Below are 53,053 nucleotides of genomic sequence, written 5' to 3' on the forward strand. Positions count from 1 at the left end.
CCGGTGGCCCGGTGGCCCGGTGGCCCGGTGGCCCGGTGGCCCGGTGGCCCGGTGGCCCGGTGGCCCGGTGGCCCGGTGGCCCGGTGGCCCGGTGGGGTCGGAAGGTCGGAGGGGTGACCTCGATGCGGGGAAACCGATGGTGGGGAGCGGGGGCGGGCTTGATTCCGGGAGGGCCGGTTCCGCCGTCTACATCGCCCCCCTGTCGGTCTCCGCTTCCGTGTCCGCCCCGACCTCAGCCCCGATCCCCGCGTCGATCTCCGCCCCGATCCCCGTCTCGGGATCCCCAGGGTCCGTCTCCGCGTCCCGTCCGGCGCCGGGCTCGACGTCCGTGCCCGGCGCCGGCTCCCCGTCCGCCTCCGTGGGCGCCGACGTTGCCGTCCGCGTACCGGGCCCCGGGGCCGCGTCCGCCCCCGCGACCGTACGGGCTCGCCCGGCCGCGTCCGTGGCCGCGTCCCCGGCAGTCACCCCGGGAGCCCCAGGGGCCCCGTTCGTCGGCATGTCCGGCGGCGCCGCGGTCGTCCGGGCCGCCCCGTTGACGGGCCCGGCGGCTCCGCGCAGCAGGACCGTGAGGAGGCGGACGGCTCCCCGTTTGTGCAGGGGTTCGTTGCCGTTGCCGCACTTGGGGGACTGGACGCAGGACGGGCAGCCGGCGTCGCACTCGCAGGAGGCGATGGCCTCGCGGGTGGCGGTGAGCCAGTCGCGGGCGGTGTGGAAGGCGCGCTCGGCGAAGCCCGCCCCGCCCGGGTGGCCGTCGTACACGAAGACCGTCGGCAGCAGGGTGTCCGGGTGCAGGGGCACGGAGACGCCGCCGATGTCCCAGCGGTCGCAGGTCGCGAACAGGGGGAGCAGGCCGATCGACGCGTGCTCGGCGGCGTGCAGGGCGCCGCCGAGGATCTCCGGGTTGATCCGGGCCGCGTCGAGTTGGTCCTCCGTGACCGTCCACCAGACGGCGCGGGTGCGCAGTGTCCGGGGAGGGAGGTCGAGCTTCGTCTCGCCCAGGACTTCGCCGGTGATCAGGCGCCGGCGCAGGAAGGAGACCACTTGGTTGGTCACCTCGACGGAGCCGTAGCAGAGGCGGCCGTCGCCCCAGGGCACCTCGGTGTCGGTCTCCAGGACGGAGATGGCGGTGGTGTCGCGGGCCACGGTGGAGTACGGGGGCGCGGCGGCCTCGACCAGGGCGACGGAGTCCTCCAGGTCCAGGGAGCGGACGAGGTAGGTGCGTCCCTGGTGCAGATGCACGGCGCCCTCGTGGACGGTGGTGTGCGCGGCCCCGGCGTCCACGGTGCCCAGCAGTCGGCCCGTCGCGGCTTCGACGACCTGGACCGGGCGTCCGCCCTCCCCGCGGATGTCCGTCAGGTCGGCGGCGCGCTCCCGGCGCGTCCAGTGCCAGGCGCGGGTGCGGCGGCGCAGCAGCTTCGCCTCCTCCAACTGGGGCAGCAGCTTGCCGGCGGCGGGCCCGAACAGCGTCAGGTCCTCGTCGGTCAGGGGCAGTTCGGCCGCCGCCGCGCACAGGTGCGGGGCGAGCACGTAAGGGTTGTCGGGGTCGAGGACGGTCGACTCCACGGGCTGGTCGAACAGTGCCTCGGGGTGGTGGACGAGGAACGTGTCCAGGGGGTCGTCCCGGGCGACCAGCACCGCCAGGGCGCCCTGCCCGGACCTCCCCGCGCGCCCCGCCTGCTGCCACAGGGAGGCCCGTGTCCCCGGATAGCCCGCGATCACCACGGCGTCCAGGCCGGAGATGTCGACGCCGAGTTCCAGGGCGTTGGTGGCCGCGAGGCCGAGGAGTTCGCCGGAGTGCAGGGCGCGTTCGAGGGCGCGGCGCTCCTCGGGGAGGTAGCCGCCGCGGTAGGCGGCGACGCGCCGGGTCAGCGAGCGGTCGACCTCGGCGAGCCGCTCCTGGGCGATGACGGAGATCAGCTCGGCGCCGCGCCGGGAGCGGACGAAGGCGATCGACCGCATGCCCTGCACGGTCAGGTCGGTGAGCAGGTCGGCGGCCTCGGCGGTGGCGGTGCGGCGGACCGGCGCGCCCCGCTCGCCCGCCAGGTCGGTCAGCGGCGGCTCCCAGAGGGCGAACACCAGGTCGCCCCGGGGGGAGGCGTCGTCGGCGACCTCCACCACGGGCAGCCCGGTGAGCCGTCCGGCGGCCGTGGAGGGCTCGGCGGCGGTGGCGGAGGCGAGCAGGAACACCGGTGCCGCGCCGTAGCGGGCGCACAGCCGGCGCAGGCGGCGTATCACCTGGGCCACATGGGAGCCGAAGACGCCGCGATAGGTGTGGCACTCGTCGATGACGACGTACTTCAGCGACTTCAGGAAGGAGGACCAGCGGGGGTGGGAGGGGAGGATGCCCCGGTGGAGCATGTCCGGGTTGGTCAGGACATAGGAGGCGTACTGGCGGATCCACTCGCGTTCCTCGAACGGAGTATCGCCGTCGTACACGGCCGGTCGAACGGATGTGCCCAGCGGTCGGGCGAGTTCCCGTACGGCGCGGCACTGGTCGGCGGCGAGCGCCTTCGTCGGGGCCAGGTAGAGCGCGGTCGCGCCCCGTCCGTTCGGCGCCTCGGAGCCCTGGAGGAGGGCCGAGAGGACCGGTACCAGATAGGCCAGGGACTTGCCCGAGGCGGTGCCGGTGGCGACGACCACGGACTCGCCGTCCAGGGCGTGTTCCGCGGCCCGTGCCTGGTGGGCCCAGGGGTGTTCGATACCCGCGGTGTGCAGGGCGGCGATCACTTCGGGGCGAATCCGTTCCGGCCAGACGGCATGACGACCCGCGCGCGGGGGCAGGTGCTCCGTATGAGTGATGCGCGCAGCCCGGCTCGGTCCCGCGGCCAGCCGGGCCAGGACGGTGTCCGGATCCGGCCGGGACACGGGCCCCGCCGGGGGGTGATCGGATCGGTGATTCTCGGCCATCGGCATCGAGTGTGTCACTGGCGTGACGGACAATGGGACCAAGGCGTCGTGCACGCCTGCCGGTAAGTGATTGAATGCCATCGCGGCTGGCGAACCGTCCTGGGGGCTTCAAGCCGAGGTGTCCCGAGGGACGACCGCTCGATAGCAAGGTGCTGGAGGATCCGTGGACCTGTCCCTGTCGACCCGTACCGTCGGCGATCGTACGGTCGTCGAGGTCGGTGGCGAAATTGACGTATACACCGCGCCCAAGCTGCGTGAGCAGCTGGTCGAGCTGGTGAACGACGGGAGTTTTCACCTCGTCGTCGACATGGAGGGCGTGGACTTCCTCGACTCCACCGGGCTCGGCGTGCTGGTCGGCGGACTGAAGCGGGTGCGTGCCCACGAGGGCTCGCTGCGCCTGGTCTGCAACCAGGAGCGCATTCTCAAGATCTTCCGTATCACCGGCCTCACCAAGGTGTTCCCGATCCACACCTCGGTCGAGGAAGCGGTGGCGGCCACCGACTGACGACCGGCCCCCGGGCCGTGTGCCCGGGGCCGAGCGAGCAAGGAGGGGCCGGGCTGTCGGCGGCCCGGCCCTTCGACATCGCACGCCCTAGTTCCGAGGGGGATGCATGGCCACCGTCGAACTCCGCTTCAGCGCGCTGCCCGAGCACGTCCGTACCGCCCGCCTGGTGGCGGCAGCGGTGGCACGCAGGGCCGGGGTGGACGAGGCCGTCCTCGACGAGGTCAGGCTCGCCGTCGGCGAGGCGTGCAGCCGGGCGGTGGGTCTTCACCGGAACGGCGGAATCACCGCGCCCGTCAAGGTGGTGCTGATCGAGGACGAGAAGCAGTTCTCCATCGAGGTCGGCGACGAGGCCCCCCACGCGAGCACCGCGGCCGGGGCGCCGGGCGCCGCCGAAGGGGACGCGGAGACCGAGGAGGACGAGATGGGCCTCGCGGTCATCAGCGGCCTCGTCGACGACGTCAAGGTCACCGCCGACGAGGACGGCGGGCTGATCCGCATGACCTGGCCGACCGCGCCCCCGCCGCTGCCGACGGTCTGACGGCACGCGCGAAGGCCCGGCGGGGCCTGACGAGGCCCTGACGGGGTCCGGGGCCGCCTGCGGGTGCCTGGCCTCCCCGGGCGCTCCCGGACGCGGAGCCCGCCGCGCGCGGAGGGTCCTCCCGGCCGGGCACACTGTCTCCCGCAGCGGGACACTCCCGGATGCGTCCGGCTTCCTCAAGCGTTGCGGGCCGAGCCCGCGAGCAACGTTCCCGGACCTCCGGACGTACCTGTCTCCCCCCCCGCAGGGGCCACGGGATACGGGGTCCACTCGTTCCCGCACCCACCGGGCCCGCGGTCGGCGGCAGTGCGCGCAGTTCCCGCCGCGCCTCCTGCGGCCCTCCGGCCCACGCGCCCGAGCCCTACGTGCCCGAGTCCCACGCGCCCGAGGCCGGGGCGGCGCACCCCGTGCGTCACCCCGTCGGCGTGCCGTGGCGCACCGGGATTCGCCACGGGCCACCTGTCGCTCTCGTGCGTCCGAGCGCCCCCGCCTTGTGTGGCCCTGAGCCCGGTGGCAGGGAGGCGGTGGCAGGGAGCCTGGGAGGGGACGGCCCAGGACATAGCGGCTCCCTCGGGCGGGGACCCCGGGCAGGCGGACCTCCGGGTCGGGCACGCTCGGCCTTGGCCGGCCCCGGGCCGAGGAGGCTCCTCGGGCAGGGCGGCCCCCGAATCAGGCCCCCGGATCAAGGCGACCCCGGATCAAGGCGACCCCGGATCAAGGCGGCCCCGGGCCCAGACGACCAGCACCGCCCCCACCCGGCACCCGCCGTTCGCGTGAACGGCCCGCCCGGTCGCCCGGAACCGGTGGTGGCGGGACCTTAGCCTGCCCGTGGAATCCCGGGCCAGTGGGCCGGTCCCCGGTCCGCCGCCCGCCGTGGCGGTCCGCCGGGGCCGCCCGTCGCGGCCGTCCCGTCGTGGCCGCGTGCCACGCTCGCCCGTCGTGGCCGCCCGCCGCGTCCCGGTTCCGGTGCCCGGGGCCCGTCCGCGGTCCCGGGCCAGGCCCGGCGCCCGGAGGACGAATGGCGGAGCTTTCCCCACCGCGCCCGCTGGGCGACCCCGCGGCCCTCGCGGCGGCGGTGCTGACCGGCGGCAACCGCGTCCTCGTCGTCGCGGTGGCGGTCGTCGCGCTGGCCGCACTGGTCGTCGCGGGGATCCTGCTGCGCGAGGTGCTCGCCGCGGACGAGGGGACCGCGCGCATGAGAGAGATCGCGGCGGCGGTCCAGGAGGGCGCCGAGGCCTTTCTGACCCGGCAGTCGCGCACCATCGGCGTCTTCGCCGTCGCCGTGTTCCTCCTGCTCCTGGCGCTGCCCGCGGACGGCTGGGGGCAGCGGGCCGGACGGTCGGTCTTCTTCCTGGTCGGAGCGGCGTTCTCGGCGGCCACCGGATACACCGGCATGTGGCTCGCCGTCCGCAGCAACGTCCGGGTCGCGGCGGCGGCGCGGGAGGCGGCCCGGACGACGGGCGCCCCGGAAGCCGCAGACGGGCCGGCCGCAGACGGGCCGACCGCACCCGGGCCGGGCACAGGCGGGCCGGGCGCCCCCGGAGCGGGCACACCGGCACCGGGGGCGCCCGGGACGGAGGCGGCCGGCCCCGCCCCCGTCGCGCACCGGGCGATGAGGATCGCCTTCCGCACCGGTGGCGTCGTCGGCATGTTCACCGTGGGGCTCGGCCTGCTCGGCGCCTCATGCGTGGTGCTGGTGTACGCGGCCGACGCGCCGAAGGTGCTGGAGGGCTTCGGCCTGGGCGCCGCGCTGATCGCGATGTTCATGCGGGTCGGCGGCGGCATCTTCACCAAGGCCGCCGACGTCGGGGCTGATCTGGTCGGGAAGATCGAGCAGGGCATCCCGGAGGACGACCCGCGCAACGCCGCGACCATCGCGGACAACGTGGGCGACAACGTCGGGGACTGCGCGGGCATGGCGGCCGACCTCTTCGAGTCGTACGCCGTGACCCTGGTCGCCGCCCTGATCCTCGGCAAGGCGGCCTTCGGGGACGCCGGCCTGGCGTTCCCGCTGCTGGTCCCGGCGATCGGCGTGCTCACGGCCATGGCGGGGATCCTCACGGTGGCGCCCCGGCGCTCCGACCGCGGCGGCATGAGCGCGATCGACCGGGGGTTCCTCGTCTCCGCCGGGGCCTCGCTGGTGCTGGTGGGCATCGCCGTGTCCGTCTACCTCCCGGACTCGTACGCCGCCCTCACCGGCGTCACCGAGGCGGACGTGCTGACCAGGAGCGGCGATCCACGGGTGCTCGCCTTCGTGGCGGTGGCCATCGGCATCGTGCTCGCCGCCCTGATCCAGCGGCTCACCGGCTACTTCACCGAGACCGCCCGGCGGCCCGTGCGGGACGTCGGCAGGGCCTCCCTCACCGGCCCCGCCACGGTCGTCCTGGCCGGGGTCTCGCTCGGGCTGGAGTCCGCGGTGTACACCGCCCTGCTGATCGGGCTCGGTGTCTACGGGGCGTTCCTGCTCGGCGGGGCGTCGATCACGCTGGCGCTGTTCGCGGTGGCGCTGGCCGGCACCGGGCTGCTCACCACGGTGGGGGTGATCGTCGCGATGGACACCTTCGGCCCGGTCTGCGACAACGCCCAGGGCATCGCCGAGATGTCCGGCGACGTGCGGGGCGCGGGCGCCCGGGTGCTCACCGGGCTGGACGCGGTCGGCAACACCACCAAGGCGATCACCAAGGGCATCGCGATCGCCACCGCCGTGCTCGCCGCCTCCGCGCTGTTCGGCTCGTACCGCGACGCCCTCACCACCGGCGCGCGCGAGGTGGGCGAACGGCTCGGCGGCGAGGGGGCGCCACTGACGCTGACGATGGACGTCTCGCAGCCCAACAACCTCGTCGGGCTGATCGCGGGCGCGGCGGTGGTGTTCCTCTTCGCGGGGCTGGCGATCAACGCGGTGTCCCGGTCGGCCGGGGCCGTGGTCATGGAAGTACGGCGGCAGTTCCGGGAGCGGCCCGGGATCATGGACCGCTCGGAACGGCCGGAGTACGGGCGGGTCGTCGACATCTGCACCCGCGACGCCCTGCGCGAGCTGGCCACCCCCGGGCTGCTCGCCGTGCTGGCGCCGGTCTTCGTCGGGTTCACGCTCGGGGTGGGTCCCCTCGGGGCGTTCCTGGCGGGCGCCATCGGCGCGGGCACGCTGATGGCGGTCTTCCTCGCCAACTCCGGCGGCGCCTGGGACAACGCCAAGAAGCTCGTGGAGGACGGCCGCCACGGCGGCAGGGGGAGCGCGGCGCACGCGGCCACCGTCATCGGCGACACCGTGGGCGATCCCTTCAAGGACACCGCGGGCCCGTCCCTCAACCCCCTGCTGAAGGTGATGAACCTCGTGGCGCTGCTCATCGCGCCGACGGTCGTCAAGTTCTCCTACGGCGCCGACCGGAGCACGGGGGTGCGGGTGTCGGTCGCGGTCGTCGCCCTGCTCGTGATCGCGGGCGCGGTGTACGTGTCGAAGCGGCGCGGTGCCGTGCTGGACGGCGGGGACGGCCCGGGGGTCAAGTCGGCCGGAGGGGGGCCTGGTTCGTAGCGTGGCGGACCGGGGTAGCGGCGGACGCGGGGTCAAGGGGCTTGTGGTGCACACCCGTTGACGGGGTGTCCGGCCGTCGGAACGGCAGGGGCCGGGCCGGGGAGCGGGTCACCGTGAGCCTTCTCTCGCTTGGTGCAAATGGCTTCAATAACGGTCGTAGCGGATGCACGTCCCTCGGGTGTCCCCCGTCCGGCGTGTATGTTCCGGGGCCGAGGGCCATGGAAGGGACCAATCCGGTGAACAAGAAGCTCGCGGCCGCGCTGTCCGGCGGTGCGGTACTGGTACTGGCGCTGACGGGGTGCGGCGGCGACGACGGCAACGAGAAGCTGGACTCCTGGGCCGAGCAGGTCTGCGACGCGGTGCAGCCGCAGGCGAAGAAGATCGAGGGCGCCAACGCCGCGATCCAGAAGGAGACCTCGGACAACAGCACGCCGGCGGAGGTCCAGAAGACCGACGCGAAGGCCTTCCAGGACATGTCCGACGCCTACGGGGCGATGGCCGACGCGGTCCGGAAGGCCGGCCCGCCGAACGTCGACGACGGCGAGAAGAAGCAGCAGGACGCCGTCAAGGAACTCAACGGGCTCTCGGCGTCGTACGCGTCCCTGCGCAAGCAGGTGGAGGCCCTCGACACCAAGGACCAGGGCAAGTTCGCCGACGGGCTCAAGGACGTGGCCACCGAGCTGAACAAGCTCAGCAGGTCCAGCAGCGACGCGCTGAAGAACCTGGAGGAGGGCGACGTCGGCAGGGCCATGGCCAAGCAGCCGAGTTGCCAGTCCGCCTCGCCGTCGGCCGCCGGGACGGCCGCGGGCTGATCCGCGCCCGGCCTGCGCGCCGCCGGGCGGGCGCGCACCACCGCCGGGCGCCGCGCACCACCGCCCGCCGCCATGGACCGGCGCGCGCCGTCGCGCGCCGTCGCGCGCCGGACCGGGCGGCGCGGCACGCCGGGCGCAGCTCCGGGAGCGGCACCTCGGACGACATCCCGGGCGAATTCCCCAGGGACGCGCCCTCGGTGCCGTCCAGGTACCGCCCCCGTCGGTGCCCGCCCCCGACGGCCCGGCGGCACCCGGCCCCGCCGTGGCTCCGGCACCGTCCCGCCCGCGTCCCGCCCGGCCCCACCACCCGCCGCCCGGGCCGGTGCCGGATCCGCCGGGCGCGGGCCCCCGCGCGGGTGACAATGGGGGCGTGAGTAACGCCAGCCTCTCCCCCCTGCCCTCCGCCGACCGCACCGACGTCGCCGCACGGCTGCGGGACGCCCTGCTCGGCGCGTCCTTCACCGCCGACGGACTGCTGGAGCTGCTCGGCGCCCCCGCCTACGCGGCCCTGTCACGCGGCGAGACCGTGCCCGCCCTCCGGGCCACCCGCGGCGACACGCCGCTGGAACTGCTCGTCCGCCTCTTCCTGCTCCGCGGCGCGGTGCCCCGCGCGCGGCTCGCCGGGGTGCTGCCCGTCGACGACTGCCTGGAGGGCGGCTGGCTGGTCCCCAGGGACGGCCGGCTGGCGGCCACCGCCGATGTCCGGCCGTACGGCGGGCCCGGCGGCGAGGACTGGTACATCGTGTCCGACCTCGGCTGCGCGGTCGGCGGCGCCGGGGGCGTCGGCATCCGCGAGAAGGGGGTCGTGCTCGGCGTCGGCGGCGCCTCCACGACGCTGGCCGGGCTCACCGTCCGCACCCCCGTCGCCTCCGCCCTCGACCTGGGCGCCGGCTCCGGGATCCAGGCGCTGCACGCCTCGGCGCACGCCCGGCGGGTGACGGCCACCGACGTCAACCCGCGAGCGCTGCACATCACCGCGCTCACCCTGGCGCTGTCCGGCGCGCGCCCGGCCGAGCTGCGGGAGGGCTCGCTGTTCGAGCCGGTGGGGGAGGAGACGTACGGCCTGATCGTCTCCAACCCGCCGTTCGTCATCTCCCCGGGCGCCCGTCTCACCTACCGGGACGGCGGGATGGCCGGGGACGAGCTGTGCCGCTCGCTCGTGCGGGAGGCGGGACGGCACCTCGACGAGGGCGGCTTCGCGCACTTCCTCGCCAACTGGGAGCACGTGGAGGGGGAGGAGTGGACGGACCGGCTGCGCTCCTGGGTGCCAGCGGGCTGCGACGCCTGGATCGTGCAGCGCGAGGTGCAGGACGTCACGCAGTACGCCGAGCTGTGGCTCCGCGACGCCGGTGACCACCGGGGCGACGAGTCCGCGTACCGGGAGCGCTACGACGCGTGGCTGGACGAGTTCGAGGCGCGCGGCGTCCGGGCCGTCGGCTTCGGCTGGATCACCCTGCGCCGGACACCGGCCGCCGTGCCCTCCGTCCTGGTGGAGGAGTGGCCGCACCCGGTCGAGCAGCCGCTCGGCGAGACGGTCCGCGCGCACTTCGACCGCCTGGACCATCTGCGCGCGCACGACGACGCGGCCCTGCTGGAGTCGTCCTTCACGCTGGCCGCCGAGGTCGTCCAGGAACAGGTGGGGCTCCCCGGCGCCGAGGATCCCGAGCACGTCGTCCTGCGCCAGAACCGCGGCATGCGCCGGGCCGCCCGGGTGGACACGGTGACCGCCGGCTTCGCGGGCGTCTGCGACGGCACCATGAGCGCCGGGCGCATCCTGGACGCCATCGCGCAGCTCCTGGGCGAGGACCCGGTCGCGCTGCGTGACCGCACCCCGGCGCGGATCCGGCTCCTGGTGGAGCAGGGCTTCCTCGAACCCGCGTAGGCGCCCCCGCCCGCCCGTCCGGTCCCCCGCGCCGCCGCGCCACCGCCGGGCGGCACCGTCGGCGGCCCGGCGTTCACCCCGGGTTCGCCTGCCCGCCGTCCGCGCGTGCCAGCCTCGCGGAGGCCGCGTACGGACGGGCGGCGGGAAGGAGGCGCGGAGTCATGGAGAGCGGGCCGGCGATCTTCACGGGAACGGTGTTCGCCCTGTTCGGGGCGGGGCTGCTGGCATGGACCACGACCCAGGTGCGGCAGGGGCGGCCGGTCGCGCTGGGGGTGGGCCCGGGGGCGTCGGCGGCCGTCGCGGGCCTCGTCTCCGTGGCCGCCCTGGCCGCCGGGGTGTGGTGCCTGACGCGCGGCTGAGGCACCGGTTCCGGGCGGCGCGGACGGCGGGGCCGGGGCAATCGGGAGCCCGCGCTCCGGATGCACACGCCGGAACGGTGGGCACTCCGGGCGGCAGGATCGGGCTTCGTCGGGTTACCGTTCGAGTGGCCGTTGCGGGCTTTTCCCGTTTGACACGGGGGCGGGAGGTACCGTCACACTCCGCAGCGTCACGACCGAACAGCATCACGACCCGCCCCGGGAGCACTGCCCGGGACGGGGCCGCAGCGCCGACCGGAGAGAAGAGCGAAGTTGTCCCCGACCAGCGAGACCGCGAACGGCGGCCGCCGACTCGTCATCGTCGAGTCGCCTGCCAAGGCGAAGACGATCAAGGGCTACCTCGGGCCCGGTTACGTCGTCGAGGCGAGCGTCGGGCACATCCGCGACCTTCCCAACGGCGCCGCGGAGGTGCCCGAGAAGTACACCGGCGAGGTCCGTCGGCTCGGCGTGGACGTCGAACACGACTTCCAGCCCGTCTACGTCGTCAACGCCGACAAGAAGGCCCAGGTCAAGAAGCTCAAGGACCTGCTGAAGGACTCCGACGAACTCTTCCTCGCCACCGATGAGGACCGCGAGGGCGAGGCCATCGCGTGGCACCTCCAGGAAGTCCTCAAGCCGAAGATCCCCGTCAAGCGCATGGTGTTCCACGAGATCACCAAGGACGCCATCCGGGCCGCCGTCGCCAACCCGCGCCAGCTCAACCAGAAGCTCGTCGACGCCCAGGAGACCCGCCGCATCCTCGACCGCCTCTACGGCTACGAGGTCTCTCCGGTCCTCTGGAAGAAGGTCATGCCGCGCCTGTCGGCCGGCCGGGTGCAGTCCGTGGCGACGCGCCTGGTGGTCGAGCGGGAGCGGGAGCGCATCGCGTTCCGCTCCGCCGCGTACTGGGACCTGACCGGCACCTTCGCCACGGGCCGCGCCGGGGACGCGTCCGACCCGTCGTCGCTGGTCGCGCGGTTGCAGAGCGTCGACGGCCGCCGGGTGGCGCAGGGCCGCGACTTCGACTCGCTCGGCCGGCTCAAGGGCGCGAACACCCTGCACCTCGACGAGGCGCACGCCCGCGCGCTCGCCGCCGCGCTGGAGCGCACCGACTTCGCCGTCCGCTCCGTCGAGTCCAAGCCGTACCGCCGCTCGCCGTACGCCCCGTTCCGCACGACGACGCTCCAGCAGGAGGCGTCCAGGAAGCTCGGCTTCGGCGCCAAGGCGACCATGCAGATCGCCCAGAAGCTGTACGAGAACGGCTACATCACGTACATGCGCACGGACTCGACGACGCTGAGCGAGACGGCCGTCACCGCCGCCCGCGCCCAGGTCACGCAGCTCTACGGCGCCGACTACCTGCCCGCCCAGCCGCGCACCTACGCGGGCAAGGTCAAGAACGCCCAGGAGGCGCACGAGGCGATCCGCCCCTCCGGCGACCGCTTCCGCACGCCCGCCGAGACCGGGCTCACCGGCGACCAGTTCCGGCTGTACGAGCTGATCTGGAAGCGGACCGTCGCCTCCCAGATGAAGGACGCCACCGGCAACAGCGTCACCGTCCGCATCGGCGGCACGGCGGCCGACGGCCGGGACGTCGAGTTCAGCGCCTCCGGCAAGACCCTCACCTTCCACGGCTTCCTCAAGGCGTACGTCGAGGGCGCCGACGACCCGAACGCCGAGCTGGACGACCGCGAGCGCAGGCTGCCGCAGGTCGGCGAGGGCGACGCGCTGCGGGCCGCGGAGATCACGGTCGACGGCCACGCCACCAAGCCCCCGGCCCGCTACACCGAGGCGTCGCTGGTCAAGGAGCTGGAGGAGCGGGAGATCGGCCGCCCCTCGACGTACGCGTCGATCATCGGCACCATCCTGGACCGCGGCTACGTCTTCAAGAAGGGCACGGCGCTCGTCCCGTCCTTCCTCTCCTTCGCCGTGGTCAACCTCCTGGAGAAGCACTTCGGGCGGCTCGTCGACTACGACTTCACCGCCAAGATGGAGGACGACCTCGACGCCATCGCCCGCGGCGAGGCCCAGGCCGTGCCGTGGCTCAGGCGCTTCTACTTCGGCGAGGCCCCCGGCTCCACCCCGGCCAGGGGCGACAGCGGCGCGGCCGACGCGGGCAACGGCGACGGGGACCACCTCGGCGGCCTCAAGGAGCTGGTGACCGACCTCGGCGCGATCGACGCCCGCGAGGTGTCGTCCTTCCCCGTCGGCAACGGCATCGTCCTGCGCGTCGGGCGCTACGGCCCGTACATCGAGCGGGGCGAGAAGGACACCGAGGAGCACCGGCGCGCCGACATCCCCGGCGACCTGGCCCCGGACGAGCTCTCCGTCGAGCTGGCCGAGCAGCTGCTCGCCGAGCCCAGCGGCGACCGCGAGCTGGGCACCGACCCGGTCAGCGGCCACGCCGTCGTCGCCAAGAAGGGCCGCTACGGCCCCTACGTCACCGAGGTGCTCCCCGACGGCACCCCCAAGACCGGCAAGAACGCCGTGAAGCCGCGGACGGCCTCGCTGTTCAAGTCGATGACCCTGGACACGGTGACCCTGGACGACGCCCTGCGGCTGATGTCGCTGCCGCGCGTCGTCGGCGCCGACGCCGAGGGTGTCGAGATCACCGCCCAGAACGGCCGCTACGGCCCGTACCTGAAGAAGGGCACGGACTCGCGGTCCCTCCAGTCCGAGGACCAGCTCTTCACGATCACGCTGGACGAGGCGCTGGCCGTCTACGCCCAGCCCAAGCAGCGCGGCCGGGCCGCGGCCAAGCCGCCGCTGAAGGAGCTGGGCGCCGACCCGGTCAGCGGGAAGCCGGTGGTGGTCAAGGACGGCCGCTTCGGTCCCTACGTCACCGACGGCGAGACCAACGCGACCCTGCGCTCCGGCGACAGCGTCGAGGAGATCACGCCCGGACGCGGCTTCGAGCTGCTGGCCGAGAAGCGCGCGAAGGGGCCCGCCAAGAAGACGGCGAAGAAGGCGCCCGCGAAGAAGGCCCCGGCCAAGAAGACGGCGGCGAAGAAGACGACCGCGGCCAAGACCACGGCGGCCAAGAAGACCACGGCGGCGAAGAAGACCGCCACGGGGACGGCCGCGGCGAAGAGGGCGGCCACCGGGGCCGCCGCCAAGACGTCGGAGGACTGACCCCGGCCCGGTCGCGGGCGCAGGACCGGCCCTGGCCCGGCCGCCGGGTCCGGACCGGGAGCGATCCGGAGCGGCCGGGCCCGTGCGGATCCCGCCGGGACCCGGCGTCCGGTGGTCCCTGATCCGCCTGGACCCGGACCGGACCCGGAATGATCCCGGACCCGAACCCGGACACGCGTCCCGGAATCGTCCCGGATGCCCCGGACCCGGATCGGTTCCGTTCCGGCCCGGATCGAACGGGCCGGGGCTGTCCGCCCCGGCCCGGGACATCGGCCCAGGGGTCCCGCTCCGGCCCGGGGCAGCGCCCCCACGGACCCCGTTCCGGCGTCCGGCGCGCCGTCCGCCGGGCGAACGCCCGCCTCCCCGGGCGTCTCCTTCCGGGCCCCGTCCGCCCGGGTTCGGCGCGCTCCGGCCTGCCCGGACGGGGCCGGTGGCGCTCGGGCACGAGGCCGCGCCGCGCCGCCGCCCGGAGCGGCGGCACGGCGCGCCCGCGGGGGACGGCGGCGCCGAGGACGGCCCTGGCGGGCCCGCGGCCCCGCGGTGGGCCCCGGGAGAAAACCCCTGGGTGCCGGGGCGTTCGCGCGCTCGGCCGTGCGGCCGGACCGTCGGCGCGGCCCGATAGGCTGAACGCATGACCCGAGCCGAGCAGCCAACGGCCCCCGACCCCACTCCGGACGAGACCCTGGTCGCGGACTCCCGCGAGCGTGCCGTCCGCGCCCTGCTGCGCCGGCCGCAGTTGCGGCGGTTGTGGAGCGCACAGTTCGTGGGAGGCGTCGGCGACATCCTCGCCCTCCTGGTGCTGGTCGTCCTCACCGTGCAGGCCTCGGTCGGCACGGACGCGCTCGGCGGCGGTTACCGGAGCATGGCCTTCGCGGTGGCGGCCGTGTTCGGCGTCCGCGTCCTCACGACCCTGCTCTTCGGCGCCGTCCTGCTCGGTCCCCTCACGGCGCTCACCGCGCCGAGCGGCCCGCTGGACCGCCGGTGGACCATGGTCGGCGCGGACGGACTGCGCGCCGCGCTGCTGATCATCGCCCCCCTGTGGACCGACTGGACGCCCGGCAACGCGGTGGTGCTCCTCCTGGTCACCGTCTTCGTCACCGGCGCGGCCGACCGCTTCTGGACGGTGTGCCGGGACGGCGCCGCGCCCGGGCTGCTGCCCGCCCCGCCCCCCGAGGGCGCGGCCGTCCGCCCGCTCCCCGACCACCTGGGCGCCCTGGACCGCCTCTGGCTGCGCACGGGCTTCGTCGCGGTGCCGCTGGCCGCCGCCGCCCTGGTCGTCGCCGGGCTGCTGAACAACCTGCTGGGCACCGCGGTGGACTGGTTCTCCGTCCACCAGGCGGCGCTCGGCTCGTACGTCGCGGCGGGACTGTTCGCCGCCTCCCTGTCCGTGGTGGCGGCGCTGGAACTGCCCGGCGGCACCCCGCGCCCCCGGTCGCCGCTGGAGGGGCTGCGCCGCCCCAAGGACCCGGCCGAGACCGGGCCCAAGGGCCGGGCCGTCGCCGACAGGGGCCGCACCGGAGCCCTTCCGCTGCTGGTGGCCGCCTGCGCGGTGACCGCCGCCGCCGTGGCCGCCGCGGTCGCCGTGGCCGCGCCGCACGCCATCGACCTGGGCGGCGGCCCGGTGCTGTTCGGGCTCATGGCGGGCGCCCTGACCGGCGGCGTCGTCGTCGGCATCCGCACCGCCCCCGCCCTGCTGCCCGCGCTGTCCCGGCGGCGGCTGCTGGCCCTGGCCGTCGCCGTCGTCGGCGCCGCCCTGCTGGCCGCCGGCCTCGTCCCGGACGTCACCACCGTGCTGCTGCTCCTGCTGCTGGCGGGCGTGGCGGCGGGCGTGGCCGCCAACACCGGGCACGCGCTGCTCGACCAGGAGACCGAGGACCGGCGCCGCGCGCGCACCACCGGCCACCTGCACGCGGTCGTCCGGGTCTGTGTGGCGCTCGCCGTGGTCACCGCGCCCGCGGCCGCCGCCGGCATCGGACCGCACCGCCTGCAGAACGGCAGGTTCGTCTTCGCGCACGGCGGCGCCGCCTTCACCCTGATGCTGGTCGGCGCGCTGCTGCTGCCGGTGGCCGCCCTGGTCCTCGCCAAGGTGGACGACCGCTCCGGCGTGCCGCTGCGGCACGACCTGCGGGACGCGCTGCTCGGCGGTGACGACCCGGAGCCCCGGATCGCGCCGAACGGCTTCTTCATCGCCCTGGAGGGCGGCGACGGCGCCGGGAAGTCCACCCAGGCCGAAGCGCTCGCCCAGTGGCTCCGGGACAAGGGCCACGAGGTCGTCCTCACCCGCGAGCCCGGCGCGACCCCGGTCGGCATACGGCTGCGGTCCATCCTGCTGGACGTCTCCAGCGCCGGGCTCTCGCACCGCGCCGAGGCGCTGCTGTACGCCGCCGACCGCGCGGAGCACGTCGACACCGTGGTGCGGCCCGCCCTGGAGCGCGGCGCCGTGGTCATCTCCGACCGCTACATCGACTCCTCGGTCGCCTACCAGGGCGCCGGGCGCGACCTGTCACCGGTGGAGATCGCCCGCATCAGCCGCTGGGCGACCAACGGCCTGGTGCCGCACCTGACGGTGCTGCTGGACGTCTCCCCGGAGACCGCCCGCGAGCGGTTCACCGAGGCGCCCGACCGGCTGGAGTCCGAGCCCGCCGAGTTCCACGCGCGCGTGCGGTCCGGTTTCCTCACGCTGGCCGCCGTCGACCCCGGGCGCTACCTCGTGGTGGACGCGGGCCAGGAGCCGGAGGCCGTGGGCGCCGCCGTACGGGACCGGCTGGACCGGATGCTGCCGCTGTCCGAGGCCGAGATCAGGGCCCGGGAGGAAGCACGGCGCAAGGCCGAGGAGGAGGCCCGCCGCAAGGCGGAGGAGGAGGCCGCCCGCAAGGCCGAGGAGGAGCGCCTGGAGCGCGAGCGCCTGGAGCGGGAGGAGCGGCTGCGCGCCGAGGAGGAGGAGCGCAAGCGGCGCGAACTGGAGGAGGCCCAGCGCCGGGAGGCCGAGCGCCAGGCCGAGGAGGCCCGCCGCAGGGCCGAGGAGGCGCACCGGCGCGCCGAGGAGGAGCGGGCCCGGCTGCTGGCCGAGGAGAAGGCCCGCGCCGAGGAGGAGGCCCGCCGCAAGGCGGAGGAGGAGGCCGCCCGCAAGGCCGAGGAGGAGCGCCTGGAGCGCGAGCGCCTGGAGCGGGAGGAGCGGCTGCGCGCCGAGGAGGAGGAGCGCAAGCGGCGCGAACTGGAGGAGGCCCAGCGCCGGGAGGCCGAGCGCCAGGCCGAGGAGGCCCGCCGCAGGGCCGAGGAGGCGCACCGGCGCGCCGAGGAGGAGCGGGCCCGGCTGCTGGCCGAGGAGAAGGCCCGCGCCGAGGAGGAGGCCCGCCGCGAGGCCGAACGCGAGCGGCTCCGCAAGGAGGCCGAGGAGCAGGCGCGGCTGCGGGCGGAGGCCGAGGCCCTGCGCCTGGAGAAGCAGCGCAAGGCCGAGGAGGCCCTGCTGCGCGCCGAGGCGGCGCGGCGCGCGGCCGAGCGGGCGGCGGCCGCCGCCGCGGTCGGCCCCCGCTCCGCCGCACCCGCCGCGGCGGACGGCCCGCGCCGTGCCCCGGCGGCTCCCGCCCGGCGTGCGACGCCGCCCGGCGCGGACGCGGTGACCGAGGAGACGCCGCTCGTCGCGCCGCCCGGGAGGACCGGGGAGCCCGGCGGTTCGTCGGAGGACACGGCGGTGCTGCGGCCGGTGCGGGACGACCGCGCCGACGGGCGCGGCGGCCCGGCCCGGGGCGGGCGGCCGTCCGAGTCCGAGGTGACGGCGGAGCTGCCGAAGCCGGTGCCGCCGGGCGCGGCCGACGAGACGGCCGTGCTGCCCGCGGTGACACCGCGCGACGAGGACGAGACCAGGGTGCTCCCGGCCGTTCCGCCGGGTGCGGCCGACGAGACGGCGGTGCTGCCCGCGGTGCGCGAGGAGGACCCGGCCGACCGGGTGCCGCCGGGGTACTTCCGCGACCAGGGCGCGTCCGGGGGACGGCGGGGCGAGGCGCCGCGCGGGCCCGACGACCGGACCCGGGAGCTGCCCCGTGTCGACCCCGACCAGGCGCCCCCGCGCAGGCGGCGGTCCGACTGGGCGGAGGAGACCCCGCTGGACGACCTCCCGACACTCGCGGACGAACTGCTCGGCCCGCGCGGCGACCGCTGGGACGACGGCGACGACGGCCCCCGCGGGCCCCGTGGCGGACCCGGCGGCGAGCACCACGGCGACGGTGACGACCGGCGCGGCGGCGGCCGCGGCGGGAAGGGCCGGGGCGGGGGCCGACCGTGACCGACGGGGGCCGGTCCCGGCCGTGACCGGGGTCCGGAGCCCGGAGCCCGCAGGCCGGGCGGGAACGGCAGGGCTGGGAACGGCAGGGCTGGGAACGGCTCGTACGTGAAGGTCGGGTCCGCGGGGCAGGTTTCCCGCGCTCTCCCGCGCTCCGGAGGACGGGGACGCCGCCCGCGGTGGCCGCGGCCACCGGGCCGGGGCCCGGAGCGGCCCGACCCGTCCCGGCCGGTCGGCGGCACCGGAGGGGCCGGGACCGCCGGAGCCGGGGAGTGACCGGAGCCGGGGAGTGACCGGAGCCGGGGAGTGACCGGAGCCGGGGAGTGACCGGCGTCGCGGGAGGGCTCCGGGGCCCCTCCCCGCACGCCCGGCACCGTCGGCACGCGCTGTCGGTGCCGACCCGCACAATGGGGGACGCGGCGCGACCGGTGCGCGCCGTGCCGCCGGCGGTGGTGCCCCGGGCGGTGGAGCGAGCACGAGCGTGACGGAAGGACGGCGTGACCCATGACCGTATGGGACGACCTCGTCGGGCAGGAGAGGGTGAGCGACCGGCTCGCCGCCGCTGCCCGGGACGCCGACGCCTTCGTCACCGCCGCCGCGGCCGACGGCCCCCTCCCGCAGGCGTCGAGCATGACGCACGCCTGGCTGTTCACCGGCCCGCCCGGCGCCGGGGTGGTCCGCGCGGCGCGGGCCTTCGCCGCCGCGCTGCAGTGCGTGAGCCCCGACCGGGCGCTCGGCGGCGTGCCCGGCTGCGGCTTCTGCGACGGCTGCCACACGGCGCTGGTCGGCACCCACGCGGACGTGAGCACGGTGGCCGCAGTCGGCGCCGAGATCCTGGTCAAGGACATGCGGGACACGGTCCGCAAGTCGTTCACCTCCCCGGCGAACGGCCGCTGGCAGGTCATCCTCGTCGAGGACGCCGAGCGGCTGAACGAGAAGTCCGCCAACGCCGTCCTCAAGGCGGTCGAGGAGCCCGCCCCGCGGACGGTCTGGCTGCTGTGCGCCCCGTCCGTCGAGGACGTCCTGCCCACGATCCGCTCCCGCTGCCGCCACCTGACCCTGCGCACCCCCTCGGTGGAGGCGGTCGCCGACATGCTCGTCCGGCGCGACGGAGTCGAGCCGGCCGCCGCCGCCGAGGCCGCCCGCGCCACCCAGGGCCACGTCGAGCGGGCCCGTCGCCTGGCCACCGACCCGGCGGCCCGGGAGCGGCGGGCCACCGTGCTGCGGCTGCCCCTGCGCGTCGACGACGTCGGCGGCGCGCTGCGCGCCGCGCAGGAACTGGTCGACGCGGCGGCGGCGGACGCGAAGCAACTGGCCGAGGAGACCGACACCAAGGAGACCGAGGACCTCCGGACCGCCCTCGGCGCCGCCCAGGGCGGCCGGATGCCGCGCGGCACGGCCGGGGTGATGAAGGACCTGGAGGACATGCAGAAGCGCCGCCGGACCCGCACCCAGCGCGACAGCCTGGACCTCGCCCTGACCGACCTCACGGCCTTCTACCGCGATGTCCTGGCCCTCCAGCTCGGCTCCCGGGTGGCCATCGCCAACGCCGACGCCGGGGACGCCCTGGAGCGCCTGGCCCGGGGCGGCACCCCGGAGGCCACGCTGCGCCGCATCGAGGCGATCGGCGCCTGCCGCGAGGCCCTGGACCGCAACGTGGCCCCGCTGCTCGCGGTGGAGGCGATGACGATGGCGCTGCGGGCGGGGTGAGCGCCCTGGCAACGAGCGCCGGACGGGCGCCGGGAACAGCGCCGGACGGGCGCCCGGGGACGGGCGGCGGGGGACGACCGCCCGGGAATGAGCGCCGTTCCGGGGAAGCCGCGGCCCTCCGGGCCCTCCGAAGCCCGCGGGAACGGCACCGGATCCCCCCGGCGGACACCGGGCGCCGGGTTGACGCCGCGGTAACTCGTACGTGGACGCACGGCGATCAATCCACTGCGGAGCGTTACGCTCGCGGAATGCACACACGGCGCTTCCACCGCAGGACCTGTACCGGCACGGCACGCACCGGAGCCCTCCTCCTCGCCGCCGCGCTCCTCGCCACCGGCTGCTCCGCCGAGGGAGGCCGGACGTCCGCCGGCTCGGCGGCCGAACCGGCGGGCGCGACGGCGGCGGCACCGGCGCTCAGCCCGCTGCCGAGGGCCACCTCCGCCGCCCTGGCCCCGTACTACGCGCAGAAGCTGAGCTGGCGGGACTGTGGTGTGCCCGGCTTCCAGTGCGCCACGATGAAGGCGCCGCTCGACTACGCCGAGCCGTCCGCCGGGGACGTCCGGCTCGCCGTGTCCCGCAGGAAGGCCACCGGCCCCGGGGAGCGGCTCGGCTCCCTGCTGGTCAACCCGGGAGGCCCGGGCGGCTCGGCGATCGGCTACCTCCAGCAGTACGCGGGCATCGGGTACCCGGCGAAGGTCCGCGCCCAGTACGACATGGTCGCCGTGGACCCGCGCGGGGTGGCCCGCAGCGAGCCCGTCGAATGCCTCGACGGCCGCAGGATGGACGCGTACACGGAGACCGACGTCACCCCGGACGACCAACGCGAGGTCGACCGCCTGGTGGACGCGTACCAGGGCTTCGCGGAGGGCTGCGGCGCCGACGCCCCGAAGCTGCTGCGCCACGTGTCCACGGTGGAGGCGGCCCGGGACATGGACGTCCTGCGGGCGGTGCTGGGCGACGAGAGGCTGACGTACGTCGGGGCCTCGTACGGCACCTTCCTCGGGGCGACCTACGCGGGCCTCTTCCCGGACCGGGTGGGCCGCCTGGTCCTGGACGGCGCGATGGACCCCTCGCTGTCCGCGCGCCGGCTGAACCTGGAGCAGACGGAGGGCTTCGAGACGGCGTTCCGGTCCTTCGCGAAGGACTGCGTGCGCCGGTCCGACTGCCCGCTCGGCGACCGGAGCACCTCGCCGGAGGAGGTCGGCGGGAACCTGAAGGCGTTTTTCCGGCGACTGGACGCCAAGCCCGTCCCCACCGGCGACGCGGACGGCCGCAGGCTCACCGAGTCCCTGGCCACCACCGGGGTCATCGCGGCGATGTACGACGAGGGCGCCTGGCAGCAGCTCCGTGAATCGCTGACGTCCGCGATGAAGGAGGACGACGGCGCCGGACTGCTGATGCTGTCCGACAGCTACTACGAGCGCGACGCCGACGGCGGCTACAGCAACCTGATGTACGCCAACGCCGCGGTGAACTGCCTGGACCTCCCCGCCGCCTTCTCCTCCCCGGAGCAGGTCCGCGACGCCCTGCCCGACTTCCGGAAGGCGTCCCCGGTCTTCGGCGAGGGCCTCGCCTGGTCCTCCCTGAACTGCGCCTACTGGCCCGTCCGGCACAGCGGCGAGCCCCACCGCATCGAGGCCGCCGGCGCCGCCCCGATCCTCGTCGTCGGCACCACCCGCGACCCGGCCACCCCCTACCGCTGGGCCCAGGCCCTCGCCGGCCAGCTCTCCTCCGGCCGCCTCCTGACCTATGACGGCGACGGCCACACCGCCTACGGGCGCGGGAGCGAGTGCGTCGACACGACGATCAACACCTACCTGCTGCGCGGCACGGCCCCCTCCGACACCAAGACCTGCTCCTGACCACCCCCTCCGGAACGGGTACGAAGCACTCGGCGGGACTGTGTAGACTTACGCACGTTGCTGATCGCACCACAGTGCGCCCAGCGCGCCGCCTTAGCTCAGATGGCCAGAGCAACGCACTCGTAATGCGTAGGTCTCGGGTTCGAATCCCGAAGGCGGCTCCGGCAAAGGCCAGGTCACTCAACTCGTGACCTGGCCCTTTTGTTGTTCGGGCAGGGCGCGGCGGCATGCGGGACGGGCTGTTGCCGGCCTTCTTCGTCGCCGCCCTCCGGACCCGCCTCTCCGCCTCGGCTTCGCGCTGGAGCGGCACCGGCTCGCCGAGCACCTCACCGAAGGTCGCCGCACCCTCGGCCGCGCTGTCGCCGCGACGCGGTCCTCCGGCCTCCGGAAGGCCCCGGCGGTTACGTCAGGGACTGCCGTACCGCTTCCACCAGTGCCGCCGCGCGTTCGTCGTCCGGCCCGCTGACGATGTGGTTCATGACGTAGCCGAAGGCGAGCCCGCGGTCGGGGTCGGCGAAGGCGAGGGAGCCGCCGCGGCCGGTGTGGCCGAAGGCGTTCGGGCCGGTCATGGGGGTGCGGTCGGTGGGCAGCATGTAGCCGGTGCCGAAGCGGCTGGGGATCGTCATCACCCGGTCCCGCCCGGCGGCCTGTTCGGCGGTCGCCGAGGCCAGGGTCGCGGGGGTGAGGAGCCGCACGCCGTCGACCTCGCCGATGGTCGCGGCGTACATGCGGGCGAGGGAGCGGGCGGTGCCGATGCCGTTGGAGGAGGGGAGTTCCGCCGCCTGGACCTCCGGGGAGTCGAAGTCGATGGCGGCGGGGTCGGTGACGGCGAAGGCCCGGTTGCTGAGCGAATCGGGGTCGAGCCAGGCGGCGGCCTGCTCGCGCAGTTCGTCCGAGTCGGCCTCGGCGAGGAGGGTGGCCAGGTCGACGGAGGGGCTTCGGTACGTCATGCGGCTGACGCGGTCGCGTTCGCTCGCCGGCAGGCCGATGTGGAAGTCGAGTCCGAGGGGGACGGCGATCTCGTCGGCGAAGAGGCGGCCCGGCGTCCGGCCGGAGACCCGGCGGATCACCTCGCCGACCAGCCAGCCCCAGGTCCGGCCGTGGTAGCCGTGGGCCGTGCCCGGGGTCCACTGCGGGCGCTGGGCCGCCAGTGCCGCCGTCATCGGGTCCCAGGCCAGGGCGTCCGCCAGTGGGAGCGGTTCGTCGACGGTCACCAGTCCGGCCCGGTGGGACAGCAGCCAGCGCACGGGGATGTCGGCCTTGCCGTTCGCGGCGAACTCCGGCCAGTAGGACGCCACCGGGGCGTCGAGGTCCAGCAGGTCGCGCTCGGCCAGCATGTGCGCGGCGGTCGTCGTGGCGCCCTTGGTCGCCGAGTAGACCAGTTGCAGGGTGTCCCGCGTCCACGGGCGGCCGGTCCCGGAGTCGGCGATGCCGCCCCACAGATCGACGACCGGTCGGCCGTGCCGGTAGACGCACACGGCCGCGCCGATGTCCCCGCGCCGGGCGAAGTTCGCCGCGAACGCCTCACGGACCGGCTCGAACCCGGGCGCGACATCCCCGTTGATGATCGTCATACCGTTCATCCTCGCAGCGCGGCCGTCCTCCGCGAAGGGCGGTGGGCGATGGGCGTGCGGGGGAGGAAAGGGCCCCGGCGCGGGCTTCACCCGGCCGGGGCCAGTCCGGCGAGGCGGGACCGGGCCTCCGCGACGACGCGGCCGGACAGCTCGGTGACCCGGCCGTCCTCCCCGGTCAGCGGGGTCCCCATCACCGTGACCGTCGTGCAGGCGAGGTCGAAGACCTCCTTGACCCGGGCCCGCCGCGGCGCGTCGTAGGCGCCGTAGTCGTCGTGGGCGGTGACCAGGGCGGTGAAGGCCGGGAGCCGTTCCTCCATGGCCAGGCAGAGCTCCCGGAGGACGAGGCGGACCTCCCGGCTGCGCTGGAACACCTCGGACAGGGTCCGGCGGGCCTCGGTCAGTTCGGCCTCCGCCTCCGTCAGCACTTCGGCGGCCTTCTCCTGGTCCCCCCGGAACGAGCGGCCCCGCCATTCCAGGAGGGCACCGCCCACGACCAGGGCCGGTACGGCCACGACCGCCGCCAGGACCACGGTGCCCGCGGCCATGCCGCCGCCGCCCGCCGCGAGCGAACCGCCGCCCAGCCAGGCCAGGGTGGCGCTGCTCGCGGCGGCGCCGGAGAGACCGGAGATGGCGGTGCCGGTGGACGCGGTGGCGAACGCGCCGACGGCCATGTAGGTGGCCGCGCCCACGCCCGCGCCGACGCCCGCCCCCACGGCTCCGCCGCCGACGAGCGAGCCGACGACGGACACCGCGAGCTGCCGCAGCTCCCGCAGCTCCACGTCGGCCGGGGTGCTGCCGATCGGGGCCACCGGGGCCAGTTCGGCCAGGTCGATGCGCTTGAGCTGCTCGAAGGCCGTCCGGAAGGGGACCAGGGCCCGGTCGTACGTGGTCTGCCGCCGCTCCTGCTGGGCCCCACTCTCCTGCGCGATGTGCCGGTCGAGCTTCCTGCGGCGGAGGTCCAGCCGCTCCTGGCGCTCCTTGTTCCTGCGCGCGAGCCGGACGGCCTGGTACATGGCGACGGCCATGCGGTGCTCCCCCCTGAGCATATGAACTGATCAGGCGTCAGGTTATCGCCGATCGGGCTCTTTCCGGTCCGCCGTGTCCACCGTGGAACGGGTTCCGAGTGGCCCCGTGCGGCACCGCGCCCCGGCTGCCGGTTCCGCCGCTCCGGGCGGGGCCTTCCCGCCGGCCGCCCGTGCGGTGCCCGGCCCGGGGGTATCAACCCGCCCGTCCGGTGCTTCGCCCGTGCGGCACCCGCTCCTACGGCGCCCCACCCTGGCCCGGGTGCCCCTGCCTCCGGCCGCGGCCACCGCCGACCGTCCGAGCGGGCACCGGCTCCGGCCGTCCGGGCGGGGTGTCCCCACCCGGCCACCGCCACCGCCATCGCCACCGCCTCTGCCCCCGCTTTCCCCCCGCCCGGCTACTTCGCGTCCGCGTAGCACCGCACCGGCACGGCCGTGAAGGGGAAGCGGACCGGGGTCGGGCCGAAGGTGAGGCGGGCGGCCTCGGCCGCGCAGCGGTCGAGGGCGGCGACCACCTCCGCGGCCTCCTCCTCGGGGCAGTGGACGATCACCTCGTCGTGCTGGAAGAAGACCAGCTCCGCCGCCATGCCGGTCAGTGACCGGCGCAGCGCGGCGAGCAGCAGGAGGGTCCAGTCGGCGGCGCTGCCCTGGACGACGAAGTTGCGCGCGAACCGGCCCCGGGCGCGGGCCCCGGCGGAGGTGTGGCCCGGGGCGGTGTCCTCGGGGGCCGGGGCCTCGTCGTCGCGCTCGGGCGCCGGGGGACAGGTGCGGCCCAGCCAGGTGCGCACGAGCCGGCCCTCCTCGCCCGCGCGGGCGGCGTCGTCGACGTAGGCGACGGCCCGGGGGAAGCGGCGCCGGAGCGCGGCGAGGTGCTTGAGGCCGTCGCCGGAGGTCTGGCCGTAGACCGCGCCGAGCACGGCGAGTTTGGCCTGGCCGCGGTCGCCGGAGAAGGCGCGGTCGGAGACCTCCTGGTACAGGTCGGTCTCCCGTCCGGCGACCTCCATCAGCCCGGGGTCGCGGGAGATGGCCGCCAGGACCCTCGGCTCCATCTGGTCGACGTCGGCGACGACCAGCCGCCAGCCCGGGTCGGCGACGACGGCCCGGCGGATCACCTTGGGGATCTGGAGGGCGCCCCCGCCGTTGGTGACCCAGCGCCCGGTGACGGTGCCGCCGGCCAGGAACTCGGGGCGGAAGCGGCCGTCGCGCACCCAGTCCTGGAGCCAGGACCAGCCGTGCGCCACCCAGACGCGGTACAGCCTCTTGTACTCCAGCAGCGGCTCCACGGCCGGGTGGTCGACCGCCTCCAGCTCCCAGCGGCGGGTGGAGCGGACCTTGATCCCGGCCTGGGAGAAGGCCCTCACCACGTCCGCCGGGAGGTCGGGCCGGACCCTGCGGCCGAAGGCGGCCGAGACCTCCTCGGCCAGCTCGGCCAGGCGGCGCGGCTGGCCGCCGCCCGCGTACCGCTCGCCCAGCAGGTCGTGCAGGACCTCGCGGTGGACGTCGGCCCGCCAGGGCAGGCCCGTGCGGTTCATCTCCGCAGCCACCAACGTGCCCGCCGACTCGGCCGCCGTCAGCAGGCGCAGCCGGTCGGGGTGGGCGGACCGGTCGTGGCGGCGCTGCTGCTCGGCGTAGACGTCGAGCAGGTCGGCCAGGGGCAGCGGGGCGGCGCGCGGCTCGAACAGGGAGGACTGCGCGCCCGGTTCGGCGGAGCGCTGCGGCGGATCGGGCGGTACGGCGGTGCCGCGCAGCCGGGCGAGGGCGGCGGGGGCCGACCGGGGCTCGCCGTAGCGGCCCTCGTGGCCGAGCAGGAGGGTCTCGGCGGCCTCCACGTCGTAGCACCGCTCCACACGCACGCCCGCCGCGAGCAGGCGGGGGTGCGCCTCGGCGGTGGACCGCCACACCCAGCGGGCGGCGCCGGGGCGGTCGCGCACGGCCCGCGCGAGGTCCGGCTCCCGCAGCACCGGGCCCGAGGGCAGCCCGTCGGGGCCGAGGGGGGCGACCTCCGCGCCGCCGTCCTCGGCCAACGCGAGTGCCCATCGGCCGACCATGGGGTGAGTCTCGCAGGAGGGTCGGACAGCGGGGGTGCGGCGCGGGGGCGGGCGGCAGGTGTCGGTGCGGCGGGCGGCGGCATGCCCGATGCCGTCGCCCGTCGCTTGGCGCCCGGCGCGTGCCGCGGCAGCGCGCCCGGACTCCGGCGGGACCGGCGCGGTGATGTCGCCGCAGGCGGGCCAGGAGGGCCAGGCGGGCCAGGGCGCTCCGGCGGGCCAAGCGTGGCAGGGCGCTCCGGCGGGGCAGACGGGCAGGCGGGCAGGCGGGCAGGCGGGTCAGGGCGGTCCGGCGATCCGGTGGGTGCCTGGCCTGGGCCTGGGCATGCGCCCGCGACCGTGCTCGGTGCCGGAGGGGAGAGCCCGCCGTCTAGGCGCGCCGGGGTGCCGGGCGCGCCGTGGCGCGGGGTCAGTCAGCCGTAGGGGGTCAGCGGGTCCGGCCGGGACAGGGCCTCGGAGAGCGGCAGCCCCTCCCGCGCCGCGACGGGCCGGCGCGACCGAGGTTCGGCCCGGGTGCGCGGGCGGTACCGGGGCTCCTTGCCGCGTGCGCAGGCCGACAGCCCCTCGTGGCGCAGCCCCTCACCCGGCACGGCGGCCACCAAGGACACATCCGCGGACGTCGCGCCGGGGAGGCGGCGAGACGTCGCGGCCCGCGCGCACGAGGGGGCGGGAGCCCAGTTCGGGCACGGATGCTCCCGCCCGGGAGCGGCGCGCCGCTCGAAGCTGACGCGGCTCCGGACGCGGACGTGGTGCGGCTCGTAGCGGGTCATGGCGTAGTGGCACACCCGCGCGCCGTACCGACCACGCTCCGGGCGGGCCGTACCGACCACGCTCCGGGCGGGCCGTCCCGTCCCGCGGTGGCCACGGGCCGTCCCGTTCCGCGGCCGCCCGTCCACCGCCGGAAGCGGTCCTCCGTCCCGCCCGTCCACCGCCGGAAGCGGTCCTCCGTCCCGCCCGTCCACCGCCGGAAGCGGTCCTCCGTCCCGCCCGTCCGCCGTCGGAAGCGGTCCTCAGGCCCGCCCCTCCGCTTCCTCGCCCTCCTCCTCCCGCTCCTCGCCGGCCTTCGTGAACTCCGCCAGGGTCCTGGTGACGTAGCGCTCGGTGGCCTCCTTGGTGATGCCGAGGCCGTGGAGCACGCCCTCGCCGTTCTCGTGCTCCAGCAGGGCGAGCAGGATGTGCTCGGTGCCCACGTAGTGGTGGTCGAGGCGCAGGGCCTCGCGGAAGGTCAGCTCCAGGACCTTCTTGGCGGCCGAGCCGTACGGCACCAGTTCCGGCACCTCCTCGGCGGGCGGCGGCAGGACCGCCGTGGCCGCCGCGCGGACCGCGTCCAGGGGCACGCCCTGCGCGGCGATCGCCTTGGCGGCGAAGCCCTCGCGCTCCGTGAGCAGGCCGAGGACCAGGTGCTCCGGCAGGCCCTCCGCGGCGCCCGCGGCCACGGCAGCGTTGTGCGCGGCCATCACCGCTTCCCGCGCGCGCGGGGTGTAGCGGTTGAAGCCCTGGCCCGCGTCGGCCCCGGCGGACTCCTTGGGGACGAAGCGCTTCTGCGCCGCCTGGCGGGTGACGCCCATGCGCCGCCCGATGTCGGTCCAGGAGGCGCCCGAACGCCGGGCCTGGTCCACGAAGTGGCCGATGAGGTGGTCGGCCACCTCGCCGAGGTGCTCGCCCGCGATGACGGCGTCCTGGAGCTGCTCCAGGGGCTCGGCGTGCGCCTTCTTGATCGCGTCGATGAGGTCGTCGAGGCGGATGGATGACGTGGTGCTGGGGTTCGTCGTCATGTGTCAACCGTAGGTTGACAGTGGAGGATCGTCAACCAGAGGTTGACAGTTGGCCGGGTTCCGGCGCGTGGGACCATCGAGGGGTGAGTGGGATGCCTGCCGTCGACCGTGCCTTCGGGGCCGCGTTGTACGACGACGCCGACGAGGCCCTCGACACCGGGGCCTCGGTGCTCGCCGCCGATCCGGCCTCCGACGCGGAACTGGCCCGGCGCGGCCGGGAGTTCGTGGCCGGGGCCTGGCGGAGGGGCTGGCAGCCGGCCGACCTCGCGCGGTTCACACGGCGCGAGCTGGACGACGTCCACGTGCGGCTGGTGGCGGCGCTGATCCGGGAGCAGGCGCCGTACGACGGTCCGCGCGGGCCCCGCTGGGCCGCGCAGATCGACGCCCTGCCCGCCGCGCCGCCGCCCCGCGCCGACCGGTTCTCGCACGCCACCGCCGTGCTGGAGCTGTACCGGCTGCTGCTGCGCCTGCCCGCGCTGGAGCCCCTGGAGCGGCCCGTGTCCCCGGACCGGGGGAGGCCGCTGGAGCACCGGCCCGAGTCGCGCGCCCTCGGCCGCATCCGCGCGCTGCTCGCCAAGGCGGAGGCGACCGGGTACCCGGAGGAGGCGGAGGCGCTGAGCGCCAAGGCCCAGGAGTTGATGGCCCGGCACAGCGTCGACGAGGCGCTGCTGGCGGCCGGAGTGCCCTCGCCCGAGGCGCCCGGCGCCTGCCGGATCGGCGTCGATGCGCCGTACGAGGAGGCCAAGGCGGTCCTGCTGGACGCGGTGGCCGGGGCCAACCACTGCCGGGCGGTGTGGAACGAGGCGCTCGGCTTCTCCACCGTCGTCGGCTTCGAGGCCGACCTGGAGGTGGTCGAACTCCTCTACACCTCGCTGCTGGTGCAGGCCGAGACGGCCATGACCGCGGCGGAGGCCGCCCAGCGGCGCGGCGGACGCAAGCGGACCAAGACCTTCCGGCAGTCCTTCCTCGCGGCCTACGCCCACCGCGCGGGCCTCCGCCTGCGGACCGTCGCCGAACGGACCACCGCCGGGCGGGGCGCGGACGGGGACGGGGGCCTGCTCCCGGTCCTCGCCTCCCGCGCGGTCGCGGTGGCCGACCGGACGGAGCGGCTGTTCCCCGAGACGACCACGACCCGGCTGCGCGGAGCCGCCGACGCGGACGGCTGGAACGAGGGCGCGCGCGCCGCCGACCGCGCCCGGGTCGCGCCCCGCCGCCCGCTGCCCTGATCCGGAGCGCGACGCGGCCCGATTTCCGCTGGTGCCGCCTCCACGCGGTGATCAGGCTGGTGGCATGACGAACCCTTCCCCCACCGGCCCGGTGGACGTTCTCCTGGGCATGTACGCGGCCGAGACGGAGTACCTGGCGGCCGGAGGCCCCGGCCGGGCCCCGTTCGCCCCGCTCGCCCGCTTCTTCGCGCCGGACGCCGAGATGCACCAGGCGGAGACCCTGCCGTACGGGGGTGTCTGGCGCGGGCACGAGGGGCTGGCGCGGTTCTTCCTGGAGATGGGGCGGACCTGGGAGGCGTTCGACATGGTGGAACGGGAGTTCCTCGCCACCGGTGAGACCGTGGTGGTGCGCCTGAGGGTACGGGCCCGGGCCCGCGCGACCGGACGGGAACTGGACTTCCCCGTCCTGCAGGCCGTCACCGTCAAGGACGGGCGGATCACCGAGGTGCGCCCGTTCTACTGGGACACGCGCGCCGTCGCCGACGCCTGCGCGCCGCCCGGGGACTGAGGCGGACGGGGCGCGGGGCGGGGCGGGAGCGCCGCGGGCCCGGCGGGGGAGGTGCCGTGGTCGGCGGGGGAGGAGCGTCGCGGTCCGGACGCCGGTCCGTCGGCGGGGTTCTGGCGCGGCTTCGGCTGGGGCCCCGGAACGGCTCCCCGGAGGGGCTGCCGGAAGTCCCGCAACTCGTCCCCCGTCCGACTCCTCCGGCACTGTCCGTGCCCCTTGCCGCCATTCGTCCCACGCGTGCATCTGCACAGCCGCATGTTCCTGAATTTCCGGGGCACAAGCGGGAACGTCCTCTCGTGCGCGGACGTCCATAGAGGGCAGAAGCTTTCCGTAAAGCGAGCGTCAAAGCTGTAATCACGGGACCACCGCGCGTGCACGTGCATTTGCTCATGCATCTGCACGTGAACAAGGTTATGATCCGGATCAGTTGACCACTGCATCAATGGCCCTATCAGCCAGTGCACCACCACCGGGGAGCGACCTGTGGACCACGACGTGTACAACGTGTACAACGGCATGGCCGCCACGAAGCTGAACGACGTGGCCTGGCAGAAGAGCAGACACAGCAACTCGCAGGGCTCCTGCGTGGAGTTCGCGAGACTGCCCGACGGAGCGGTGGCGGTGCGCAACTCCCGCTTCCCCGATGGTCCCGCGCTCGTCTACACGCGCGCCGAGATCGAGGCCATGCTCCTGGGCGTCAAGGACGGCGAGTTCGACCATCTGGTCATGAGCTGACACGTGCGAAGTGCGGACCGGGGCGCGCGGGGGCGGAGCCGGTCCGCGAGGACGGTACGGGCGCGGCGGAGGGTTCCGCGGGGTCCGGAAAGCTCCGGAGAACCCGGTAGACCCCGGTAGGCCCACCGGTAGACCCCGGAGAACCCGGTAGGCCCAGGGGAGTCGGAAGGCCCCGGGGAATCCGGCGGGTTCGGAGCAGCCGTGGCGAAGGCAGCACCGGCCGCGCACCGGCCGCGCACCGGCCGCGCACCGGTGGCGCGGCCCGAGGGCGCGTATGAGGGGGACGCGGTGCGCGGAGCGTCACGTGCCCGCGCTCTCCGCGTCCCGCCGATCCACGGGCAGGTCGTCGGCCGGCCGGCACCATCGTGCGGAAGGGCGCGGCCGGGACGCGCGCGATGTGCATGGCCGAGAGGCGCGACCGGGGCGAGGGGCACGGCCGCACGGCCCGGTCGGGAGGTTTGGCCGGAGCGCGGCCGGTACGCGAGGGCACCCCTTCGGCGCCCTGTCGCCCCGTCCCGGGCCGGGGCGGCGGAACCGCCCGCACCGGGACCGTGTCACTCCGCCGCGGGTTCCGCCCCGCCCGCCGGACGGCGCAGCCGGAACAGGGCCCAGACCACCTTCCCGCCCGGCCCCCCGGCCAGCGGGTGCCAGCCCCAGCCGTCGCTGAAGGAGTCGACGAGGAACAGGCCGCGGCCCGACTCCGCCGAGAAGTCGTCCGTCTCGCGGGCCACCGGGCTGTCGTGGCTGGGATCGCGCACCGCGCACACCAGCCGCTCCGTCCAGCGCATCAGATGCAGCCTCACGGGGCCGCCGAGGTCCTGGTGGCGGGGTGTGTCCGCGGGCAGCGCGTGCCGCAGTGCGTTGGTGACCAGTTCGGAGACGACCAGGCACACATCGTCGAACCGCTCGCCCATGTCCCAGCCGTCGAGCGTCCCGCGGGTGAACCGCCTGGCCTCGCGCACCGCCTCGTAACGGGGCGGAAGAGCGCAGGAGGCGGTGTTGGAGACGGCCGCGGGGTCGAGTGGCGGAAGGCCCTGCCGTAACGGCGCGAGCATGGTCGATCCATTCGTCCCCATGCGAGGCACTCCCGAGAATTCGCGGTCATAGCGATGCGGCGCGGTGGTGCGGGACCATGGTTTCGGATGCGTACCGCAGATGCAAGGGCAGATGCACGTGCACGTGACCGAATTGAGCCTGCCCGTACCGCTTGTTGGTCAATTTTTCCGTCAACTTCGCACCAGCTCGGGGGCGGTGTTCACGCCACGGGGTGTACTGGACCTCCGGTGACAGGGGTTCCCCCCTTGGCCGGAATCCGTTTCCGTAACCGGATGAGTACTGCTCGAAGTGTTTTAGTGGCAGACTTCGGCCCCTGAAGACGGCTGGGGAGGCTGGCGAACGTGAGCGCGGGAGAGCCCGGATCGGTGGTGCGGCGCATGCTGCTCGGATCACAACTCAGGCGACTGCGTGAGACCCGGGGGATCACGCGCGAGGCGGCGGGCTACTCCATCCGCGCCTCGGAATCGAAGATCAGCCGGATGGAGCTGGGCCGGGTGAGCTTCAAGACCAGGGACGTCGAGGACCTGCTCACCCTGTACGGCATCACGGACGAACAGGAGCGCGCCTCCCTGCTCTCCCTGGCCCGGGAGGCCAATGTCGCGGGCTGGTGGCACAGTTACTCCGATGTACTGCCCAGTTGGTTCCCCACATATGTGGGACTGGAGGGCGCGGCCTCCCTGATCCGCGTCTACGAGGTGCAGTTCGTGCACGGACTGCTCCAGACCGAGGAATACGCCCGCGCTGTCGTCCGGCGCGGTATGCGCGACGCCGGGGAGGCGGACGTGGAGCGGCGGGTGGCGCTGCGCCTGGAGCGCCAGAAACACCTCGTCGCGGAGAACGCCCCCGCCTTCCACATCGTCCTGGACGAGGCCGCGCTGCGCCGCCCCTACGGTGACCGCGGCGTCATGCGCGGGCAGCTCCAGCACCTGATCGACATGTCCGAACGCCCCAATGTGCGGCTCCAGATCATGCCGTTCGGCTTCGGCGGGCACTCCGGCGAGAGCGGCGCCTTCACCATCCTCAGCTTTCCCGAGTCCGATCTGTCCGACGTGGTCTACCTGGAGCAGCTCACCAGCGCCCTTTATCTCGACAAGCGCGAGGACGTGGCGCAGTACGAGACCGCGCTGCGGGAATTGCAGCAGGACAGCCCCGACCCGGCCGGAAGCCGGGACCTTTTGCGCGGCCTCCTACAACTCTCCTGAATCGGAAGTACGATGACGCGCAGTCAGATCACCTGACCGCGGCAGCCACGGGGATTGAGGGATCACATGTCGTCGTCGTACTTCACGGAACTGGCCCAGCAGTACATCGACGGCGAATGGCGTCCGGGCACCGGCTCCTGGGACATCATCGACTTCAATCCGTACGACAACGAGAAACTCGCCTCGATCACCATAGCGACGGTCGACGAGGTCGACGCGGCCTACCGGGCCGCCGAGCGCGCCCAGCGGGCCTGGGCGGAGACCAACCCCTACACCCGCCGCACCGTGTTCGAGAAGGCGCTGCGGCTCGTGGAGGACCGCGAGGCGGAGATCACCGAGGCCATCATCGAGGAACTCGGCGGCACCCGCACCAAGGCGGCCTTCGAACTGCACCTGGCCAAGGAGTTCCTGCGCGAGGCGGTGCACCTGGCACTGCGCCCCGAGGGGCGGATCGTGCCCTCGCCCATCGACGGCAAGGAGAACCGCGTCTACCGGGTGCCGGTCGGCGTGGTGGGCGTCATCAGCCCCTTCAACTTCCCCTTCCTGCTCTCCCTGAAGTCCGTCGCCCCCGCCCTCGCCCTGGGCAACGCCGTCGTCCTCAAGCCGCACCAGAACACCCCCGTCGTCGGCGGTACCCTGGTCGCCCGGCTCTTCGAGGACGCCGGGCTGCCCGCCGGCCTGCTCAACGTGGTGGTCACCGACATCGCGGAGATCGGCGACGCCTTCCTGGAGCACCCGGTCCCCAAGGTCATCTCCTTCACCGGCTCCGACCGCGTCGGCCGCCACGTCGCCACGGTCTGCGCGAGCCACTTCAAGCGCTCGGTCCTCGAACTCGGCGGCAACGGCGCCCTGGTGGTCCTCGAAGACGCCGACGTCGACTACGCGGTCGACGCGGCCGTCTTCAGCCGGTACGTGCACCAGGGGCAGGTCTGCATGGCCGCCAACCGGGTGTTGGTCGACCGGTCCGTGGCGGAGGAGTTCACCGGGAAGTTCGTCGCCAAGGTGCGGGGCCTCAGGGCGGGCGACCCGCGCGACCCGGAGACCGTGATCGGCCCGGTGATCAACTCCTCGCAGGCCGACGCGATCACCGGCGTGGTCGACCAGGCCCTCGCGGAGGGCGCCACCGCCCTGGTGCGTGGCACCACCACCGGCAACCTCGTCGAGCCGTCCGTCCTCACCGGCGTGCCCGCCGACTCCCCGCTGCTGCGGCAGGAGGTCTTCGGCCCGGTCGCCTTCCTCATCCCCTTCGACGGCGAGGAGGAGGCCGTCCGGCTGGTCAACGACACGCCCTACGGCCTGAGCGGCGCCGTGCACACCGCCGACGTCGAGCGGGGCGTCGCCTTCGCCAAGCGGATCGACACCGGCATGTTCCACGTGAACGACGCCACCGTCCACGACGAGCCGATCGTGCCCTTCGGCGGCGAGAAGCACTCCGGTGTCGGGCGGCTGAACGGCGAGACGATGCTGGACTCCTTCACCACCCACAAGTGGATCTCCGTCCAGCACGGCCGCAGCCGCTTCCCCTTCTGACCCGCCGGACCCGCCGGCCCCGCGAGGCCCGCCCGGCTCTCCCGGCCCGCCGGATCCGCCGGCCCCGGCCCGCCGCTCCCGGGCCCGCCGCAGGGGTGCGAGCGGGCCGGGGCGGGCCCGGGGGAGGCCATACTCTGGGCCCATGTCAGTGATCCGTCTCCTGGTGCTCGGCGCGGTCCGCCGCCATGGGCGGGCCCACGGCTACCAGGTCCGCAACGACCTGGAGTTCTGGGGCGCGCACGAGTGGTCCCACGCCAAGCCCGGCTCCATCTACCACGCGCTCAAGCAGATGGCCGCCCAGGGCCTGCTGCGCGCGCACGAGACGGCCCCCTCGACGGCCGGCGGCCCCCCGCGCACCGAGTACGAGGTCACCGACCGGGGCACCGAGGAGTACCTCGGCCTGCTGCGCGCCGCGCTCACCGCCCACGACCAGAAGCCCGACGTGCTCTCCGCCGCGCTCGGCCTGATGGTCGACCTGCCGCGCGAGGAGGTGCTCGCCCTGCTGGAGCGGCGCGTCAGGGCCATCGCGGAGTGGCGGGCCTCCGTCACCGAGTACTACGCGCCCGAGGAGGGCCCGGGGCAGTTCGGCCACATCGGGGAGATCATGAACTACTGGGTGTGCTCCGCCGACACCGGCGCCGAGTGGACCCGCGGCCTGATCGAGCGCCTCCGGGCCGGGGCCTATGTCTTCGAGGGGGAGGGCCGCCCCTTCCTCGGCATCCTCGGCGAGGACGAGCCCAACCCGTACGCGACGGGCGAGCCGCACCCCGGCGACACCCGCTGACCCCGCCGCCCGGACCCGCGCGCCGCCCACCGGGACAGGCCGCCCACCGGCGCCCCGCCGCCCACCGCCCGGCGGCGCCCCTTCCCGCGGCCGCCCCGCGTCAGTGGTGGAAGCCGGTGGCCGCCGCCTTGTCCCGGATCAGCGGGCCCGGCTGCGCGCGCAGTTCGGGCAGCAGCCGCCGCAGGTCCTCCACGAGCAGCTCGGCGAGGTCCGCCGAGAAGCCGTTGCGGCACACCACCCGCAGCACCGACAGGTCCTCCCGGTGCGCCGGGAAGGTGTAGGCGGGGACCAGCCAGCCGCCCTCCCGCAGCCGCCGGGCGACGTCGAAGACGTCGTACGCCGTCACCTCGTCGGAGGTGGTGAAGGCGAAGACCGGCAACTGGTCGCCGCGGGTCAGCAGCCGGAAGTCGCCGAGTGCCTCGATCCGCTCCGCCAGCCCCGTGGCGATCTCCCGCGAGGCCCCCTGCACCGCCCGGTAGCCCTCCCGGCCCAGCCGCAGGAAGGTGTAGTACTGCGCGACGACCTGGGCGCCGGGCCGGGAGAAGTTCAGGGCGAAGGTCGGCATGTCGCCGCCCAGGTAGTTGACGCGGAAGACCAGTTCCTCGGGCAGCGCGGTGGCGTCCCGCCAGAGCGCCCAGCCCACGCCCGGGTAGACCAGCCCGTACTTGTGCCCCGAGGTGTTGATCGACGCGACCCTCGGCAGCCGGAAGTCCCACACCAGGTCCTCGTCCAGGAACGGCGCCACCATGCCCCCGGACGCGGCGTCGACGTGCACCGGGATGTCCAGTCCGGTGCGCTCCTGGAGGGCGTCCAGGGCAGCGCACAGGTCCGCGACGGGCTCGTAGGAGCCGTCGAAGGTGGAGCCCATGATGCCGATCACGCCGATGGTGTTCTCGTCGCACAGTTCGGCGGCGGCCCGCGGGTCCAGGTGGAAGCGGTCGCCCTCCATGGGCACCTGCCGGGCCTCCACCTCCCAGAAGTTGCAGAACTTCTCCCAGCAGACCTGCACGTTCACGCCCATGACGAGGTTGGGCCGGGCGGAGGACGGATAGCGGTCCCCGTTGCGCAGCGCCCAGCGCCGCTTCAGCGCCATCCCGGCCAGCATGCACGCCTCGCTGGACCCGGTCGTCGAGCAGCCCACGGCGGTGTGCGGCTCGGGCGCGTGCCACAGCTCGGCGAGCATCGCCACGCAGCGCCGCTCCAGCTCGGCGGTGCGCGGGTACTCGTCCTTGTCGATCATGTTCTTGTCGCGGCACTCGTTCATCAGCACCCCGGCCTGGGGCTCCATCCAGGTGGTGACGAAGGTGGCCAGGTTGAGCCGCGCGTTGCCGTCGAGCATCAGCTCGTCGTGGACCAGCCCGTACGCCGTGGACGGCGGCAGCGGGGAGTCGGGCAGGCGGTGGGTGGGCGGTGCCCCGGTCATGCCGCCGGCCGGATTGGCCACGCCGTGGAAGGGGTTCACGCCCAGTCGGCGCCGCTCCTCTTCCCGCGACGTGTGGTGTCCGTGGTGCAGTGACATGTGTCCGACCGTAGGCCCGGACCCCGGGCCCCGCACCCGGGGTTGCACCTCACGCCGCGTGAGGGTGCAGCGTGGACGGCGTCAGGAAGGGAGCGGGAGTGGGCTACTCCGTGGGACAGGTCGCGGGCTTCGCCGGGGTGACGGTGCGCACGCTGCACCACTACGACGCCATCGGGCTGCTCGTGCCCGGCGAGCGCAGCGGCGCGGGCCACCGCCGCTACGGCGACGCGGACCTCGATCGGCTCCAGCGGATCCTGTTCTACCGGGAGCTGGGCTTCCCGCTCGACGAGGTCGCCGCCCTCCTCGACGACCCGGGCGCGGACCCGCGCGCGCACCTGCGCCGCCAGCACGCGCTGCTGACCGCCCGGATCGGAAGGCTGGAGAGGATGGCGGCGGCCGTGGAGCAGGCCATGGAGGCACACAGCATGGGGATCGATCTCACCCCCGAGGAGCGGTTCGAGGTCTTCGGGGACGCCGACCCGGAGCGGTACGAGGAGGAGGTGCGGGCGCGCTGGGGCGACACCGACGCGTACGCCGAGTCGCGGCGCCGCGCGGCCGCCTACACCAAGGAGGACTGGCAGCGCGTCCGGCGCGAGGGCGACGAGGTGGTGCGGCGGTTCGTCGCCCTGATGGAGGAGGGGGTGCCGGCGGACTCCCCGGCGGCCATGGACGCCGCCGAGGCGCACCGCCGCTGGATCTCCGGCAACCACTACGAGTGCGGGTACGAGATGCACACCTGCCTCGGCGAGATGTACGTCCAGGACGAGCGGTTCACGGCGAGCATCGACGCCGCCCGCCCGGGCCTCGCCGCCTACCAGCGCGAGGCGATCCTGGCGAACGCCGTCCGCCACACCCCCTGAACGGCGGCCGTGGCCCGGCTCACTCCCGGGCCACGACCACCGCCGTCCCGTAGGCGCACACCTCGGTCCCCACGTCGGCCGCCTCGGTCACGTCGAACCGGAACGCCAGGACCGCGTTGGCGCCCCGGGCGCGCGCCTGCTCGACGAGGCGCTCCATGGCCTGGTTGCGCGTCTCGACCAGGGTCTTGGTGAGCCCGCGCAGCTCGCCGCCGACGAGGGACTTCAGCCCGGCGCCGATCTGGCTGCCCAGGTGCCGGGAGCGCACGGTCAGCCCGAAGACCTCCCCGATCACCTCCCGCACCTGGTGGCCCGGTACGTCATTGGTGGTCACGACCAGGACCTCGGGCGCAGGGCCCTGTCCGCCGCCGAATTCATCGATGCCCATGGTGTCCAGGGTTCCCCGGACCGGGCCGCCCCGCACCCCGGGTGGTCCGGTGGAACCCGGGACCCCGCGGGCGCGTTGTACGTTGGGGCGACCGACCCCAGCCCGCGCACAGTGCAGGAGCCCCCTTCCCGTGACCACGCTTGCGCTCGGCCCCGAGTGGCTGAGCCCGGACTACCTGATCGAGACCTTCAGCCTGCCCGGCATTCTGCTGATCGTCTTCGCGGAGTCCGGCCTCTTCGCGTTCCTGCCCGGCGACTCGCTGCTGTTCACGGCCGGGCTCTTCGTCGCCCAGGGCGATTACATCAGCCAGCCGCTGTGGCTGGTGTGCGCCCTGATCGTGGCCGCCGCCGTGATCGGCGACCAAGTCGGCTACATGATCGGCAAGTTCTTCGGTCCCAGGCTGTTCAGCCGGCCCAACTCCAAGCTCTTCAAACAGGAGAACCTGGACAAGGCCCACGAGTTCATGGAGAAGTACGGCCCCAAGGCCATCGTGCTGGCCCGCTTCGTGCCGATCGTGCGCACCTTCGCCCCCATCGTGGCGGGCGCCGGGCGGATGCAGTACCGCACCTTCCTCACGTACAACGTCATCGGCGGCGTCGCCTGGGGGTGCGGGGTCACCCTCGCGGGCTACTGGCTCGGGCAGATCGAGCTGATCCGCGCCAACGTCGAGGCGATCCTGGTCCTGATCGTCGTCGTCTCCGTCGTTCCCATCGCGATCGAGTTCCTCCGCGAGCGCCGCAAGAAGAAGCGCGCCGCCGCGGACGGCCCCGGGGCCGCACCGGTCGCCGCCGCCACCGCCGCCGCGGCGGCCCACGCCCGGCCCTCGTACCCGGTCATGGACGACGCCACGACCCAGCTGCGGCCCATCGACCCGAACGAGCCCCCGCCCCACGACCAGGGCCACGCCGCCCGGCAGCAGCCGTACGGCGGCCCGGGGCCGTACGGCGGACGGCCGCAGCCGTACGGGGGGCAGCCGCAGGGCGGCCAGGGACACCCCCAGGGGGGCCGGCAGCCCCACGGGGACCCGCGGCAGCAGCCCTATGGTGACCCGCGGCAGCAGCCGTACGCACCGCAGTACCCGCAGGGACAGGGCCAGTACCCGCAGGGTCAGGGTCAGCGCGGCTACCCGCAGGGTCAGGGCCAGGGCGGCCAGTACCCCCAGGGTCAGGGTCAGGGCGGCTACCCGCAGGGTCAGGGCGGCCAGTACCCGCAGGGGCAGGCCCGGCCGCCGCACGGCGGGGAGCAGCAGGGCGGTCAGCAGTACCCGTACCACCAGGGGTACTGACCCCCGGACCCGGTCCGGGGGTCAGAAGCCGCGCGTCCGCTTGGCCGCGCGGCGGTTGGCTGCGCTCGCACCGCCCGGCAGGCGCAGGAACAGCCGGGAGATCTCGCCGCCCAGGTTGACCCCGATGGCGATGGCCAGGGCGATGGCGACCGCCTTGGAGAGCGACACCAGCCCCCGGTCCACCTCGTTCTGGGCGATGGCCAGCAGCCCGAAGTACGTCGCCGAACCGGGCAGCAGCGGCCCGATGGCCGCCGTCGTGTACGGCAGCGCGGACGCGAACCGGTAGCGGGACATGAGCTGCCCGAACAGGCCGACCAGCCCGGCCGCGGCGGCGGTGGAGGCCACCGGGGAGATGCCCCCGACGTTGTGCATCGCGCCGTAGACGCACCAGGCCACGCCGCCGTTCAGGGTCACCGCCAGCACCGTGGTCCGCTCCTGCTGGAGCAGGACCGCGAAGGCCAGCGACAGCAGCATCGAGGCGCAGATCTGCACCACCGGCTGGTTGCCCGAGCCCAGCGCGGCGTCCGGGTTGAGGTTGGCGCCGAGCTGGACGCCGAAATACAGCACGATCAGCACCCCGGCGACGATGCTGACGAAGAAGTACATGACCTCCAGCAGCCGCGCCGAGGCCGTGATGTAGAAGCCGGTCAGCCCGTCCTGCACGCCCGCCACCAGGGCCCGCCCCGGCAGCAGCGCGAACAGCCCACCGGTGATCACGGCGGACGCCTTGGCGTCGACGTGGGACAGGTTGAGGGCGATCCCTATGGCGGCCGGCGGCATCGCGGCCACCGCGAACTGGTAGAACTCCGGCAGCCCGCGTCCGGCGCACAGCCAGGCCAGCCGGTCCCCGAGCATCGCGCCCACCACCGCCGCGACGAAGACCACGGCGTCACCGCCGACCAGCATCGAGGCGGCGCCCGCGAGCAGCCCGGTGGCCCCGGTCAGCACCCAGGTCGGGTACGGGTGGCGGTTGCGGCGGATCTCCGCGAGGCGCCGGTACGACTCTTCCAGCGAGAGGTGAGCCTCGGGGTCGCTGAGGTGGTCGACGAGCTGGTAGACGGCCGCGAGCCGGGTGTAGTCGGTGCCGCGGCGGCGCACCGTGCGGGATGCCGTCACCGGGTCGTCCACCAGCGAGGGCTGGTGGGAGATCGACAGCAGGGTGAAGGTGACGTTCGGCTCGCAGCGGTCCAGCCCGTAGGAGCGGCACACGGCGAACATCGCCGCCTCCACGTCCTCGGCGCCCTCGCCGCCGGCCAGCAGCAGCTCTCCGATGCGCAGCGTCAGGTCGAGCACCCGCGGCACGGCGGGCCCGGTCTCGTCGTCGTGCCGCTGCGCGGTCTCGGGCGCGGGCCGCTCGGCCACCGGCATGCGCAGCATCGCCCGCATCCGGTCCTGCCAGGGCACGTCCTGGGACACCGCGGGGATGCCGGACGCCGGGGTGAAGGCCGGCGGGGCGTTCCACGCGCTGTAGGTGCTCGGCGTGCTGAACGCCGACCCCTCCGCCTCGGGGGGCGCGTGCGGCGGCGGCTCCAGACCGTCGGGCAGGGCGAACTCCGAGGTGGTCTCGGACTCCGTCCCGTTGTGCCGGGGCGTTTCCAGCCCCTCGGGGAGCTCGAACTCCGACGTGGCCGACGACTCCCCCTCGGCCTGCGCCACGGCCCCGGTCGGCGGCCGGAAGGCATTCCTGGCCTCGTCCGGCTGCGGCTTGTGGTCCTCCGCGTCCGTCACGTGCTTGGCACTCCCCTGGTACGACACACCCTTCTGCAGCCCTCAGTATGCGTACCCCAACGCGAACGGGCCGCACGCCCTGGCGTGCGGCCCGTCACCGGGAGGAGGGGTGCTCAGTGGCCGCCCTGCTCCTTGAAGCGCTTGTAGGACCGCTCGATCTCGGTCTCGGCGTCCGTGCGGCCCACCCAGTTGGCGCCCTCGACGGACTTGCCGGGCTCCAGGTCCTTGTAGACCTCGAAGAAGTGCTGGATCTCCAGGCGGTCGAACTCCGAGACGTGGTGGATGTCACGCAGGTGCTCCACGCGCGGGTCGGTCGAGGGCACGCACAGCAGCTTGTCGTCGCCGCCGGCCTCGTCCGTCATCCGGAACATGCCGATCGCGCGGCAGCGGATCAGGCAGCCCGGGAACGTGGGCTCGTCCAGGATGACCAGCGCGTCCAGCGGGTCGCCGTCCTCGCCGAGGGTGTTCTCCACGAAGCCGTAGTCGGTCGGGTACGCGGTCGACGTGAAGAGCCGGCGGTCCAGTCGAATCCGTCCCGTCTCGTGGTCCACCTCGTACTTGTTGCGCGAACCCTTCGGGATCTCGATCGTGACGTCGAACTCCACCGGACGCTCCTCCATGATCAGCACATAGTTCTGGTGGTTAAGTGTCCCTCACGCACGTGTGTGATCGCGAAAGGGGCTGGTCGTCGTGCCGGAGCTGAGACCTTGGCGGGCCGCGCGACCGCACGTGGCACGGGCCGCGGCCGCCGTACGGCCGCGTCTCGCACGCGCCGCGCGGGCCGCCGCACCGCGGGTCACACGGTTCGCGCGGGCCACGATCCCGCGGCTCACACGGGTCACGAGGCCCAAGACCTGGCAGTACACCGCCGGGGCAGCCACCGCCGGTCTGGCGCTGGCCGCCGGGGTGGTCGCCGCCGCGGGCCCCTGGGACTCCACGGGTCAGCGTACGGCCGAGCGGGACCGGGCAGTCGCCGCGGGTCCCACGGGTGGCGCAGATCACGGTCGCGGAGTCGACGGTTCCGCCGTCGCCCCCGGGGCGCCCCGCCCGGCGCCCAGCGCCGGAGCCGTCCTGACCGCCCTGGGCGGACCCGGCGGCTCCGCGGGCGGGGTGAAGGCCGCGCCGGGTACCGGGGCCCTCGCCGGCACCCTCCGCCCGCTGCTGGAGGACCCGGCGCTCGGCCACCCCCGGGGCGCCTCCGTCGTCGACCTCACCACCGGCGCGCGCCTCTACGGCACCGGCGACACCGCCTCCCTGACCCCCGCCTCCACCACGAAGATCGCCACGGCGGTGGCCGCCCTCACCGCCCTCGGGCCCGACCACCGGCTCACCACCCGCGCCGTCCTGGAGCCGGGCACCGCGAAGCTCGTCCTCGTCGGCGGCGGCGACCCCACCCTCACCGCGCGCGAACGCGCGGTCGGCTCGGCCAGCCTGCGCGTGCTCGCGCGCGGGACCGCCGAGGCCCTCCGGAAGAGGGGCACGCGCGAGGTGACGCTCTCCTACGACACCACCCTGTACGCCGGTTCCGCCGCCCACCCGATCGGCGTCAACGAGAACCTCGCGCCCGTCACCGCCCTCATGGTCGACGAGGCCCGCACCGACGACTCCGGCAGCGGCCCCGCCCCGCGCGCGCAGGACCCCGCGGCCGACGCCGCCCGCGCCTTCGCGGACCTGCTGCGCGGCCACGGGATCACCGTCACGGCCACGCGCGGCGCCAGGGCCACCGGGCGGGCCGAGGAACTGGTCGCAGTCTCCTCGCCCCCGCTGTCCGCCCTGGTCGAGCGGATGCTCACCACCAGCGACAACGACCTCGCCGAGGCCCTGGCCCGGCACACCGCCCGCGCGAGCGGGGAGCGCGCCGACTTCGCCGGGGGCGCCGCCGCGATCACCGCCCGCCTGCGGGAACTCGGCCTGCCCCTGCGCGGCGCCCGGTTCCACGACGGCAGCGGTCTGGACCGGGCCGACAGGCTCACCGCCGGCCTGCTCACCGCCCTGCTCGCCGAGTCCGCCGACCCGGGCCGCCCCGGGCTCCGCCCGGTCCTCACCGGGCTGCCCGTCGCCGGGTTCACCGGCACCCTCTCCGGCCGCTACGCGGAAGGCGCCGCCGGGCTGGTCCGCGCCAAGACCGGCACCCTGACCGGCGTCAACTCCCTGGCGGGCACGGTGGTCACGGCCGACGGGCGGATCCTGGGCTTCGCCTTCCTGACCCAGGACGCGCCCGACGCCGGGGCCGCCCAGGCGGCCCTGGACAGGGCGGCCACCGCGCTGACGGGCTGCGCCTGCGGCTGAGGCGAGGGCCGGGTCCGGCACGGGATCCGGGCCGCGGCACGGCCCGGGGCGCCGCCGCGCGTCCGGCCCCGGGGACATCCCGCCGGTGCCGGTACCGGGGCGGGGAGCCCCACCGTCACCCGGCCGGGCGAGCGTGCGGCACGGCGGGTGGCGCGCGTCCGCCTCCGCACTCCGGCAGGGTGAGCGCGGGCGGCGCGGACGGGCCGGGGCGCGCGCCGGGACCCCGCACCCGCGTACGCCGGGACCGGCACCGCCGGCCGGCGGGTGGCGCCGGGGTGCGCGAGGGCCCGCCGCACCTGCCGCCGGAGCGGTCCTGGCCCCGGAGAACTCACCCCGTCGGGGCGAGGGGCACTCAAGTACCGTTGACCCATGACGAGCATCGGCGCATCTTCCGGCATGGTCGACTGGAACCTCGCGGTGGCGACCGCGACCCGGCTCGTACGACCGGGCCCCGAGGTCAGCCGCGACGAGGCGCGGGCCGTCGTCGCGGAACTCCGCCGCCACGCCCGGGCCTCCGAGGAGCACGTCCGGGGCTTCACGGGACTGGCGACCGACGCGGTGCACGACACCCCCGTGCTCGTCGTCGACCGGCCCGGCTGGATCCGGGCCAATGTCGCGGGCTTCCGGGAACTCCTCAAGCCGCTGCTCGGCCGGATGGAGGAGCGCCGGGGCACCACACCCGGCGGCGCGGTCCTCGGCGCCGTCGGCGGCAAGGTCACCGGCGTCGAGGTGGGCATGCTGCTCTCCTTCCTCTCCTCCCGCGTCCTCGGCCAGTACGAGACCTTCGCCCCCGCCTCCCGCGAACTGCCCGCCGGTTCGCCCGGCGGGGGGCGGCTGCTGCTCGTCGCGCCGAACATCGTGCACGTGGAGCGCGAACTCGACGTCGAGCCGCACGACTTCCGGCTGTGGGTGTGCCTGCACGAGGAGACGCACCGCACCCAGTTCACCGCCGTGCCCTGGCTCCGCGACCATCTGGAGGGCGAGATCCAGTCGTTCCTCGAGCAGACCGACGTCGATCCGACGACCGTGCTGGAGCGGCTCCGCGAGGCCGCCCAGTCGCTGGCCGGCGGACGGCCCGAGGGCGAGGCGGAGAACGGCGGCCGGTCCCTGGTCGAACTGGTGCAGACCCCCGCGCAGCGGGAGATCCTCGCCCGCCTCACCGCCGTGATGTCCCTCCTGGAGGGCCACGCCGACTTCGTGATGGACGGCGTCGGTCCGGCCGTCGTCCCGACCGTGGGCGAGATCCGCGAGAAGTTCCAGCAGCGCCGCGCCAAGGGCGCCTCCCGCCTCGACCTGGCCCTGCGGCGGCTGCTCGGGCTGGACGCCAAGCTCCGCCAGTACCAGGACGGCGAACGCTTCGTGCGGGCCGTCGTCGAGCAGTGCGGCATGGACGGCTTCAACCGGGTGTGGACCTCGCCCAACACCCTCCCCACCAAGGCGGAGATCGCCAAACCGGCGGACTGGATCGCGCGGGTGCACCGCAGGCCGGAGGCGTGAAACGGCCCGGAAGGTCGTGAAAGCCGGGGCCGGGGGCGAACGCGATCCGGCCTACGGCAGGCGAACGCCCCTCCAATCACCCGTCCGAGGGACCCTGTGCCCACGGCAGGCGTGCGATGCTCGGGGAACGGCCCGCTTCTGTCACCATCTACACACTCTGCGTGACCGGACTCGGGCTCACCCCCCGAAACTTCATGAAGGGCACCGGACATGGGTCCCCATCCTGCGGTCGCGGCGATACGCCTGGCGGTGCGCCGCGTCCTCCACGACATCCTCTCCGAACCGACCACCGCGGCCGGCGTCCCCGCCGCGGCCGCCGCCGGGCGCGCACCCGGCCCCGCGCCCGCCCCGCTCGTGCTCGTCGCCTGCTCCGGCGGCGCCGACTCCATGGCGCTCGCCTCCGCCCTCGCCTTCGAAGCCCCCCGCCTCGGCGTCCGCGCCGGCGGCATCACCGTCGACCACGGCCTCCAGAGCGGCTCCGACCTGCGGGCCGAGGAGGTCGTCCTGCGCCTGCGCCAACTGGGCCTGGACCCCGTCGAGGCCGCCGCCGTCACCGTCGGCCGCGCGGGCGGGCCCGAGGCCGCCGCCCGCGACGCCCGCTACGCCGCGCTGGACGACGCCGTCGCCCGGCACCGCGCCGCCGCCGTCCTCCTCGGCCACACCCGCGACGACCAGGCCGAGACGGTGCTGCTCGGCCTCGCCCGCGGCTCCGGCATCCGCTCCCTGTCGGGCATGGCCGCGGTCTCGGGGGCCGACGGCCGTTACCGGCGCCCGTTCCTCCAGGTCGACCGGCAGACCGCCCGCAAGGCCTGCATGGCCCAGTCCCTCCCGGTCTGGGACGACCCCCACAACACCGATCCCGCCTACACCCGCTCCCGGCTGCGCCACGAGGGGCTGCCCGCCCTGGAGAAGGCGCTCGGCAAGGGCGTCGTCGAGGCCCTCGCCCGTACGGCCCAGCTCTCCCGGGACGACGCCGACGCCCTGGACACCTGGGCCCGCCAGGCCGAGCCCGGCGTCCGGGACGCGTCGGGGCTGCTGGAGTGCGCCAAGCTCTACGCGCTGCCGCCCGCCGTGCGCCGCCGCATCCTGCGCCGCGCGGCCATCGACGCCGGTGCCCCGGCCGGCGCGCTCTTCGCCCGTCACATCGAGGAAGTCGACCGGCTGATCACCGGCTGGCGCGGCCAGGGGGCCATCAACCTCCCCGGCAAGGTCGTGGCCCGCCGCCAGGGTGGCAGACTGGTGATTCGGCAAGGCTGAATCCGGAGCCCGCCCACCGGCCCGCACCGAGGGCCCCGGGGGCGGACCGGTCTGGCCGGTGGGACGACCGAAAGTGATGCGGTGGACGCGAACGACATGGGTGCCGACCTCGAAAAGGTGCTCATCACCAAGGAAGAGATCGACGCGAAGCTGGCCGAACTGGCCGGGAAGATCGACGCGGAGTACGCGGGCAAGGACCTCCTCATCGTCGGCGTCCTCAAGGGCGCTGTGATGGTCATGGCCGACCTCGCCCGGACCCTGTCCACCCCCGTCACCATGGACTGGATGGCGGTGTCCTCGTACGGCGCGGGCACCCAGTCCTCCGGTGTGGTGCGGATCCTCAAGGACCTCGACACCGACATCAAGGGCCGGCACGTCCTGATCGTCGAGGACATCATCGACTCGGGGCTCACCCTCTCCTGGCTGATCTCCAACCTCGGCTCGCGCGAGCCCGCCTCCCTGGAGGTGTGCACCCTGCTGCGCAAGCCCGACGCCGCGAAGGTCGCTCTCGACGTACGGTGGGTGGGCTTCGACATCCCCAACGAGTTCGTCGTCGGCTACGGCCTCGACTACGCGGAGAAATACCGCAACCTGCCGTTCGTCGGGACGCTCGCGCCCCACGTCTACGGAGGCTGACGCCCGGGGGGTCCGCCCGGCGCGGATTCCGCCGGGCGACCGGGAACCCCGACGGCACTCGCGCCGTTGGAGGATGCAGACGGAAACGGCTGCCGTCCGTGCGACTTCGGGCCGCCGGGCTGGGGTACCGTCAGAAGAACTGTCTTATCAAACTCACTATGGCAGGAGGGACGGGGCGGCACCGCTCCGTGTGGATGGACGTGAAGCGATACTTCCGTGGGCCGGTCATGTGGATCGTGCTGGCCGTCCTTGCCGTGGTCGTGTTGATGCAGGTCGTCGGCTCGTCCGGCGGCTACAAGACGGTGGACACCGGCCAGGTCGTCCAGGCGATCAACGACAACAAGGTCCAGTCGGCCAAGCTGACCACCGGTGACGAGCAGACCATCAAGGTCGAGCTCAAGAGCGGCGAGAAGGTCAAGGGCAGCTCGAAGATCCAGGCGAGCTACATCGGCGACCAGGGCGTGACCATCGCCAGCACGCTGCAGAACAAGTTCCAGGACAAGCAGATCCCCGACGGCTACACCGTGTCGCCGTCCAAGCAGAACCCGTTCGTCGGCCTCCTGCTCTCCCTGCTGCCGTTCGTCCTGATCATCGTCGTCTTCCTGTTCCTGATGAATCAGATGCAGGGCGGCGGCTCCCGGGTCATGAACTTCGGCAAGTCCAAGGCCAAGCTCATCACCAAGGACACCCCCAAGACGACCTTCGCGGACGTCGCCGGGTCCGAGGAGGCCGTCGAGGAGCTCCACGAGATCAAGGAGTTCCTCCAGGAACCGGCCAAGTTCCAGGCCGTCGGCGCCAAGATCCCCAAGGGCGTGCTGCTGTACGGCCCGCCCGGAACGGGCAAGACCCTCCTCGCGCGCGCCGTCGCCGGCGAGGCGGGCGTGCCGTTCTACTCGATCTCCGGCTCCGACTTCGTCGAGATGTTCGTCGGCGTCGGCGCCTCCCGCGTCCGCGACCTGTTCGAGCAGGCCAAGGCCAACGCCCCGGCGATCGTCTTCGTCGACGAGATCGACGCGGTCGGCCGCCACCGCGGCGCCGGCCTCGGCGGCGGTCACGACGAGCGCGAGCAGACCCTGAACCAGCTCCTGGTCGAGATGGACGGCTTCGACGTCAAGGGCGGTGTGATCCTCATCGCCGCGACCAACCGGCCCGACATCCTGGACCCGGCGCTGCTGCGCCCCGGCCGCTTCGACCGGCAGATCGCCGTGGACCGCCCCGACATGCAGGGCCGCCTGGAGATCCTCAAGGTCCACCAGAAGGGCAAGCCGGTCGCCAAGGACGTGGACCTCGCGGCCGTCGCCCGGCGCACGCCCGGCATGACCGGCGCCGACCTGGCCAACGTGCTGAACGAGGCCGCCCTGCTGACGGCCCGCAGCGACCAGAAGCTGATCGACAACCACATGCTCGACGAGGCGATCGACCGCGTCGTGGCCGGACCGCAGAAGCGGACCCGGATCATGTCGGACAAGGAGAAGAAGATCACCGCGTACCACGAGGGCGGACACGCCCTGGTCGCGGCGGCCTCCCCCAACTCCGACCCCGTCCACAAGATCACCATCCTGTCCCGGGGCCGCGCCCTCGGGTACACGATGGTCCTCCCGGACGAGGACAAGTACTCGACCACGCGCAACGAGATGCTCGACCAGCTCGCCTACATGCTGGGCGGCCGGGCGGCCGAGGAACTGGTCTTCCACGACCCGACCACCGGTGCCGCCAACGACATCGAGAAGGCCACCGGTGTGGCCCGCGCCATGGTCACCCAGTACGGCATGACCGAGCGCCTCGGCGCGATCAAGTTCGGCGGGGACAACACCGAGCCCTTCCTGGGCCGTGAGATGGCTCACCAGCGCGACTACTCGGAAGAGGTCGCCGCGCTGGTGGACGAAGAGGTCAAGAAGCTGATCGAGACGGCGCACAACGAGGCCTGGGAGATCCTGGTCGAGAACCGCGACGTCCTCGACAACCTCGTCCTCGCGCTGCTGGAGAAGGAGACGCTCGGCAAGGAGGAGATCGCCGAGGTCTTCGCCACGATCGTCAAGCGCCCGCCCCGGCCCGCCTGGACCGGGTCCTCCCGCCGCACCCCCTCGACCCGTCCGCCGGTGCTCTCCCCCAAGGAGCTGGCCCTGACGAACGGTGCGAACGGGGCGACGCCCGCGGTCTCCACCATCAAGGGCGCGGTCACCGAGACCGCCCCGGCGCCGGAGGGGGCTCCCGAGGAGCGTCCCGAGGACTGACGGTTCCCGGCCCTCCCGGCCGGGCCCGGAATGTAAGCCGCGCTCCCCAGGCTCTAGCCTGGGGAGCGCGGCTTTTCGCGCGCAGCAGGCGAGACGGACAGGAACGAGGCACCACATGACCGACCCCGTGACGCTGGACGGCCAGGGCCCGATCGGCGACTTCGACGAGAAGCGGGCCGAGAACGCCGTACGCGAGCTGCTCATCGCGATCGGGGAGGACCCGGACCGCGAAGGGCTGCGGGAGACCCCGGCGCGGGTGGCGCGGGCCTACCAGGAGATATTCGCGGGGCTGCGGCAGCAGCCCGAGGACGTGCTGACGACCACCTTCGACCTCGGCCACGACGAGATGGTCCTGGTCAAGGACATTGAGGTGTTCAGCACCTGCGAGCACCACCTCGTGCCGTTCCGGGGCGTGGCCCACGTCGGCTACATCCCGTCCACCAGCGGCAAGATCACCGGCCTGTCCAAGCTGGCCCGGCTCGTCGACGTCTACGCCCGCCGCCCCCAGGTGCAGGAACGTCTCACTACGCAGATCGCGGACTCCCTGATGGAGATCCTGGAGCCGCGCGGTGTGATCGTCGTGGTGGAGTGCGAGCACATGTGCATGTCCATGCGCGGCATCCGCAAGCCCGGCGCCAAGACGCTCACCTCGGCGGTGCGGGGGCAGTTGCGGGACAGTGCCACGCGCAACGAGGCGATGAGCCTGATCATGGCGCGGTAGGTGCCCGTGGGGGTGGGACGGGGGCGGGACCGGGGCTGAGCGCGCGGGGTGGTGCGGGGCCCGGGTCTCGGGGTCCCGGACGCCCTTCGGGGTGGTTCCGGCCGTGACCGGGTGCGCCTGTGCGGCCGGGCGCGCCGGTGGCCGGGCGCCGTGGTCCGGGGGCGGTGTCCCCGCGGGCGGTCGCGGGTCCGGTGGGCGGCCTCGGGGTGTACCGGGGCTCCGGGGCCGTCCGCGGGCGGCTCAGACGGCCGACGCCGCGCCCGGGGGGTGCTCGTCGTCCTCGGGGAGCCGGCAGACCCGCTCCAGGAAGATGGCGGCCGCTATCACGCCGATGCCCGCCACCGTCGACGCGCCCGCGTACACCGCCTGGTCGCGGCGGGCGGGGATGTCCAGGTACTCCAGCAGGAAGACGGCCACCCCGCCGTACAGCCCCGCGACGAGGGCGGCCACCAGGGCGCTCGCCTGGCCGAACACCACCGCGCGGGCGGCCATCAGCGGATCGACGCCCTTGGCGCCGGGGACCCGGTCCCGCTGCGCCTTCAGCCGCGCGCGCAGCGAGACCGCCGTGGCCAGCAGCACCGCGGCGATCAGCGCCAGCACGATCGGGGCCGCCAGGGGGACGCCGGGCAGGGTCCCCACCGAGTTCCACAGCCGGGCGGTGGCCCAGGACAGGACCGCCGCGACGGCGAACACACCGGCCAGCGTCCTGACGCGCAACTCTTTCACGGTGTCCCTTCGTCCCCCGGCGCCCCTGGCGGGCCCTGCCGTTCTGACCTTAACGACTACTCGGGCAGCCGGAGTTCCAGGTCGGACCGGACCGCGACGCCCTCCCGGGTGACGCCCGCCAGCAGCTCGGCCACCGGGCCCCGGCCGGGCAGCAGCGCCGCCGGGTCCACGTCGTGCCACGGGGCGAGGACGAAGGCCCGCTCGTGGGCGCGCGGGTGCGGCAGGGTGAGCCGCGGGTCGTCGGACACCACGTCGGCGTAGGCGACGATGTCCACGTCCAGGGTGCGCGGGCCCCAGCGCTCGTCCCGGACCCGGTGGAACGCCTCCTCGACCGCCTGCGCCCGCTCCAGCAGCGACGACGGGGGCAGCGTCGTCCTCAGCACCACGACCGCGTTGAAGTACGACGGCTGGCTGCCGGGCTCCACGCCCCACGGCTCCGTCTCGTACACCGGCGACACGCCCTTGACCCGCACCCCGGGGGTGTCCTCCAGGGCGTCGATGGCCCCCTGCAGGGTCTCCAGGCGGTTGCCGAGGTTGGCGCCCAGCGAGATCACCGCGCGCTTCGGGTTGGACAGTGTCGAGTCGGCGGCGTCGACCTGCTCGACGACGGCGGCGGGCACCGGCTGCACTGTGGGGTCGCCGGGACCCCGCTCCCATGGGGTGCTCATACGCGGCTCCGGATGATGGTGACGGTCACGTCGTCGAAGGGGACGGTGATCGGTGCGTCCGGCTTGTGGACGCGGACCTCGACCTCCTCTACCCCCTCGTGCGCCAGGCAGACCTGGGCGATGCGCTCGGCCAGCGTCTCGACGAGGTTGACGGGCTCGCCCTCGACGACGGCCACGACCTCCTCGGCGACGATGCCGTAGTGCACGGTCTTCGCCAGGTCGTCGTCGGCGGCGGCCGGGCGGGTGTCCAGGCCCAGGACGATGTCGACGAGGAAGGTCTGCCCGTCCTCGCGTTCCTTGGGGAACACCCCGTGGTGCCCGCGGGCCTTCAGGCCGCGCAGCGCGACACGATCCACGCGAATCACTCCTGCAGTCGTCGGTCTCGGACGGTCCGTGCCGCGTGCGGGCGGCGTGCCGGTCCGGGGTCGAATCTACCCGCGTGGTCCGGCGGGGCGGGGGCGCGGGGGTGCGGGGCGCGGGGGCGGGGGACGGTTTCGGCCGGGGCGGGGTGGTTCCGGCCGGGGCGGGGCCGGTCCCGGCGGGGGCGGTGCGCGGTGGTGCGGGGCGGGGCGGGTGTGACGGGGGCGGGGCGGCCGCGGTGCGGGTGTGACCGGGGCGGGGTGGCGGGCGTGTCCTGGGCGCGGTGTCAGAGGTCCTCGGCGTCCTCGGCGTCCTCGGCCGACTCCGCCAGGACCGGGGAGGCGTGGTGCGACCACAGTTTCCACCCGGCGGGTGTGCGGCGGAACACGTTGGTCGCCACCACCAACTGGCCCACCAGCGGGCCCAGCTCCTCCCCGCCCTGCGGCGCCGGACCGCCGCTGAGGATGTTCTCCGCGCAGCTCACCAGCGCGGTGTCGCCGGTCACCGAGATGTGCACGTCCGTGAGGAAGAACTGGATGTAGTCCGTGTTCGCGATGATCAGCGCGTACGACCGCAGCACCGCGCCGCGGCCGGTGAGCGCGGGCCAGCCGGGGTGTACGCAGGAGATCACCCCGGCGTCCGCGGGATCGTGGTAGCTCTCGTCGACCCCCAGGTCGGCCGGGGACAGCCAGAGGTCGGAGATCCGCTCGAAGTCGCCCTGCTCCAGCGCGTCGTAGAACGCCGCGTTGGCGGCCTCGACCTGCTCCACGTCGAGGTGGGGAGTGCTCACCGGGCTCCCTCGACGGCGCGGGCGACGCGCACGGCGTCCGCGGTGGCGCTCACGGCGTGGACGCGCACCGCCCAAGCCCCGGCCTGCGCCGCGAGCGCCGAGACGGCGGCGGTGGCGGCGTCGCGCTCCCGCGCGGGGGGCGGGGCGGCCTCCGGGCCGGCCAGGACGCGGCCCAGGAAGCGCTTGCGGGAGGCGGCGACGAGGAGGGGGTGGCCGAGGGCCAGCAGACGGTCCAGGTGGGCCAGGAGCACGAGGTCGTGCTCGGCGTCCTTGGAGAAGCCGAGGCCCGGGTCGACGATCACGCGGTCCGCCGCGACGCCCGCCGCGAGCACCGCCTCCACGCGGGCGCGCAGCTCGTCGTGGACCTCGGTGACGACGTCGGCGTACGTGCCGCGGACGTTGCCGGGGGAGAGGAGGCCGCGCCAGTGCATGACGACGAAGGGGGCGCCGGCGTCCGCGACGGCGGGGAGCATGCGGGGGTCGGCGAGGCCGCCGCTGACGTCGTTGACCAGGATCGCGCCGGCGTCGAGGGCCTTCGTGGCCACGGAGGCGCGCATCGTGTCCACGGAGACCGTGACGCCCTCGGAGGCGAGGCCGCGCACGACGGGGACGACGCGGCGCAGCTCCTCGTCCTCGTCGACGCGGGTGGCGCCGGGGCGGGTGGACTCGCCTCCGACGTCGACGAGGTCGGCGCCCTGCGCGACCAGGTCGAGGCCGTGCTTGATCGCGGCCGTCGTGTCGAAGAAGCGGCCGCCGTCGGAGAAGGAGTCGGGGGTGACGTTGACGACCCCCATGACCGCGCAGCGGTCCCACGTGGTGAGTCCTGCCGGGTGGCGGCGGCCGGTCTGCTTGCTCATGTGTTCAGCGTATGCCCCGACGAGCGGCCTGCCCGCGTCGGGCCGCACGGGGGGCCGCCCGTGGCCGAGGGGCCGGGGGAGCGGGGGGAGTGGGGAGGTCGGGGGAGCGGGGGAGTCCGCTTGCGGCGGTTCGTGGGTGGGGTGTGCGGGGGGAGTGGGGCGTGCTGTGGTGGTTGTGCGGTTCGGTGGTGTGGGGTGTGCCTGCGGCGCATCTTTCGGTGGGTGGGGGTGTTTGTTGCGCCTTTGGTGTTTTGGGGTTGGGGCCGGGGCGGGGG

General features: G+C 74.6%; 40 protein-coding genes and 1 tRNA gene. 25 read left to right on the forward strand and 16 right to left on the reverse strand.

Annotated features, from left to right (window positions below; genetic code table 11):
• Nucleotides 1-186 precede the first annotated feature (186 nt).
• Nucleotides 187-2,988 carry a DEAD/DEAH box helicase gene (locus GTY84_RS20535; protein ID WP_237532462.1) on the reverse strand — a complete coding sequence of 934 codons (2,802 nt, stop codon included), beginning with the start codon at nucleotides 2,986-2,988 and terminating at the stop codon, nucleotides 187-189.
• Between the two features lie 82 nt (nucleotides 2,989-3,070).
• Here GTY84_RS20535 and bldG point away from each other — a divergent pair, with 82 nt between their 5' ends.
• The 11 genes from bldG to GTY84_RS20595 all read left to right on the forward strand — a co-directional run bounded on the left by bldG (nucleotide 3,071) and on the right by GTY84_RS20595 (nucleotide 21,673).
• A complete protein-coding gene (bldG, locus tag GTY84_RS20540; RefSeq protein WP_003975386.1) occupies nucleotides 3,071-3,412 on the forward strand; it encodes an anti-sigma factor antagonist BldG in 342 nt (113 codons plus the stop codon).
• A gap of 106 nt (nucleotides 3,413-3,518) precedes the next feature.
• Nucleotides 3,519-3,950, forward strand: coding sequence for an ATP-binding protein (locus GTY84_RS20545; RefSeq protein WP_161227781.1), 432 nt, complete (start codon nucleotides 3,519-3,521; stop codon nucleotides 3,948-3,950).
• A 1,018-nt stretch (nucleotides 3,951-4,968) separates the two neighbouring features.
• Complete coding sequence (locus tag GTY84_RS20555; protein WP_237532464.1) at nucleotides 4,969-7,479, forward strand: sodium-translocating pyrophosphatase; 2,511 nt, start codon at nucleotides 4,969-4,971, stop codon at nucleotides 7,477-7,479.
• A gap of 218 nt (nucleotides 7,480-7,697) precedes the next feature.
• Entirely contained in the window at nucleotides 7,698-8,291 is a 594-nt protein-coding gene (locus GTY84_RS20560) for a small secreted protein (protein WP_161227782.1), read from the forward strand.
• 370 nt (nucleotides 8,292-8,661) lie between these two features.
• The gene (locus GTY84_RS20565; RefSeq protein WP_161227783.1) at nucleotides 8,662-10,173 is read left to right on the forward strand and encodes a methyltransferase; all 1,512 of its coding nucleotides are present in this window, start codon (nucleotides 8,662-8,664) and stop codon (nucleotides 10,171-10,173) included.
• A 161-nt stretch (nucleotides 10,174-10,334) separates the two neighbouring features.
• On the forward strand, nucleotides 10,335-10,532 hold the full coding sequence (locus GTY84_RS20570; protein WP_161227784.1) for a hypothetical protein: 198 nt from the start codon (nucleotides 10,335-10,337) through the stop codon (nucleotides 10,530-10,532).
• A gap of 270 nt (nucleotides 10,533-10,802) precedes the next feature.
• Nucleotides 10,803-13,661 carry a type I DNA topoisomerase gene (gene topA / locus GTY84_RS20575; RefSeq protein ID WP_161227785.1) on the forward strand — a complete coding sequence of 953 codons (2,859 nt, stop codon included), beginning with the start codon at nucleotides 10,803-10,805 and terminating at the stop codon, nucleotides 13,659-13,661.
• 631 nt (nucleotides 13,662-14,292) lie between these two features.
• Entirely contained in the window at nucleotides 14,293-17,943 is a 3,651-nt protein-coding gene (gene tmk / locus GTY84_RS20580) for a dTMP kinase (RefSeq protein ID WP_161227786.1), read from the forward strand.
• Nucleotides 17,944-18,444: 501 nt separating this feature from the next.
• Nucleotides 18,445-19,650 carry a DNA polymerase III subunit delta' gene (locus tag GTY84_RS20585; protein WP_161227787.1) on the forward strand — a complete coding sequence of 402 codons (1,206 nt, stop codon included), beginning with the start codon at nucleotides 18,445-18,447 and terminating at the stop codon, nucleotides 19,648-19,650.
• 248 nt (nucleotides 19,651-19,898) lie between these two features.
• Nucleotides 19,899-21,512, forward strand: coding sequence for an alpha/beta hydrolase (locus GTY84_RS20590; protein ID WP_161227788.1), 1,614 nt, complete (start codon nucleotides 19,899-19,901; stop codon nucleotides 21,510-21,512).
• An 87-nt stretch (nucleotides 21,513-21,599) separates the two neighbouring features.
• A tRNA-Thr gene (locus GTY84_RS20595) sits at nucleotides 21,600-21,673 on the forward strand.
• Between the two features lie 240 nt (nucleotides 21,674-21,913).
• Here GTY84_RS20595 and GTY84_RS20600 read toward each other — a convergent pair.
• From GTY84_RS20600 to GTY84_RS20620, 5 genes are all read right to left on the reverse strand, one after another.
• Nucleotides 21,914-23,086, reverse strand: a complete 1,173-nt coding sequence (locus GTY84_RS20600) for a serine hydrolase domain-containing protein (RefSeq protein ID WP_161227789.1) — start codon at nucleotides 23,084-23,086, stop codon at nucleotides 21,914-21,916.
• Between the two features lie 86 nt (nucleotides 23,087-23,172).
• Nucleotides 23,173-24,111, reverse strand: a complete 939-nt coding sequence (locus tag GTY84_RS20605; protein ID WP_161227790.1) for a hypothetical protein — start codon at nucleotides 24,109-24,111, stop codon at nucleotides 23,173-23,175.
• Nucleotides 24,112-24,506: 395 nt separating this feature from the next.
• On the reverse strand, nucleotides 24,507-26,156 hold the full coding sequence (locus GTY84_RS20610) for a bifunctional 3'-5' exonuclease/DNA polymerase (protein WP_161227791.1): 1,650 nt from the start codon (nucleotides 26,154-26,156) through the stop codon (nucleotides 24,507-24,509).
• Between the two features lie 410 nt (nucleotides 26,157-26,566).
• Entirely contained in the window at nucleotides 26,567-26,752 is a 186-nt protein-coding gene (locus GTY84_RS34045; RefSeq protein WP_237532465.1) for a hypothetical protein, read from the reverse strand.
• A gap of 411 nt (nucleotides 26,753-27,163) precedes the next feature.
• Nucleotides 27,164-27,928, reverse strand: coding sequence for a Clp protease N-terminal domain-containing protein (locus GTY84_RS20620; RefSeq protein WP_161227792.1), 765 nt, complete (start codon nucleotides 27,926-27,928; stop codon nucleotides 27,164-27,166).
• 92 nt (nucleotides 27,929-28,020) lie between these two features.
• On the opposite strand from GTY84_RS20620, the gene GTY84_RS20625 reads away from it, so the two are divergent.
• From GTY84_RS20625 to GTY84_RS20635, 3 genes are all read left to right on the forward strand, one after another.
• A complete protein-coding gene (locus GTY84_RS20625; protein ID WP_161227811.1) occupies nucleotides 28,021-29,154 on the forward strand; it encodes a DUF2786 domain-containing protein in 1,134 nt (377 codons plus the stop codon).
• A 64-nt stretch (nucleotides 29,155-29,218) separates the two neighbouring features.
• Nucleotides 29,219-29,662 carry a nuclear transport factor 2 family protein gene (locus GTY84_RS20630; protein ID WP_161227793.1) on the forward strand — a complete coding sequence of 148 codons (444 nt, stop codon included), beginning with the start codon at nucleotides 29,219-29,221 and terminating at the stop codon, nucleotides 29,660-29,662.
• A 480-nt stretch (nucleotides 29,663-30,142) separates the two neighbouring features.
• Nucleotides 30,143-30,394, forward strand: coding sequence for a DUF397 domain-containing protein (locus GTY84_RS20635; RefSeq protein ID WP_161227794.1), 252 nt, complete (start codon nucleotides 30,143-30,145; stop codon nucleotides 30,392-30,394).
• A gap of 554 nt (nucleotides 30,395-30,948) precedes the next feature.
• On the opposite strand, the gene GTY84_RS20640 is transcribed toward GTY84_RS20635, so the two are convergent.
• Entirely contained in the window at nucleotides 30,949-31,449 is a 501-nt protein-coding gene (locus GTY84_RS20640) for an ATP-binding protein (protein WP_237532467.1), read from the reverse strand.
• A gap of 378 nt (nucleotides 31,450-31,827) precedes the next feature.
• Here GTY84_RS20640 and GTY84_RS20645 point away from each other — a divergent pair, with 378 nt between their 5' ends.
• The 3 genes from GTY84_RS20645 to GTY84_RS20655 all read left to right on the forward strand — a co-directional run bounded on the left by GTY84_RS20645 (nucleotide 31,828) and on the right by GTY84_RS20655 (nucleotide 34,966).
• Nucleotides 31,828-32,652 carry a helix-turn-helix transcriptional regulator gene (locus GTY84_RS20645; protein ID WP_161227812.1) on the forward strand — a complete coding sequence of 275 codons (825 nt, stop codon included), beginning with the start codon at nucleotides 31,828-31,830 and terminating at the stop codon, nucleotides 32,650-32,652.
• Nucleotides 32,653-32,718: 66 nt separating this feature from the next.
• On the forward strand, nucleotides 32,719-34,182 hold the full coding sequence (locus GTY84_RS20650) for an aldehyde dehydrogenase family protein (protein WP_161227796.1): 1,464 nt from the start codon (nucleotides 32,719-32,721) through the stop codon (nucleotides 34,180-34,182).
• A 142-nt stretch (nucleotides 34,183-34,324) separates the two neighbouring features.
• The gene (locus tag GTY84_RS20655; RefSeq protein WP_161227797.1) at nucleotides 34,325-34,966 is read left to right on the forward strand and encodes a PadR family transcriptional regulator; all 642 of its coding nucleotides are present in this window, start codon (nucleotides 34,325-34,327) and stop codon (nucleotides 34,964-34,966) included.
• A 100-nt stretch (nucleotides 34,967-35,066) separates the two neighbouring features.
• On the opposite strand, the gene GTY84_RS20660 is transcribed toward GTY84_RS20655, so the two are convergent.
• Nucleotides 35,067-36,485 carry a glutamate decarboxylase gene (locus GTY84_RS20660; RefSeq protein ID WP_161227798.1) on the reverse strand — a complete coding sequence of 473 codons (1,419 nt, stop codon included), beginning with the start codon at nucleotides 36,483-36,485 and terminating at the stop codon, nucleotides 35,067-35,069.
• Nucleotides 36,486-36,583: 98 nt separating this feature from the next.
• On the opposite strand from GTY84_RS20660, the gene GTY84_RS20665 reads away from it, so the two are divergent.
• The gene (locus GTY84_RS20665; RefSeq protein WP_161227799.1) at nucleotides 36,584-37,345 is read left to right on the forward strand and encodes a MerR family transcriptional regulator; all 762 of its coding nucleotides are present in this window, start codon (nucleotides 36,584-36,586) and stop codon (nucleotides 37,343-37,345) included.
• Nucleotides 37,346-37,364: 19 nt separating this feature from the next.
• Here the strand turns inward: GTY84_RS20665 and GTY84_RS20670 are convergent, their stop codons facing one another.
• A complete protein-coding gene (locus GTY84_RS20670; RefSeq protein WP_161227800.1) occupies nucleotides 37,365-37,730 on the reverse strand; it encodes a YbjQ family protein in 366 nt (121 codons plus the stop codon).
• 130 nt (nucleotides 37,731-37,860) lie between these two features.
• Here GTY84_RS20670 and GTY84_RS20675 point away from each other — a divergent pair, with 130 nt between their 5' ends.
• Entirely contained in the window at nucleotides 37,861-39,015 is a 1,155-nt protein-coding gene (locus GTY84_RS20675) for a VTT domain-containing protein (RefSeq protein ID WP_161227801.1), read from the forward strand.
• Nucleotides 39,016-39,036: 21 nt separating this feature from the next.
• Here GTY84_RS20675 and GTY84_RS20680 read toward each other — a convergent pair whose 3' ends face one another.
• Together GTY84_RS20680 and GTY84_RS20685 are read right to left on the reverse strand one after the other, a co-directional pair.
• Complete coding sequence (locus GTY84_RS20680) at nucleotides 39,037-40,743, reverse strand: threonine/serine exporter family protein (RefSeq protein WP_161227802.1); 1,707 nt, start codon at nucleotides 40,741-40,743, stop codon at nucleotides 39,037-39,039.
• 113 nt (nucleotides 40,744-40,856) lie between these two features.
• Nucleotides 40,857-41,348: an inorganic diphosphatase gene (locus GTY84_RS20685; protein ID WP_067240787.1), complete on the reverse strand. Its 492-nt coding sequence runs from the start codon at nucleotides 41,346-41,348 to the stop codon at nucleotides 40,857-40,859.
• 124 nt (nucleotides 41,349-41,472) lie between these two features.
• Here GTY84_RS20685 and dacB point away from each other — a divergent pair, with 124 nt between their 5' ends.
• From dacB to folE, 6 genes are all read left to right on the forward strand, one after another.
• Complete coding sequence (dacB, locus tag GTY84_RS20690; RefSeq protein ID WP_161227813.1) at nucleotides 41,473-43,032, forward strand: D-alanyl-D-alanine carboxypeptidase/D-alanyl-D-alanine-endopeptidase; 1,560 nt, start codon at nucleotides 41,473-41,475, stop codon at nucleotides 43,030-43,032.
• A gap of 369 nt (nucleotides 43,033-43,401) precedes the next feature.
• On the forward strand, nucleotides 43,402-44,529 hold the full coding sequence (locus GTY84_RS20695; RefSeq protein WP_161227803.1) for a zinc-dependent metalloprotease: 1,128 nt from the start codon (nucleotides 43,402-43,404) through the stop codon (nucleotides 44,527-44,529).
• A 210-nt stretch (nucleotides 44,530-44,739) separates the two neighbouring features.
• Complete coding sequence (gene tilS / locus GTY84_RS20700) at nucleotides 44,740-45,786, forward strand: tRNA lysidine(34) synthetase TilS (RefSeq protein WP_161227804.1); 1,047 nt, start codon at nucleotides 44,740-44,742, stop codon at nucleotides 45,784-45,786.
• Between the two features lie 96 nt (nucleotides 45,787-45,882).
• Nucleotides 45,883-46,422, forward strand: a complete 540-nt coding sequence (gene hpt / locus GTY84_RS20705) for a hypoxanthine phosphoribosyltransferase (protein ID WP_161227814.1) — start codon at nucleotides 45,883-45,885, stop codon at nucleotides 46,420-46,422.
• Nucleotides 46,423-46,616: 194 nt separating this feature from the next.
• A complete protein-coding gene (gene ftsH / locus GTY84_RS20710) occupies nucleotides 46,617-48,656 on the forward strand; it encodes an ATP-dependent zinc metalloprotease FtsH (RefSeq protein ID WP_161227815.1) in 2,040 nt (679 codons plus the stop codon).
• A gap of 115 nt (nucleotides 48,657-48,771) precedes the next feature.
• Nucleotides 48,772-49,377, forward strand: a complete 606-nt coding sequence (folE, locus tag GTY84_RS20715; RefSeq protein ID WP_161227805.1) for a GTP cyclohydrolase I FolE — start codon at nucleotides 48,772-48,774, stop codon at nucleotides 49,375-49,377.
• Nucleotides 49,378-49,617: 240 nt separating this feature from the next.
• Here folE and GTY84_RS20720 read toward each other — a convergent pair whose 3' ends face one another.
• The 5 genes from GTY84_RS20720 to folP all read right to left on the reverse strand — a co-directional run bounded on the left by GTY84_RS20720 (nucleotide 49,618) and on the right by folP (nucleotide 52,778).
• A complete protein-coding gene (locus tag GTY84_RS20720) occupies nucleotides 49,618-50,103 on the reverse strand; it encodes a DUF3180 domain-containing protein (protein ID WP_161227806.1) in 486 nt (161 codons plus the stop codon).
• Nucleotides 50,104-50,159: 56 nt separating this feature from the next.
• Entirely contained in the window at nucleotides 50,160-50,771 is a 612-nt protein-coding gene (folK, locus tag GTY84_RS20725) for a 2-amino-4-hydroxy-6-hydroxymethyldihydropteridine diphosphokinase (RefSeq protein WP_161227807.1), read from the reverse strand.
• Nucleotides 50,768-51,127, reverse strand: a complete 360-nt coding sequence (gene folB / locus GTY84_RS20730) for a dihydroneopterin aldolase (RefSeq protein ID WP_161227808.1) — start codon at nucleotides 51,125-51,127, stop codon at nucleotides 50,768-50,770. Before folB ends, folK begins: the two co-directional genes overlap by 4 nt.
• A gap of 290 nt (nucleotides 51,128-51,417) precedes the next feature.
• Complete coding sequence (locus tag GTY84_RS20735) at nucleotides 51,418-51,921, reverse strand: nuclear transport factor 2 family protein (protein ID WP_161227809.1); 504 nt, start codon at nucleotides 51,919-51,921, stop codon at nucleotides 51,418-51,420.
• Nucleotides 51,918-52,778: a dihydropteroate synthase gene (folP, locus tag GTY84_RS20740; protein ID WP_161227810.1), complete on the reverse strand. Its 861-nt coding sequence runs from the start codon at nucleotides 52,776-52,778 to the stop codon at nucleotides 51,918-51,920. Before folP ends, GTY84_RS20735 begins: the two co-directional genes overlap by 4 nt.
• Between the last annotated feature and the right edge of the window lie 275 nt (nucleotides 52,779-53,053).

The sequence above is a fragment of the Streptomyces sp. SID8352 genome, from assembly GCF_009862265.1.
Lineage (GTDB): Bacteria > Actinomycetota > Actinomycetes > Streptomycetales > Streptomycetaceae > Streptomyces.

What these genes read in the sequence shown, in the direction of transcription:
- hpt (WP_161227814.1), top strand. Translation starts at nt 45,883, where the DNA reads ATGGGTGCCGACCTCGAAAAGGTGCTCATCACCAAGGAAGAGATCGAC.
- folP (WP_161227810.1), bottom strand. Translation starts at nt 52,778, where the DNA reads ATGAGCAAGCAGACCGGCCGCCGCCACCCGGCAGGACTCACCACGTGG.
- tmk (WP_161227786.1), top strand. Translation starts at nt 14,293, where the DNA reads ATGACCCGAGCCGAGCAGCCAACGGCCCCCGACCCCACTCCGGACGAG.
- GTY84_RS20570 (WP_161227784.1), top strand. Translation starts at nt 10,335, where the DNA reads ATGGAGAGCGGGCCGGCGATCTTCACGGGAACGGTGTTCGCCCTGTTC.
- folE (WP_161227805.1), top strand. Translation starts at nt 48,772, where the DNA reads ATGACCGACCCCGTGACGCTGGACGGCCAGGGCCCGATCGGCGACTTC.
- GTY84_RS20625 (WP_161227811.1), top strand. Translation starts at nt 28,021, where the DNA reads ATGCCTGCCGTCGACCGTGCCTTCGGGGCCGCGTTGTACGACGACGCC.
- GTY84_RS20670 (WP_161227800.1), bottom strand. Translation starts at nt 37,730, where the DNA reads ATGGGCATCGATGAATTCGGCGGCGGACAGGGCCCTGCGCCCGAGGTC.
- GTY84_RS20645 (WP_161227812.1), top strand. Translation starts at nt 31,828, where the DNA reads ATGCTGCTCGGATCACAACTCAGGCGACTGCGTGAGACCCGGGGGATC.
- GTY84_RS20660 (WP_161227798.1), bottom strand. Translation starts at nt 36,485, where the DNA reads ATGTCACTGCACCACGGACACCACACGTCGCGGGAAGAGGAGCGGCGC.
- tilS (WP_161227804.1), top strand. Translation starts at nt 44,740, where the DNA reads ATGGGTCCCCATCCTGCGGTCGCGGCGATACGCCTGGCGGTGCGCCGC.
- GTY84_RS20560 (WP_161227782.1), top strand. Translation starts at nt 7,698, where the DNA reads ATGGAAGGGACCAATCCGGTGAACAAGAAGCTCGCGGCCGCGCTGTCC.
- GTY84_RS20650 (WP_161227796.1), top strand. Translation starts at nt 32,719, where the DNA reads ATGTCGTCGTCGTACTTCACGGAACTGGCCCAGCAGTACATCGACGGC.
- GTY84_RS20600 (WP_161227789.1), bottom strand. Translation starts at nt 23,086, where the DNA reads ATGACGATCATCAACGGGGATGTCGCGCCCGGGTTCGAGCCGGTCCGT.
- folK (WP_161227807.1), bottom strand. Translation starts at nt 50,771, where the DNA reads ATGAGCACCCCATGGGAGCGGGGTCCCGGCGACCCCACAGTGCAGCCG.
- GTY84_RS20590 (WP_161227788.1), top strand. Translation starts at nt 19,899, where the DNA reads ATGCACACACGGCGCTTCCACCGCAGGACCTGTACCGGCACGGCACGC.
- GTY84_RS20655 (WP_161227797.1), top strand. Translation starts at nt 34,325, where the DNA reads ATGTCAGTGATCCGTCTCCTGGTGCTCGGCGCGGTCCGCCGCCATGGG.
- GTY84_RS20630 (WP_161227793.1), top strand. Translation starts at nt 29,219, where the DNA reads ATGACGAACCCTTCCCCCACCGGCCCGGTGGACGTTCTCCTGGGCATG.
- ftsH (WP_161227815.1), top strand. Translation starts at nt 46,617, where the DNA reads ATGGACGTGAAGCGATACTTCCGTGGGCCGGTCATGTGGATCGTGCTG.
- GTY84_RS20695 (WP_161227803.1), top strand. Translation starts at nt 43,402, where the DNA reads ATGACGAGCATCGGCGCATCTTCCGGCATGGTCGACTGGAACCTCGCG.
- GTY84_RS20605 (WP_161227790.1), bottom strand. Translation starts at nt 24,111, where the DNA reads ATGGCCGTCGCCATGTACCAGGCCGTCCGGCTCGCGCGCAGGAACAAG.
- GTY84_RS20620 (WP_161227792.1), bottom strand. Translation starts at nt 27,928, where the DNA reads ATGACGACGAACCCCAGCACCACGTCATCCATCCGCCTCGACGACCTC.
- GTY84_RS20640 (WP_237532467.1), bottom strand. Translation starts at nt 31,449, where the DNA reads ATGCTCGCGCCGTTACGGCAGGGCCTTCCGCCACTCGACCCCGCGGCC.
- GTY84_RS20610 (WP_161227791.1), bottom strand. Translation starts at nt 26,156, where the DNA reads ATGGTCGGCCGATGGGCACTCGCGTTGGCCGAGGACGGCGGCGCGGAG.
- GTY84_RS20585 (WP_161227787.1), top strand. Translation starts at nt 18,445, where the DNA reads ATGACCGTATGGGACGACCTCGTCGGGCAGGAGAGGGTGAGCGACCGG.
- GTY84_RS20535 (WP_237532462.1), bottom strand. Translation starts at nt 2,988, where the DNA reads ATGGCATTCAATCACTTACCGGCAGGCGTGCACGACGCCTTGGTCCCA.
- GTY84_RS20555 (WP_237532464.1), top strand. Translation starts at nt 4,969, where the DNA reads ATGGCGGAGCTTTCCCCACCGCGCCCGCTGGGCGACCCCGCGGCCCTC.
- GTY84_RS20545 (WP_161227781.1), top strand. Translation starts at nt 3,519, where the DNA reads ATGGCCACCGTCGAACTCCGCTTCAGCGCGCTGCCCGAGCACGTCCGT.